The sequence below is a fragment of the Streptomyces sp. NPDC026062 genome (genome assembly GCF_055568375.1).
Genome location: NZ_JBVHOQ010000029.1, coordinates 1 through 56299 on the forward strand (window position 1 = coordinate 1; position 56299 = coordinate 56299).

At 69.6% G+C, this 56299-nt stretch carries 54 protein-coding genes and 2 tRNA genes (1 of these 56 cut by a window edge); 29 read left to right on the top strand and 27 right to left on the bottom strand.

What is annotated here, in order from left to right:
* Positions 1-284: hypothetical protein (locus ACZ4LX_RS24700; RefSeq protein ID WP_467648535.1), on the bottom strand; the 284-nt coding region annotated here is incomplete at its 3' end.
* Between the two features lie 340 nt (positions 285-624).
* On the opposite strand from ACZ4LX_RS24700, the gene ACZ4LX_RS24705 reads away from it, so the two are divergent.
* Entirely contained in the window at positions 625-798 is a 174-nt protein-coding gene (locus ACZ4LX_RS24705) for a hypothetical protein (protein ID WP_403177333.1), read from the top strand.
* A gap of 73 nt (positions 799-871) precedes the next feature.
* Here ACZ4LX_RS24705 and ACZ4LX_RS24710 read toward each other — a convergent pair whose 3' ends face one another.
* The 3 genes from ACZ4LX_RS24710 to ACZ4LX_RS24720 form a co-directional block, all read right to left on the bottom strand.
* Complete coding sequence (locus tag ACZ4LX_RS24710) at positions 872-1054, bottom strand: DUF397 domain-containing protein (RefSeq protein WP_069742837.1); 183 nt, start codon at positions 1052-1054, stop codon at positions 872-874.
* On the bottom strand, positions 1051-1830 hold the full coding sequence (locus tag ACZ4LX_RS24715) for a helix-turn-helix domain-containing protein (protein WP_467648540.1): 780 nt from the start codon (positions 1828-1830) through the stop codon (positions 1051-1053). Before ACZ4LX_RS24715 ends, ACZ4LX_RS24710 begins: the two co-directional genes overlap by 4 nt.
* 277 nt (positions 1831-2107) lie before the next feature.
* Positions 2108-2338, bottom strand: a complete 231-nt coding sequence (locus tag ACZ4LX_RS24720; protein ID WP_467648544.1) for a hypothetical protein — start codon at positions 2336-2338, stop codon at positions 2108-2110.
* A 164-nt stretch (positions 2339-2502) separates the two neighbouring features.
* Between ACZ4LX_RS24720 and ACZ4LX_RS24725 the strand changes: the two genes are divergently transcribed.
* From ACZ4LX_RS24725 to ACZ4LX_RS24735, 3 genes are all read left to right on the top strand, one after another.
* On the top strand, positions 2503-3033 hold the full coding sequence (locus ACZ4LX_RS24725) for a hypothetical protein (protein ID WP_467648548.1): 531 nt from the start codon (positions 2503-2505) through the stop codon (positions 3031-3033).
* A 423-nt stretch (positions 3034-3456) separates the two neighbouring features.
* Entirely contained in the window at positions 3457-3903 is a 447-nt protein-coding gene (locus ACZ4LX_RS24730; protein ID WP_467648551.1) for a DUF6082 family protein, read from the top strand.
* 72 nt (positions 3904-3975) lie between these two features.
* Entirely contained in the window at positions 3976-4995 is a 1020-nt protein-coding gene (locus ACZ4LX_RS24735; protein WP_467648554.1) for a hypothetical protein, read from the top strand.
* Here ACZ4LX_RS24735 and hemC (ACZ4LX_RS24740) read toward each other — a convergent pair.
* Positions 4982-5914, bottom strand: coding sequence for a hydroxymethylbilane synthase (gene hemC, locus ACZ4LX_RS24740; RefSeq protein WP_467648558.1), 933 nt, complete (start codon positions 5912-5914; stop codon positions 4982-4984). The genes ACZ4LX_RS24735 and hemC (ACZ4LX_RS24740) overlap by 14 nt on opposite strands.
* A 98-nt stretch (positions 5915-6012) precedes the next feature.
* Here hemC (ACZ4LX_RS24740) and hemC (ACZ4LX_RS24745) point away from each other — a divergent pair, with 98 nt between their 5' ends.
* Entirely contained in the window at positions 6013-6927 is a 915-nt protein-coding gene (hemC, locus tag ACZ4LX_RS24745; protein ID WP_467648561.1) for a hydroxymethylbilane synthase, read from the top strand.
* A 125-nt stretch (positions 6928-7052) separates the two neighbouring features.
* Here hemC (ACZ4LX_RS24745) and ACZ4LX_RS24750 read toward each other — a convergent pair whose 3' ends face one another.
* From ACZ4LX_RS24750 to ACZ4LX_RS24770, 5 genes are all read right to left on the bottom strand, one after another.
* Complete coding sequence (locus ACZ4LX_RS24750; protein WP_467648565.1) at positions 7053-8750, bottom strand: relaxase/mobilization nuclease domain-containing protein; 1698 nt, start codon at positions 8748-8750, stop codon at positions 7053-7055.
* On the bottom strand, positions 8740-9288 hold the full coding sequence (locus ACZ4LX_RS24755) for a hypothetical protein (RefSeq protein ID WP_467648848.1): 549 nt from the start codon (positions 9286-9288) through the stop codon (positions 8740-8742). Before ACZ4LX_RS24755 ends, ACZ4LX_RS24750 begins: the two co-directional genes overlap by 11 nt.
* Before the next feature lie 153 nt (positions 9289-9441).
* Positions 9442-10395, bottom strand: coding sequence for a DUF2637 domain-containing protein (locus ACZ4LX_RS24760; protein ID WP_467648568.1), 954 nt, complete (start codon positions 10393-10395; stop codon positions 9442-9444).
* A gap of 203 nt (positions 10396-10598) precedes the next feature.
* Entirely contained in the window at positions 10599-11855 is a 1257-nt protein-coding gene (locus tag ACZ4LX_RS24765) for a DUF3631 domain-containing protein (RefSeq protein ID WP_467648572.1), read from the bottom strand.
* A gap of 139 nt (positions 11856-11994) precedes the next feature.
* The gene (locus ACZ4LX_RS24770; RefSeq protein ID WP_467648578.1) at positions 11995-12237 is read right to left on the bottom strand and encodes a helix-turn-helix transcriptional regulator; all 243 of its coding nucleotides are present in this window, start codon (positions 12235-12237) and stop codon (positions 11995-11997) included.
* A 463-nt stretch (positions 12238-12700) separates the two neighbouring features.
* Between ACZ4LX_RS24770 and ACZ4LX_RS24775 the strand changes: the two genes are divergently transcribed.
* Together ACZ4LX_RS24775 and ACZ4LX_RS24780 are read left to right on the top strand one after the other, a co-directional pair.
* A complete protein-coding gene (locus ACZ4LX_RS24775; RefSeq protein ID WP_467648583.1) occupies positions 12701-12982 on the top strand; it encodes a helix-turn-helix domain-containing protein in 282 nt (93 codons plus the stop codon).
* Positions 12983-13036: 54 nt separating this feature from the next.
* Positions 13037-14221 (top strand): tyrosine-type recombinase/integrase, encoded by a 1185-nt coding sequence (locus ACZ4LX_RS24780; RefSeq protein ID WP_467648586.1) that lies wholly within the window; start codon positions 13037-13039, stop codon positions 14219-14221.
* A gap of 67 nt (positions 14222-14288) precedes the next feature.
* On the opposite strand, the gene ACZ4LX_RS24785 is transcribed toward ACZ4LX_RS24780, so the two are convergent.
* From ACZ4LX_RS24785 to ACZ4LX_RS24800, 4 genes are all read right to left on the bottom strand, one after another.
* The gene (locus tag ACZ4LX_RS24785; protein WP_467648589.1) at positions 14289-15044 is read right to left on the bottom strand and encodes a hypothetical protein; all 756 of its coding nucleotides are present in this window, start codon (positions 15042-15044) and stop codon (positions 14289-14291) included.
* A complete protein-coding gene (locus ACZ4LX_RS24790) occupies positions 15041-15373 on the bottom strand; it encodes a hypothetical protein (RefSeq protein ID WP_467648592.1) in 333 nt (110 codons plus the stop codon). The genes ACZ4LX_RS24785 and ACZ4LX_RS24790 overlap by 4 nt, the downstream gene beginning before the upstream one ends.
* A 113-nt stretch (positions 15374-15486) precedes the next feature.
* Positions 15487-15559, bottom strand: a tRNA-Arg gene (locus ACZ4LX_RS24795).
* Positions 15560-15920: 361 nt separating this feature from the next.
* Positions 15921-16544, bottom strand: coding sequence for a glyoxalase (locus ACZ4LX_RS24800; RefSeq protein WP_467648595.1), 624 nt, complete (start codon positions 16542-16544; stop codon positions 15921-15923).
* A gap of 349 nt (positions 16545-16893) precedes the next feature.
* Here ACZ4LX_RS24800 and ACZ4LX_RS24805 point away from each other — a divergent pair, with 349 nt between their 5' ends.
* The gene (locus tag ACZ4LX_RS24805; protein WP_467648598.1) at positions 16894-18366 is read left to right on the top strand and encodes a class I adenylate-forming enzyme family protein; all 1473 of its coding nucleotides are present in this window, start codon (positions 16894-16896) and stop codon (positions 18364-18366) included.
* A 76-nt stretch (positions 18367-18442) separates the two neighbouring features.
* Here ACZ4LX_RS24805 and ACZ4LX_RS24810 read toward each other — a convergent pair whose 3' ends face one another.
* Entirely contained in the window at positions 18443-19720 is a 1278-nt protein-coding gene (locus ACZ4LX_RS24810; RefSeq protein ID WP_467648601.1) for a M6 family metalloprotease domain-containing protein, read from the bottom strand.
* Between the two features lie 359 nt (positions 19721-20079).
* Here ACZ4LX_RS24810 and ACZ4LX_RS24815 point away from each other — a divergent pair, with 359 nt between their 5' ends.
* Positions 20080-20742 carry a TetR/AcrR family transcriptional regulator gene (locus ACZ4LX_RS24815; protein WP_467648604.1) on the top strand — a complete coding sequence of 221 codons (663 nt, stop codon included), beginning with the start codon at positions 20080-20082 and terminating at the stop codon, positions 20740-20742.
* A 258-nt stretch (positions 20743-21000) separates the two neighbouring features.
* Positions 21001-22533 carry an MFS transporter gene (locus tag ACZ4LX_RS24820; protein WP_467648608.1) on the top strand — a complete coding sequence of 511 codons (1533 nt, stop codon included), beginning with the start codon at positions 21001-21003 and terminating at the stop codon, positions 22531-22533.
* Positions 22534-22742: 209 nt separating this feature from the next.
* On the opposite strand, the gene ACZ4LX_RS24825 is transcribed toward ACZ4LX_RS24820, so the two are convergent.
* Positions 22743-23258 (bottom strand): MarR family winged helix-turn-helix transcriptional regulator, encoded by a 516-nt coding sequence (locus ACZ4LX_RS24825; RefSeq protein WP_467648611.1) that lies wholly within the window; start codon positions 23256-23258, stop codon positions 22743-22745.
* Positions 23259-23392: 134 nt separating this feature from the next.
* On the opposite strand from ACZ4LX_RS24825, the gene ACZ4LX_RS24830 reads away from it, so the two are divergent.
* A complete protein-coding gene (locus ACZ4LX_RS24830; RefSeq protein WP_467648614.1) occupies positions 23393-24175 on the top strand; it encodes a dioxygenase family protein in 783 nt (260 codons plus the stop codon).
* A 308-nt stretch (positions 24176-24483) separates the two neighbouring features.
* On the opposite strand, the gene ACZ4LX_RS24835 is transcribed toward ACZ4LX_RS24830, so the two are convergent.
* On the bottom strand, positions 24484-25056 hold the full coding sequence (locus ACZ4LX_RS24835; protein WP_467648616.1) for a GNAT family N-acetyltransferase: 573 nt from the start codon (positions 25054-25056) through the stop codon (positions 24484-24486).
* Between the two features lie 151 nt (positions 25057-25207).
* Here ACZ4LX_RS24835 and ACZ4LX_RS24840 point away from each other — a divergent pair, with 151 nt between their 5' ends.
* Positions 25208-26206, top strand: coding sequence for a sigma-70 family RNA polymerase sigma factor (locus ACZ4LX_RS24840; protein ID WP_467648620.1), 999 nt, complete (start codon positions 25208-25210; stop codon positions 26204-26206).
* A gap of 202 nt (positions 26207-26408) precedes the next feature.
* Here the strand turns inward: ACZ4LX_RS24840 and ACZ4LX_RS24845 are convergent, their stop codons facing one another.
* Positions 26409-27428: a helix-turn-helix transcriptional regulator gene (locus tag ACZ4LX_RS24845; protein ID WP_467648622.1), complete on the bottom strand. Its 1020-nt coding sequence runs from the start codon at positions 27426-27428 to the stop codon at positions 26409-26411.
* Positions 27429-27490: 62 nt separating this feature from the next.
* On the opposite strand from ACZ4LX_RS24845, the gene ACZ4LX_RS24850 reads away from it, so the two are divergent.
* Entirely contained in the window at positions 27491-29059 is a 1569-nt protein-coding gene (locus ACZ4LX_RS24850) for an MFS transporter (protein ID WP_467648625.1), read from the top strand.
* A 233-nt stretch (positions 29060-29292) separates the two neighbouring features.
* On the opposite strand, the gene ACZ4LX_RS24855 is transcribed toward ACZ4LX_RS24850, so the two are convergent.
* Both ACZ4LX_RS24855 and ACZ4LX_RS24860 read right to left on the bottom strand, forming a co-directional pair.
* Complete coding sequence (locus ACZ4LX_RS24855; RefSeq protein ID WP_467648628.1) at positions 29293-30063, bottom strand: DUF6227 family protein; 771 nt, start codon at positions 30061-30063, stop codon at positions 29293-29295.
* Positions 30064-30197: 134 nt separating this feature from the next.
* Positions 30198-31346, bottom strand: coding sequence for a P1 family peptidase (locus ACZ4LX_RS24860; protein WP_467648630.1), 1149 nt, complete (start codon positions 31344-31346; stop codon positions 30198-30200).
* Positions 31347-31650: 304 nt separating this feature from the next.
* Here ACZ4LX_RS24860 and pflB point away from each other — a divergent pair, with 304 nt between their 5' ends.
* From pflB to ACZ4LX_RS24900, 8 genes are all read left to right on the top strand, one after another.
* Positions 31651-33909 carry a formate C-acetyltransferase gene (pflB, locus tag ACZ4LX_RS24865; protein WP_467648634.1) on the top strand — a complete coding sequence of 753 codons (2259 nt, stop codon included), beginning with the start codon at positions 31651-31653 and terminating at the stop codon, positions 33907-33909.
* A 148-nt stretch (positions 33910-34057) separates the two neighbouring features.
* Positions 34058-34906 carry a pyruvate formate-lyase-activating protein gene (pflA, locus tag ACZ4LX_RS24870; RefSeq protein WP_467648637.1) on the top strand — a complete coding sequence of 283 codons (849 nt, stop codon included), beginning with the start codon at positions 34058-34060 and terminating at the stop codon, positions 34904-34906.
* Between the two features lie 141 nt (positions 34907-35047).
* Positions 35048-36199, top strand: a complete 1152-nt coding sequence (locus ACZ4LX_RS24875; protein WP_467648640.1) for an MFS transporter — start codon at positions 35048-35050, stop codon at positions 36197-36199.
* Positions 36196-38520 carry a molybdopterin oxidoreductase family protein gene (locus ACZ4LX_RS24880; protein WP_467648643.1) on the top strand — a complete coding sequence of 775 codons (2325 nt, stop codon included), beginning with the start codon at positions 36196-36198 and terminating at the stop codon, positions 38518-38520. The genes ACZ4LX_RS24875 and ACZ4LX_RS24880 overlap by 4 nt, the downstream gene beginning before the upstream one ends.
* Before the next feature lie 7 nt (positions 38521-38527).
* Positions 38528-39130: a 4Fe-4S dicluster domain-containing protein gene (locus ACZ4LX_RS24885; protein WP_136327991.1), complete on the top strand. Its 603-nt coding sequence runs from the start codon at positions 38528-38530 to the stop codon at positions 39128-39130.
* Positions 39127-39921, top strand: a complete 795-nt coding sequence (locus ACZ4LX_RS24890) for a Rieske (2Fe-2S) protein (RefSeq protein ID WP_467648648.1) — start codon at positions 39127-39129, stop codon at positions 39919-39921. The genes ACZ4LX_RS24885 and ACZ4LX_RS24890 overlap by 4 nt, the downstream gene beginning before the upstream one ends.
* A complete protein-coding gene (locus ACZ4LX_RS24895; protein ID WP_467648651.1) occupies positions 39918-40295 on the top strand; it encodes a hypothetical protein in 378 nt (125 codons plus the stop codon). The genes ACZ4LX_RS24890 and ACZ4LX_RS24895 overlap by 4 nt, the downstream gene beginning before the upstream one ends.
* Positions 40296-40377: 82 nt before the next feature.
* Positions 40378-40587, top strand: a complete 210-nt coding sequence (locus ACZ4LX_RS24900) for a hypothetical protein (RefSeq protein WP_467648654.1) — start codon at positions 40378-40380, stop codon at positions 40585-40587.
* A gap of 25 nt (positions 40588-40612) precedes the next feature.
* On the opposite strand, the gene ACZ4LX_RS24905 is transcribed toward ACZ4LX_RS24900, so the two are convergent.
* The 6 genes from ACZ4LX_RS24905 to ACZ4LX_RS24930 all read right to left on the bottom strand — a co-directional run bounded on the left by ACZ4LX_RS24905 (position 40613) and on the right by ACZ4LX_RS24930 (position 46994).
* Positions 40613-41128 (bottom strand): large conductance mechanosensitive channel protein MscL, encoded by a 516-nt coding sequence (locus tag ACZ4LX_RS24905; protein WP_467648851.1) that lies wholly within the window; start codon positions 41126-41128, stop codon positions 40613-40615.
* 174 nt (positions 41129-41302) lie between these two features.
* Complete coding sequence (locus tag ACZ4LX_RS24910) at positions 41303-41815, bottom strand: hypothetical protein (RefSeq protein WP_467648657.1); 513 nt, start codon at positions 41813-41815, stop codon at positions 41303-41305.
* Positions 41816-42258: 443 nt separating this feature from the next.
* A complete protein-coding gene (locus ACZ4LX_RS24915; RefSeq protein ID WP_467648660.1) occupies positions 42259-43092 on the bottom strand; it encodes an S-methyl-5'-thioadenosine phosphorylase in 834 nt (277 codons plus the stop codon).
* A gap of 183 nt (positions 43093-43275) precedes the next feature.
* A complete protein-coding gene (locus tag ACZ4LX_RS24920) occupies positions 43276-43647 on the bottom strand; it encodes an FmdB family zinc ribbon protein (RefSeq protein ID WP_467648662.1) in 372 nt (123 codons plus the stop codon).
* Between the two features lie 66 nt (positions 43648-43713).
* Positions 43714-44997: an MFS transporter gene (locus ACZ4LX_RS24925; RefSeq protein WP_467648665.1), complete on the bottom strand. Its 1284-nt coding sequence runs from the start codon at positions 44995-44997 to the stop codon at positions 43714-43716.
* Positions 44998-45434: 437 nt separating this feature from the next.
* Positions 45435-46994, bottom strand: a complete 1560-nt coding sequence (locus tag ACZ4LX_RS24930; RefSeq protein ID WP_467648669.1) for a potassium/proton antiporter — start codon at positions 46992-46994, stop codon at positions 45435-45437.
* 277 nt (positions 46995-47271) lie between these two features.
* Between ACZ4LX_RS24930 and ACZ4LX_RS24935 the strand changes: the two genes are divergently transcribed.
* On the top strand, positions 47272-50022 hold the full coding sequence (locus ACZ4LX_RS24935) for a penicillin acylase family protein (RefSeq protein ID WP_467648672.1): 2751 nt from the start codon (positions 47272-47274) through the stop codon (positions 50020-50022).
* An 80-nt stretch (positions 50023-50102) separates the two neighbouring features.
* Here the strand turns inward: ACZ4LX_RS24935 and ACZ4LX_RS24940 are convergent, their stop codons facing one another.
* Complete coding sequence (locus ACZ4LX_RS24940) at positions 50103-50738, bottom strand: 5-formyltetrahydrofolate cyclo-ligase (protein WP_467648675.1); 636 nt, start codon at positions 50736-50738, stop codon at positions 50103-50105.
* A 107-nt stretch (positions 50739-50845) separates the two neighbouring features.
* Here ACZ4LX_RS24940 and galU point away from each other — a divergent pair, with 107 nt between their 5' ends.
* From galU to ACZ4LX_RS24975, 7 genes are all read left to right on the top strand, one after another.
* On the top strand, positions 50846-51748 hold the full coding sequence (galU, locus tag ACZ4LX_RS24945) for a UTP--glucose-1-phosphate uridylyltransferase GalU (RefSeq protein ID WP_467648678.1): 903 nt from the start codon (positions 50846-50848) through the stop codon (positions 51746-51748).
* 4 nt (positions 51749-51752) lie between these two features.
* A complete protein-coding gene (gene glp / locus ACZ4LX_RS24950) occupies positions 51753-53063 on the top strand; it encodes a molybdotransferase-like divisome protein Glp (RefSeq protein ID WP_467648680.1) in 1311 nt (436 codons plus the stop codon).
* 125 nt (positions 53064-53188) lie between these two features.
* The gene (gene moaC, locus ACZ4LX_RS24955) at positions 53189-53689 is read left to right on the top strand and encodes a cyclic pyranopterin monophosphate synthase MoaC (RefSeq protein ID WP_467648684.1); all 501 of its coding nucleotides are present in this window, start codon (positions 53189-53191) and stop codon (positions 53687-53689) included.
* Complete coding sequence (locus ACZ4LX_RS24960) at positions 53686-54204, top strand: MogA/MoaB family molybdenum cofactor biosynthesis protein (RefSeq protein ID WP_467648687.1); 519 nt, start codon at positions 53686-53688, stop codon at positions 54202-54204. The genes moaC and ACZ4LX_RS24960 overlap by 4 nt, the downstream gene beginning before the upstream one ends.
* A 17-nt stretch (positions 54205-54221) precedes the next feature.
* The gene (locus ACZ4LX_RS24965; protein WP_467648691.1) at positions 54222-54845 is read left to right on the top strand and encodes a GNAT family N-acetyltransferase; all 624 of its coding nucleotides are present in this window, start codon (positions 54222-54224) and stop codon (positions 54843-54845) included.
* Between the two features lie 163 nt (positions 54846-55008).
* A complete protein-coding gene (sepX, locus tag ACZ4LX_RS24970; RefSeq protein ID WP_467648694.1) occupies positions 55009-56196 on the top strand; it encodes a divisome protein SepX/GlpR in 1188 nt (395 codons plus the stop codon).
* A 98-nt stretch (positions 56197-56294) separates the two neighbouring features.
* Positions 56295-56299 (top strand) — tRNA-Ala (locus tag ACZ4LX_RS24975) (it continues 69 nt past the right edge of the window).

The window sequence follows — 56299 nt, forward strand, 5'->3', positions numbered from 1 at the left end:
GACAGCGCCAGCCCCACATCGTCACCGGCTACTTCAAAGCCCCGCACGTCCGATACGTCCTCGACGAGTGAACCCAATGAGTTTCTGATCAATAGCAAGTAGAAGCGCAGTGCGACGCCCCGAGGCAGGACCAGCCGGGACAGTGTTGATTCTCCTTCGGTAGAGGATTCGACGAAGGGTCTGGTTCGTAGCGCGATCGAGCCGGGCCCGTGGTGCATGGTGTGCTGAAACTTCAGGCCGGCGCTGGCCGCCTCGACTGCTCCGTGGCGGTCCATCTCAGTCAACCGCCTGAGCCTGCGCCTATTCGCTTCGCGGGCGTCAGCCACGCTCCCCCTCCTAGTTCAAACGTTTTGATCCGCACGGTGGATGCCTCTCTTTCAGAGACAACGCTTTGATCCTGACGTTTTGATCCGCAAATAAGGGCAGGTGGTTCGCGATCGAGAGGACATGCGGATCAAAGCGTCTCCCCGGTCCCTGGGAGTCCCGGTTCACCGGCTCCAAGATTGAGATTGCGACTCGCTCAAGAGGGCGTAGTGGCAAAGCCGTTCGTGCCCGTGAGCGAGCGGCCCCGGCGTCCACCCGAGGCCGCTCGACGTGCAGAACTTTCCCAACAAGGAGCCCTACATGGCCAACCGTACAACCCGGGATGAGCGCCCCGAGCGGCTATCTCACCGCTGGGCACTCATCCTGACCGCCGCCTGCCTCGTAGGCGCGATCGTCCTCGGACTCGCCGGCCCTCTGGCGGCACTCGGCGCAACTGGCGCGGCCGTACTCGGGCTGGACCAGGTGCTGAGGTAGTCGGGCCGGGCTGGTAAGCCCCTCAAAGCAGAAGGCCCCCCTCGTGCGAGGGGGGCTGTCGGGGCGCTGAGCGTTACTTCATCGAGCTGATGAAGGCCGTCCAGGCCGGCCGGGAGGTGTTCAGCTCCGGACCGACCTCGTCCTTGTGCTTGGAGTCGCGGACCATGACCTGAGGCAGGTTGTCCGCGACCTCCACGCACGCGTCGTTGCTGGAGCCGCTGTACGAGGACTTGCGGTAGGTCGGCTGCTCGCTCACTTGAACCTCTTCAGTACTTCGTGGATTCGGCCGGTGGAGTCACGGGCGCTCAACGCCTCCTCGGCAAGGCGATCATAGACCCGCTGGTACTGCATGACCGTCGCTGTTTCCTCAGAGTAGCTACCCGTTCCGAAGCCTTCTGTGTACGTGGCCCGCCGGCCGCTGTTGAGGGTGAGGAGGGTGAACGAACCGCTGACGATGGCGGCCGCGTACGGCAGAACCCGGACGCTGATGTTCGGCTGCTCCTGTGCCTTCAGCAGGTGCTCGAGCTGCTCGCGGGCGACCTCGGGTTCCCCCATGTCGCAGTGCAGTACGGCCTCGTAGATGATCGCCGTCAGCCACGGCTGATGCTCTCCGCTCAGCACGCGGCGAGCGCGTTCCATGCGCTGGTCCACGATGTGCTGGATGCGCCGGGGATCGCCGGCTTGTCCGGCCAGTACCAGGGCTCGGGCGTACCCGGGTGTCTGGAGAAGGCCGGGGACTATCAGGCCGAAGTCGTAGAGCATCGTTGCCTCGGGGAGGCGACGGATGTAGGGCCTGGCGTAGTCGTTGACGTTCTCCTGGTTCAGGATGCGAACCAGGTTGACGAGGGAATCGGGATCGAGGCCCAGGGTCCCTTCGAGCTTCTGCGCGAGATCGGTGTCGGGCGGGACCTCACCCGTCTCGACCTCGGAGATCCGGCTCTGCGACGTGTACGTGCGCTTGGCGACGAATGCCTGGCTCCAGGGTGCGTCCTTGAAATCACCCTTCTCCTTGGCCTCCTGCTGTCGCCTCAAGCGGGCGTCCTGAACCATCCTGCCGATGTACTGCTCCAGCCCCTGGCTTGGGTCTACATCCCTCGTCTTTGTCATATGCCGGATATCCCGATCGCCGCCCGGTACTCAACTCCTAGTGATCGTAGGGCTACTGGCGGCATCTTGGGAGGGCCGAAGGAAGGCGACGGATCGCCGGGACACGGAGAAGCCAGGAGCAGCTATGTCGCACCCCCCGAACGAGGCCCAACAGACGCCACCTCTGGATCCCGCAGCCGCCATTACCCTCGCTGACGAGACGCTACGTCTCCAGCTCGGGACCACCACACTCCCGGCGATGCAAGTCCAGGTCGCACTTCTGGTGGCGCAGATCCGCTGCTTCTTCGAGGCCGGTCTTCCCGAGGACCAGGAGGAGGCCGAGGCGCAGCGCCAGGAGATCCTCCCGCTCCTTGATGAAGTACCCGCCGGGGATGACGTTGCCTGGCGTACGTGGACGCGCATGCGGGCGCTGGGCCGCGTTCTGCGGCGGCACGTTGCCCAGTACACCGACCGGAGGCTCGGCGAGGGGCCAGAGCCGAGGGAAGCGTCGGCGGTAGCTCCAGGCAGTGGGGGGCCCAGGGGCACCTACCGGGTTCCTACCGTCCTGGAGATGCGGCGTGCTCAGCAGTGGCTGAACCGTTCGGCGGGAGGGCACCAGTGATCGGGACGGCCGCCGTGGCTCGCGCGGTCAGCGACTACATGCACCGCCGCCCCGGGGAAACCCTGACGCTCGCCCCGTTGTGGCAGACGCTCTCCCAGCACGCGAAGGCGGGGACCTGCCACCACCGGGGCACCTGTCCGATCGTGACGGCAAGCCCGATCGTGCTCAACGAGCGCCAGGAAGTGCTGATGCTGGGGGCCGGGCGTGGCACCGTAAGGATCCCCGAGGCCCGGTTCGAGGATGGGTGGGACACCCTCGCTGAAGCTGCCTCGATGCTGGCACGGGCCCTTGGAGTTCATGAGTTGTGGACTCATCCGGGTTGCGAAGACCCTGTTCAACTTCACGCGGCTCGCGCGGATGCTCAAGACGGTGAGCGCATGCGGGTCGCGGCCCGGTATCTCTTTCGCACGCATGCCGGCCTCTGCCGCTTCGCTCCGGGCGCCCCCCAGACGTGGGTGCCGCTGGCTCACGCAGACATTGAGCTGTTCACGCGGATCAATTCCCTTATCGCTGAGGTGCCCCGGTGAGCCGACAGGCGCCCGAGTGGATCTACCTCAGCGTTCTGGCGGGCCTCACGGTTCTGCTCGTCGGCGGAATCTGGGCAAGCCGATGAAGGGCACTCATGTGCTTACGACTGTCACCGTGACCACTGCGCAGGTTCGTGCCGGCGACCTCGTCCGCTGCGAGGGGTCGTGGCGAACGATCCGGGATCTTCGCCGCACCGGGCGCGGCGGAAGGGCTGCCGTGATCAACGGACTGCCGGGCGTCTGGAAGCTCCCCAGCACTTTCGACGTGATGCGTCCTGCCCGTTAAGGCTCCGTCCCGGTGAGAGCACAGCTCTCCCCGGAGGCGGTAGTCGGCCCTCGGCCCGCTCTGTCCGCCCCTCCTCCACGCGGCAGACGGATCGGGCCGAGGCCCCGACACCCTCTCCAATCACGAAGGAAGAACGAATGAAGTCCACCATTCCCCTCGCCCTGGCCTTGGGTACGGCTGTCGGTGCTGCGCACCTGGTGCTCACAGCCAGGCACCACCGCGACGTGCGGCATCTCGGGCTGGCGCAGATGCATGGCGAGCTGATCCGGGACACGGCCGCGAACCCGGAGTTCAACCAGATCGCGAACTACCCCGACCTGGAGGACCTGGACGACCCGACTCGCGCGAGGCTCATTCACACCAACAGGTGGGTCAGCCTCTGGAGCACGATGCTCCGTCTGCGCTTCATGCCGCCCAACAGCATGCGTCAGGTGGCCACCGAGTTCATGAGGAGCCCTGTGGGCCGCCAATTTTGGGAGCAGGCTCGTGACCATCGCCGCATCACGGCGCGCGACAAGCTCGATGCGGCCTTCAACAGCCTCATGAACGAGGCGTATCACGAGGCCCGCGCCGACGCGGCCTGACCCTCGATCTCCCGCCCGGCTGCTGCTTGACGGTCGTGGCCGGGCGGGCTCGCCCAAGCCAGAAAAGCGCCGATGTCATTCGAACCGCACGACCTGGTGGGGGCCCTCACCACTGGCCCTCCCACATCACCGCACACCCCGCAGACCACAGGAGGAGCATTGCGCACCCCACGCTTATCGGTCCGGAACTACCTCGGCGGGCCGGCACTGACCCCCCAGGATCTCACGATGGTCTTCCTGATGCGCGAAGGCGACGACAGGCCAGTCACCTCAATGCCCACGCGCACGGTGGGAGAGGCCGTCGAAGACGCGCAGATGATCCAGGACCTGGGCATGCGGTCCGTCAAGGTGTTCGCGGGCTCGCGTCTCCGGGACGGCCACGCCTCGCAGGCCACCTCTCCCACGGGGCTCATGGCCCGTACGATCGCGGCTGTAAAGAAGGCCGCGCCTGGGCTCGCGGTCATGACCGAGACCTGCGTGTGCTCCCACACCGACTCGGGTGAGTGCTGGCTCGCCAACGAGCGTGACGGCGGCATGGACCTCGTGAGGACTACCGAGGTCCTGGCGGCCCAGGCAGTGATGCAAGCCGAGGCCGGCGCCGACATCATTGGACCCGCGGCGATGATCCCGGGCTCAGTTCAGGCCGTCCGTGAAGCCTTGGACGGTTCCGGGCACCGTGACGTGGCGATCATGCCGCACCTCATCTTCGAGTCCGGGCTCTACCAGGGCTACCGGGCAACGATGGGGGCCACCCCTCAGTCCGGGGTGCGGGCCTTCCAGATCAGTCCGCGGCAGCCGGAGGCGGCTGTGCACTTTGCCCTTGAGATGGTTCGTGAGGGCGCGGACATGATCCTTACGGAACCTGCGCTGCACACCGTCGACACCCTCGTCCGCCTCAAGGACAAGGTTCCTGTGCCCGTGGTTCCGTTCTCCGTGTCGGGAGAGTACCTGCGCCTCACGGACCGCCAGCCGGGCGGGGAACTCGACGTGAGCGGCCTGGTCGAGGCGTACACCGTCCTCAAACGGGCCGGCGCCGATCGGATCATTACGTACGGTGCGATGGAAATCGCTCGCAGGCTCAAAGGCTCCTGATCGCCGAGAGGATGTCGGCGGCGCCCTGGTTCAGCAGGTCTGCCGCAACGGTGAAGCCAAGCTTCTCCGGCTCGTCCGCCGGCCCAGTGGCTTCCGCGGTTACCTGCTGAGTCCCATCGGTGGACGTTACGGCGGCCGACAAGTGCAGCAGTCCATCCTGCTCCACCCGCCCCCATGCGCCGACGGGGACGGAGCATCCGCCATGCAGGTCGGCAAGCAAGGCGCGCTCCGCCCGTACGCAGGCATCAACGTTGCTGTCCCCGGTCGCAGCGAGCAGTCGTGCGGCCAGCGAGTCTGTACGGACCTGGATTCCGAGTGCGCCTTGCCCGGGTGACGGGAGGAAGAGACGCGGGTCCAGAACCTCGTGGATCTCGGGCGTCAGCCCGAGTCGATTCAGTCCGGCAGCGGCGAGAACCACCGCGTCGAGCGCGCCCTTGGTGGTGCGGGCAAGCCGCCCTGGCACGTTTCCCCGGATCGGTACGACGTTGAGGTCCGGGCGGAATGCGAGGAGCTGGGCCACGCGGCGGGGCGCCCCTGTGCCCACGGTCGCCCCTTCGGGGAGACCGGCCAAGGTCGCCCCGCAGAGCACGTCGCGTACGTCTTCACGCGGGCCAGGCGTGGTCAGCAGGGTCGTTCCGTCGGTAACGGCCGTAGGGAGGTCTTTCAAGGAGTGCACGATCACGTCGATTTTCCCCGTGACCAAGGCTGCCTCTTGGTTGGTGGAGAAGGCGGACCCGCCGGCTGTCTTCGCGACCTCCGCGAGCGTGGGCGTGACGCGGTCCTGGTCGCCGCCTTCGAGGATGACCTCGCGCTTGAAGGTGACTTCCGGGAACTGCCCGACCAGAGGTGCCAGCCATTCGCTGACCTGCGTCCTCGCCAGCTTGCTAGCCCTGGAGCCGATGCGCACCACGTCGCCCATTCAGGTCAACTCCTCGCGATAACAGTCCCGTTGACTCGCAATCGTACTTGCACCAGAACCATGCAGATTCCGACACTTTGTCACTAAAGGAGAAAGTTGTGACCCTTCGCGTGGGCGCTCGCGCCTCGAAGATGTCTCTCATGCAGACGGCCCCGGTCTTATCCGCTCTCTCCGCCGCTGGCCCCACCATCCTGCGCCCCTTCACCGAGGCGGGTGGGGATCGGTCGGTGAATCGGGCCGCACTGGAGGCGGACGGGGTCTTCTCCGAAGAGATCGAATCCGCCCTGCTGGCGGGCGAGATCGACGTCGCTGTCCACTGCCTCAAGGACGCGCCGACCATCGACACTCCCGGCCTGACAATGTCCGCTTACCTGCGGCGCGACGACATCCGGGACTGCCTGGTCGCTCGCGATCCCGATGTCACGCTGGCTACCCTCCCCGCCGGGGCGAAGGTAGCCACCGCGTCACTGCGCCGGACCGCCGCTCTGCGCATCCATCGCCCAGACATCAACGTCGTGCCGCTACGAGGGCCGGTGGACGAACGCCTCCGAGCGCTGCACGAGCCCGACAGCCGGATCGACGCGCTGGTCGTCGCCACATGCTCCATGGAACGCCTCGGCCTGCCCCACCTGATCACCGAACGGATCAGCCCGGAGGTGATCTGTCCTCCGCTCGGCGCCGCGATCATCGCCTTCCAGACACGCGAGGACGACAAGGTCACGAGCGAGGCCATCAACTTCCTCCACGACCCCGTTACCGCCACGGAAGCGGAAGCCGAGCGCCTGGTACTCCGCCGGCTGGGCGGCTTCTGCAATGCCCCGCTGGCGGGGTACTGCCGAACGAACGGGGGACAGGACGCCGCCACCTACACGGTCCGCGCCAGATCCTTCACGGTGGACGGTGGTTCTTCGGCCGATGTTCGCCGCACCGGCAGCGACGCCAGGAAGGCGGCCCTGGCCGTCAGCCACGAACTGACGCGGCTCGGAGCCCAGACCGTGACCGCCAGGTCTTGATCGAAGTACTCGGGGCCCGGACAGCTACCTTGTCCGGGCCTCCGAGTCCGCAATCCAGCTAGAACACCTCGGCCGGCGCTGAGAGGAGGGCGGCCTTGCCACGTCCGTACCCACCGCTCGGGTCGTTAACGGCGCCGACCGTTCCCTTCTGGCTTTGTGGCCACCAGCGCGGCTGGAGGATTTGGTGTGGCGGAAACGGGCGGCGTGCCGCTGATCGTGCTTCGGCTGCGGGCCGCCTGCGTCTGTCGGTTCGGTTGAGCGGTGATGCGCCAGGTGAGGACTTCGGCGGGGTGCTCGGCGCTGTCGAGCTCACGCTGGGCGGCCACTTCGATCAGGAGAAGTCGGGGGGCGCGGCCGGCGGTTTCGGCGTGGGCGAGGGTGGTCGTGAGGGCGGCCCAGTTGGGGTCGGTGAGGATCCGGTCGGCGTGGTTGGGGAGGGCCGCGCGCACGTCTCGCTCGTAGCGGCGGGCGGTTGTGGCTCGTGGTGCGCGGCGGGCCAAGTCCCCGAGGGCGGGTGTGGCGGCCTGCTGGTATGCCGACTGGAGGTAGCGGAACGCTTCCTCGGCTGCTGCGGCCTGTTGTTCGTGGCCGCGCTGTTCATGCCACTTGGCGGCGGCGCGGGTCAGGTGCACGGCGGCGAAGAGCAGGGAGATGGCGAGTCCGCCCGCTTCGTTGGAGGCATAGGCGAGTTCCTTGGCGGCCTCGCGCAGGGCGGTGGCGGCCTGGTGGTCGGCACGGATGGCGGAGCGGCGGGCGCGGTTGAACGCTATCGCCGCCGCTCGTAGTTCTGTCCGGTGTGGGCCGGGTGTGGCGCTGGCGATGTTGTACAGGGCGTCGCCGAAGGCGGCCAGGTGGCCCTGGGCGGTGGCATCGTCGCCGGAGTCGAGGACGGTGTGCGCCGCGTGGATGGCGGTGGTGGTGTGCCGCCATGGGGCGGTGGAGTCCGCCACATGCCGGGGGCGGTCCGCCACTTCCTGGTCGGGGACGCGTTCGCGTAGGCGGTTGATGGAGAGGTCGGGGGCGAGTTTCGAGCCGCCGTACCAGACGGGTTCGCCAGCCGTGTTGGTGTCGCCGGGGGCGGCGAGGCTGTAGCCGATCACGTCGCCGGACTCGGGGCCGAGGCGGGTCTTGACCTTGATGCCGAGGGACTGGAGCACGGTGAAGTAGTCGGCTTCGTTGTGTACGGCAGCGGAGACCGCGTACGCCTGCTCACGCAGCCAGTGCCGTGCGGTGACCGTCTGGCCCTGGCGCTCGGCCTTGGCTCGTTCGGCGCCGGTGGGGGTGCGGGGCGAGGTGAGGTCGCCGGACTTCAGGCGACGCAGGCCGAACTCGGCTTCGATCTTGCGACACTCGGCTTGGGCGCGCTGTCCGTCGCGGTGGGTGCGTGGGCGGCGCCCGTCGGCGCGGACGGTGGTGGCCATGATGTGGATGTGGTCGTCGGCGTGGCGCACCGCGATCCACCGGCATGCCTTCTCGTCGCCCTCGGGAGCGATGCCGACGGCGTGAACGATGCGGCGGGCGACCTCGGCCCACTCGCCGTCGGTGAGGTAGCGGTCGCCGGGCGCGGTACGGACCGGGCAGTGCCAGACGTGCTGGGATGGCTTCTTGCCGCCCAGCTCGCGGGTGCGCAGGTCGACGTGGGCGTCGAGGCGCTTGGCGAGCTGGGTGTAGGTGGCCTCGGGGTCGCGGCCGGGGTCCGGGGCGCCGGCCAAGTCCCAGGCGGCGACGATGTGAGGGTCGGTGTGTTCGTCGCGGCGGCCGGGGCCGAAGAGGTAGGCGATCAGTCCGCGGGTGTCGGAGCCGGTGGAGACGTCAGGAACCATGCGCGGTGCCTCCCGCCAAGAGCTGGTCGATCAGCCGGTAGCTGTTCTCGGCGGCTTGCTCGACGCGGTCCAGAACCGCCTCGGCGTGCTCGGGCACTGTTCCTCGGTGGATGGCTGCGGTGATTTGGTTGAGGTTCCTGCCGATGCGGTCGAGTGCGACGGTGTGTGCCTCGACGGCCTCGATCAGCGGGCGGAGGGGATCGTCCTCCGGGCTGCCGGCCAGCCTGGCCTTGCCCTGGGCGACGGAGAGGGCGGCGTCGCCGACGAATCCGGCGAACTTCTGACCGCGCTGGTGAGCGGCGGCGCTGATCACACCGACCGCTGTCCGCGTGAAGCGGATGGTCTTCTCCTGGTCGCGCTTCTCCACCGTGCGCTTGCGGTTCATCAACGAGGGCAGGGCGGGGGCGTCGAGGTCCCGCCAGGAGGGCAGCTCGACTGACGGGTGGGCGACGGAGTCGGGCGCCTGCGGGCAGCTGGTCTCGGCTGCAGCCTCCTCCGGCTCGGGCGCCCCCTGGCGCCCGGCCTTCTCCTCCGCCACCCCTGGGGCGGGGGCAAGCGCGGACGAAGCCTCGTTAGAGGCTCGTTCGCTCCAGCTTGCTGCGCTGTCCAGGCCCGTGGTCATCCCCTGCTGCGGGGTGGGGAGTTCGTGGTTCGGGTCGTGCATAGATCGGTTCTCCGCGGGTTGCTGGTGTCAGATGCCCTGCTGTGCCCGGACTCGTGTTTCCGCGTTGTCCGACCACGCGGCGCCGACTGGGGCCGTGCCGAGTTCCGTCACCTGCTGCGAGGCGACTTCGTCGAGTTCGGCCTGGAGGATGTCCTTCAGCCTGTCAGCCTCCTTCCTGCCGATGGTGAGGTCCTTGCTGCGGAACGTGTCTTCGATGTGGCGGCGCGAAGCACGGCCCTTGCGTCCCCGCGGCGCGGTACGCGCGATGGCGAGCCGTTCCGGAGAGATCGTGCTGGCCTGCTGGTCCTGCGATTCGACGGATGGGTAAGGTTCCTCGGCCACGCTGGGGGTGCACGCAGCCACGTCGGCGGAATCCCGAGCCACGGCGCTGGAGGCGTGAGCCACATCGGCAGCGATTGGCTCCGGTGCACCGGGACTGTTGCCGACCGGGATGGCGGGCTTGGCGCTGGCAGTGTCGTTGTGGCTGAGTTCGACCCGGTTGTGGCTCCCGGTGGCGCCTGGTTGCATGGGGAGGGCAGCGGGGTGGCGTCGGATGACGATGTAGAGGTGGACGGCGCCGGCCAGGGCCAGCGGGGCGATGGCGGACAGGGCGCCGACGGTGAGGTCGTCGAGGCGGAGGCCCCCGCCGGGGCGGGACTGCTGGTTGAGGCGGACTGCATGAAGGGCGTTGGCCCAGATGCTCGTCACGGTGGCAGCACCGACAAGCGCCCACACGTATACGCGGGAACGTGTTGGGGCGGTGTGGAGCATGAGCAGGGCGCCGACACCGATGGCGATGAACCCATCGATCACGAGGGGAAAGGCGTAGGTGAGTAGTCCGCGGATGTGGATGGCGACGGCCATCTGCCGCAGGGCGTCGTAGGAGAGGGCGAAGGCGAACGCGGCGAGCAGGGCGATGCCGAGGCGGATCGCGCCGGTGCCCGATATTCGGGAGGGCTCGGTGACAGTGGGCGAGGGCAAACGGGGTCACTCCGGGTGGCGTTGGGCGGCGGCCACGCGGCAGGGTGCGTGGCCGCCGGGCGGTGCGGTGTCTCGTACCACTCGTTACATGCCTGGTCAGGGCAGGTACGAGAGGAAGGGCGATGACGAGACGACTCGTTGCGGGTTGACCACTCGTACCCGCGCTGACCTGCGTGGATACGAGTGGTACGAGACAAGTCGGGTCAGGCTGCGGTGCCGGGGCCGGGCTCTGCTGCGTCCTCGGGACGTGGGCAGTAGCGGGCCCAGGCATCGAGGAATTGGTTGCGCGCGAAGCCCTTGGCCTGGGCGCTGTCGGGGAACCGGCGCGTGCTGGAGCCGATGCCGTAGTCCTTCAGCAGCTCTTGCAAGCCCCGCGCGGTCAGGCCGGTGGCGCCGTACTCGGCCCATGGGGCTTCGGCGTCATCGTTGAGGTAGGCGAGCAGGGTGCGTGTCCGCAGGGCGGGCGGGTCGCCGTGGAAGGCGAAGGCTCGGCGGATGTCGATGAGGATGCGGGACTTCAGGGCGCTGTCCTCGTCCTGCCCGGCCTCGTAGGCGGCCATCGAGCGGCAGGCGGCGCGGGTGAGCGCGGGCCAGTCGCCTCCGGCGAGATCTGCCACGATCACTAGCGGTTCCCAGGTGTCGGCCGCACGGTCCTCGACCGGCATGGACGGCTCCATGTCCATCGCCTGCGCGTACAGCGGCGTTAGCCAGGCCGTGAGCCGGTCACGGATCGCGTTCAGGGCGGGGGTGTCGCGGCCGACACGGAAGGAAGCCACCTTCTCGCCCGCTGCCCGGCGGCGCATCCGGATGACCACGGACCGATCCATGATCGTGTCCGGCAGGTCGCCGATCCCGGCGAGCGCGGCCATGGCGAAGGTGGGGAACGCCTGTGGCTTGTGCTCGGGGCCGGACACTCGCAGGGTGGGCCGGTTGCGCTGGTGCCCGGCGTTGAGCAGGCCGCGTAGTTCCTCGTTCCTCTCTGCTGCCTTGGCGGTGCCGAAGAGGGTGTCGGCCTCGTCCAGCAGGAGCGTCGGCGGGTCCTCGTCGGTGATCGAGCGAAAGATCGCCGCCGGGCTGGCGTTCATCGTGATCAGCCGGTTATGCACGGTCTCGGTCACCATGTCCAGCAGCCGAGACTTGCCGCACCGCTTGGCGGGACCGACCACCGCCAGACGAGGCGCGTGCTGCCAGGCACGCTGCAGATGTGTCGCCGAGATCCACAACGTCACGGCCGTGAGGGCCTCCTCGCTCGGCATGACGACGTACCGCTTGATCTGCGCCTGCAGGTCGGCCAGGATCTGGGCGCCTTCGGGCAGCGGCTCTGCTGAGGACGCGTTGTCGCGGTCCTCCTCCATGAGAGGCGTGGCGGGGGTGGCCGGCTGGCCGGGGATGTCGACGACGCGCGGCATGTCGGGCATCGATGACGAGATGGGGGCGGTGGAGGACGTAGGTTCGTCCACAGGCGTTCCTCTCTGGTGGGCCGGACGGGCTGGGCCCGGCCGCACCGGTTCGATCGTCAGGCAAGGGCGAGGAGGCAGGGTCTCTCACGGCTCCCGGCGGTGGCTCGCCGGGAGCCGCTTCGCTGTCCCGAGACGGGACTCAGACGGCGAGGCCGTACGTGGCTTGAGCATTCAGCCAGGCGTCAACCTCGGGCCAGCGGTAGCGCAGGTGGCGGCCGACCTTGTGGACGCTGGGGCCGATGCCCCGGTACTTCCACTGGTAGAGGGTCTTCACCGGTACCCCGAGGTACGCGGCGACCTCCGCGGGGGTGGCCAGCGGGCCGCGCGGGGCAGCCGCAGCGGTGGCAGGGGCGTTGGTGTCGCGGGGAGAGGTCTTCGGCACAGGGCTCCTTTTCGTTCTTGAACAACGGCCTGGACAACACAGCCACACCCCCCAGAGAAAAGTCCAGAGTTAGTTCTGAAACTCTGTACTACTTCCTTCGGTGTGGCCGGGGGAAACGGTAAGGGTGGATCCCCGGTTGTCGAAATCGCTCCCGCATACCCCGAATTTTTATCTGAGGCACAGCGACCCGCAGAGGTGCCGGAATCCGGTACATCCACAGTTCAGAGGTGGCGCGTCGCAGTCAGGACTGATGCAAGTAGCGCGTTGGATATCCAGGTGCATATTTGCTTAAATCGCCCATATTGGAAATACTTAGGGAAGGTAGCACGGCTTCTCCGTGCAAACGGCTCGTGATGTGTCGGAATTCGATGAGATGAACGCCACTTCAGCCCTGGGTGACCACTCTAGAGTTTAAGAACTAACTCTTGCCATGGTGTCCGGATGCAAGTTAAAGCTATCTGTCATGCCCAACCGACCTGTCGAAATAGGCCCCGCTGGCCTCCACGCCGCCCGCGCCATCGAGCACCTACGTCTCGTGCGCGTCCTGACCCAACACCAGGTCGCCGCCCGCTGCACCGCACTGGGTCGCCCGATGAGCAACACCGCCCTCAGCCGCGCCGAACGCGTCCACCGGCGATGCGACATCGACGACCTCGTCGCCCTCGCCACGGCGCTCTGTGTTCCTCCCATTTCCCTACTCCTGCCGCTCCCGTCGGTGTCCAGTGATGACCGGAGGGGGTGCTAGTTGGCACGGGTCTGGATTGAAGACCGCATAGGGCACGCGGTGTATGTACGGGCCGTGGTGGACGCCAAGCGGGCGGGGCGTACGCCACCGGGGCGCTACCGCGTGCGCTGGTACGACCCTGACGGCAAGCCGAGGATGAAGACGGTCGCCCGCAAGATCGACGCCGAAGCCGAGCGGACCAGAATGGAGTCGCGTCTCGCCGATGGCTCGTACCGCGACCCGGCCGCAGGACGAGTGAAATTTGCCGAGGTGGCGGAGTCCTGGCTGACCTCCCAGATCCACCTCAAGCGCTCAACCCGCAATCGCTATCGGGGCGTTCTCGATGTCCACGTGATCCCTCGGTGGGGGACTACGTCGCTGGACCGCATTCACTTCGAGGATATTGCCGGGTGGCTGGCGGATATGTTGTCCGGTCAGGCCGCGGGGGGCAGGAAGCTCAGCCCGCGCTCGGTCCGCAAGGCGTACGTCGTCCTCAGCCGTGTCCTCGGCCACGCGGTCAAGTCCCGACGGCTGGCGGTCAATCCGTCCGTAGGCGTGCCTCTGCCGAAGCCGGCGCCGACGGACCACGTCTATCTCGACGACATGCAGGTCGAGGCACTGGCCAACGCCTCGGGCGCCTATGGGGTGTTCATCCAGCTCCTGTCCTATACCGGCCTGCGTTGGGGCGAGGCGTCGGCTCTAAAGGTGGGCCGGGTTGACCTCGACTCCTGCCGCGCGCACATCGTCGAGGCGTACGTCGAGGACAACGGCAAGCTCTACCTCGACAGCCCCAAGAACCATGAGCGCCGGTCCGTGCCGATTCCCCGGTTTCTCGTCGAGAAGCTGAAGCCCTACGTCGACGGACGGGGCGAGGAGCAACTGCTGTTCACCGCCCCGCAAGGCGGGCCGCTGCGAGCCCGCAACTTCCGTCAGCGGTTCTTCGCACCGGCGGTTGCCAAGGCCGGGCTGGGGCACCTCAAGGTCACCCCGCACAAGCTGCGTCACACGGCGGCTTCGCTCGCCATCGCCAGCGGGGCGGACGTCAACGTCGTCCAGACGATGCTGGGCCACAAGTCCGCGACCCTGACGCTGGACACGTACGGTCACCTCTTCCCCGATCGCCTCGACGAGGTCTCGAAGAAGATGCACAAGCGTCGCGCCAAGCAGCTGGCCAAGGCGAAGGCCAAGCTTGAGAAGGCGGAGCGGAGGGCACGCGAGGCGGCCGAGGCGGTGGCCACCCTGGAGGAGGGTGCGGCGTGATGTGTGTGCTGGATCGGTGCCGAGGGGCAGCAGCCGACGGAGGCGAACCACGGCCCTGAGAGCGCGGTCAGAACGGGAGATCTTCGGCGTCACCTACGGCGAGGTTCCATTCGGCCGACGAGGACGTGTCGCTCGTTGCGTCGGACAGCTCGAACGCTTCCCGCCGGACTTCCAAGCCCGCAGTGTCCTCGCCCCATGCAGTGAGCGCTTCGATGGCTCGTTCCCGGTACTGCCAGAGGGCGCTGACGGCCAGCGTCTCTCGCAGGAGTGGGGCCATGGCTTTCCGGTGGTGGTGCAGCTGAGGATCGTCCAGTAGCGGGATGCAGGCGGCGAGTGCTGCCTCACGGACGTGCAGGTCGTGGTCGTCGAAGCAGGCGGAAGCGGCCGAGAAGAACAGCGGACGGATCTCGCGGGTCTGGACGAAAGGAGGGTAGTCCTCGGGCGGGAAGCCGAAGCGGCGCATCGTCGCCTCGGCCTGGTCGTCGGCGGCGTTGGCCACCGAGTCCAGCCAGCCGAGGAGTTCGGCGCGCATCGGTCCGGGGAAGTCTCGGGGCCCCTTCTCGACGGACAGGGTGGTGCGCGGGTCGAGGAGGATCGCGGCCACGTACAGGGCGGCCGGGGCTGTTGCGGCGTAGAGGGTGTTCTGGTGGTGCACCACGTGGTGCAGGTGGTCCAGGGCCCGGGATCTCACACGCTGGTCGACGTCCAACAGCTCGATGAGCTGTGTGGGGGTGTCCTCCGCTGTTCCGTAGGCGTGCTCCAGGCTGCCCCAGTCGATTCCGGCCAGCAACACGGCTGGATCGGGCAGGGGATCCAGGCTCATTGATGCTCCCGCCAGGCTCGGTCCATAGCCTTGGCTGACGCGTCTTGGGCGAGCTTCTCGATCTCCGCAGGCGCTTCCCGCTCGTCGAGGACGAAGAGCCGGCCATTGACGAGTCTGGTCGTGGGCTTCCAGCCCAGACGGTTGCCCGCCTCACGGGCAGCCCGCCGGACGTCTTTGAGCTCGCCCATCTCTGCGAGATCGTCGCTGTTCAGGATCAGCTGTCCGTAGTAGCCCTTGTACTGCGGCTTCAGTGCAGCCCGCATCATCGACTCAAGCCGGCCGACCAGCTTCTCGTACCTTCGCCGGGCCAGCTCGTCCTTTGCGGGCATCTCGCACAGTTCCCCACCTCTGCCCGCAGCCGCATGTGTGCCATATGTGTGCTGCGAGTATGAAGGCCCTCCCGCCCGACGGGCGGAAGGGCCTCTGACCTGGTGCTTCTCTGTGCCCCCGGCAGGATTCGAACCTGCGACACCCGCTTTAGGAGAGCGGTGCTCTATCCCCTGAGCTACGAAGGCGAGGGCTTGCCGAAAACCCTGTCGGAAACCCCCGTGGGGGATACCGGGCGGGTGAGGCAAGCGCCCTGGTCGGGCTTCCGTCGGGGTGATGCCGGGGCGGGGTCCCGAAGGACGCGTTCCCGGGCAGGTGCCCTGAAGGTCGACTGACCGCTGACAGCCTAGCGGATAGGGGTTGAGGTGGTCGCCCCCGTTGTTGCCGGGCGCCGGTTCTGAGGGCGTGCCGCGGCTACGCCGCGCCATCTGGTCTGCGAGGTTCCCGAGATGTGTACGGGGGACGGGGGCTGGATGACTCCCACGGAACCCGGAACCCGGAACCAGGAACCCGGAACCAGGAACCCGGAACCCGGAACCCGGAACCGGGTCAAGGTGCGGGCGTCAGTGATGCCGCCTCCCAGGCGAATCCGTCAGGATCGGTGAAAGCTCCCGCGGTGCCCACGAGTGCGAGCCGGTGGGAGCCGGTGCCGTCGACCGGGACGCCGACGTCCTTGGCGAGGGCGCGCCGTCCGTACAGGGCCAGCTCGACGGGGCTGTCCGGGGTGTCGAACTCGACGTACTTGCTGCCGAAGCTCTTGGCCACGGCGAGGCCGTGCCCGACGTAGAAGCGCTTGCTCGCGGTCACGCTCTCGGCGCCCAGCAGAAGCACCATCCGGTTGATCCGGCCGGTGGCCGGGGAGGTGTCCTTCTTCGCCGAAGTGGCGATCTTCCAGATCGTTCCGTCCGGCGCCCGGACGACGCCGCCGTAGCCCCAGAACGACTTGGAGGCAGGCTTCAGCGGTGTGGCCCCGGCGTCGAGTGCCGCGTCGACGAAGCCGCGGACGTCGGCCGGCTGGGACACCGTGAGCGACAGCGAGAACCCGCGGAATCCGGTGGTGGGCGCGTCCGAGGAACGCAGACCCACCCTGGTGTCCAGGCCGAGGGCGGTGTAGAAGCGGCGGGCGGCCGTGGTGTCGGCCACTTCGAGGGTGAGGGCTTCGATGGAGGTCATGCGTTTCACGCTAATTGCGGGCCTGCCGCGGGTGCTTCTTGATTCCTGACCGGTTCGCGCACCGGCGCGGGCGGCGACGCGCGCTGCCCCGCCGCGATCGACGTGTGACGTGGGTCACGGAAGTGTGCGACGTGAATGGCCGTGCGGACAGCCCGGGACGTGAACTACTCGGCAGATGCGTGCGTATGTGTGCGTGCGTGCAGGCGCGCGAGGGAGCGCGGGGCGTACGGGACGTGAGGTGCGTGCGGGACGTACCGGCAGCCTTCGGGGCCCTTGCAGGCCTGTGCGCGGTGGTTTCGTGAGGCTCGGCGGTGCGTGCCGGCCGGTGTTGTGCTCAGAAAGGTTGTTCGTGCCACGTTTCGATCCGACCCCAGCCGTACCTCCGTCCGCCGCCCCAGCGGTGGCGGAGGCCGCCGCGACCGAAGCGGCGGCGCGGGTGCGTGCCGCGCTCGGCGGTCCCGGCGGTCCGTTCTCCGTGGTGCGGGAGGAGGACGGGCCGCAGGCGGGCTCGCTCGTGTACGCGGACGGGCCCAGGACGCTCCGTGAGTTCGTGGAGACCACGTGGGCGTACGGGGACCGGCCGTTCCTGATCGCGGGGGAGCGCGGCTGTTCGTACGGGGAGTTCTTCGCGGCCGCGTCCGCGCTGGCATGCCGGCTGAGCGAGACGTACGGGCTCCGCCCCGGCGACCGGGCCGTGGTCGCGATGGGTGACTGTCCGGAGTGGCAGATCGCCTTCTGGGCCGCTCAGCTGGCCGGGCTGGTCGCCGTACCGCTGGACGTCCGGTGGCCGGAGGGCGAGTTCACGTACGCGCTCGACGACTGCGGGCCGGGCGTGCTGCTGGTCGACGGGGAGCGGTTGCCGCCGGCGGCGGACTGGGCCCGGAAGGCCGGGGCGCGGGTGATCGTCTTTCGCGGCGAGGCCCGCACCGGCGGCGGGGTGTGTGGCGAGGGGGTCGAGCGGTACGAGGACCTGCCGGCGCCCGATCCGTTCGCCGCTCCGCCCGACGTCGAGATCCGGCCCGAGGACGACGCGACGATCATCTACACCTCCTCGACCACCGGAAGGCCCAGAGGAGCTGTCGCGACGCAGCTGGCCCGGGCGGGTGCCGCACGCAACCCGCGCTTCCACGCTGCGGCCTCCGCGCTCGGCCGGGGAGCCGTCCCTGGGACGGGGCCCGCGCCCGTCACGCTGCTGACGTACTCGTTCCGCCGGGTTGCCGCGTTCGCGGATGTGTGTGCGGCGATGTCGGCGGGCGGCGCCGTCGTCCTGATGGGCGAGTGGGACCCGGAGGAGGCGCTGCGGCTGATCCGGGAGCACGGCGTCACGAGGTACTCCGGGACGTCGGAGACCGCCCGGCAACTGCTTGCCGAGGCCGCCAGGACGGGAGACGGGCTGGAGAGCCTCCAGACGCTCTGCACCGGTGAAGCCGCGGCGGCACGTGACCTGGTGGCGCAGCTGACCGCCCGCTACGGGGACCGGATCGAGCTGGAGATCGGCTACGGGCCGAGCGAGACGGGCGGCCCCGTCATGGCGAACCTCGGTGCCGAGTCCCGGCTCCACCCGGGCAGCGCGGGGCGGCCGACGCCGAATACCGAGGTGCGGATCGCCGGTCCGTCGGGCGAGGCGCTGCCGGACGGGGAGACCGGCGAACTGTGGCTCCGCGGGCAGGCGCTGGCCCGTGGCTACTGGCAGGACGAGGCGGCCACGGCACGGTCGTTCACCGGCGGCTGGTTCCGTACCGGAGACCTGGCGGTGATCCGGGACGGACGGGTGGACCTCGCGGAGGCGGCCGGCGGGCGGCAGGTGGCCGACGGCGAGTGATGCCTGCGTGCCGTTGTCGCTCGGCGGTGCGGTCAGCGGCGCGTGGCGTGTACGCCGCGGTCGGCCTCGGCCCTGGTCAGCGGCGCGTGACGCGCACGCGGTAGTCGCCCTTGGAGTCCTTGTCGAGTATCGAGATGCGGATCCCGTTGGTCCGGTCGTCGAAGGTCTGGCCGGGCTGGAACGGCGCGTCGGAGAGTTCGGCGTGGACGTTGGGCAGCCGGGTGCAGCCGCTGCTGTCCTTGGTGCTGTCCGTGACGGACACGGGGCCCTGGCCCGTATCGACGTCCGAGCTCACCTTGTAGATCAGCACGCCGGGCCGGCACACCTCCTGGTCGTTTCCGGCCTGGGTCCGCACCTCCACCGCGTAGCCGGATTCGGCGGTCAGCGGTACGAACGCCAGCTTCGTGCCGCCGTAGCCGGCCAGCGGTTCCAGGAGGTGATCGCTGGTGCCGGGCTGGGAGGCGCAGCTGATCTGGTTGTTGTCCAGCCAGCCGAGCTTCCACTTGTGCCAGCCCAGCAGGTCGTTGTTGGCGCCCCAGTCCTCCGACATGATGTCCCAGTGTCCGACCGAGCCCCCGCCCTCCATCGTGTAGAGGTCGGGCAGGCCGAAGACGTGGCCGTTCTCGTGCGGCAGGACGCGGTAGCCGGTCTGGGGGTACGAGCCCGAGCCGTCGTCCTGGCGGCTGTAGACGAAGGACGTGTTGGAGAGCGGGACGCCGTCCGCGTACGGGGCGTCGTCATTGCCCGAGAAGGTCACGGACAGCACGGTGTCCAGGGCGGAGGGCCCGGCGTTCGGCGTGACCAGGATGTTGATCAGGTCGTAGGCGGCGAAGTCCACCTTCGGGTCGGCGGCGGCGACGATGTCCTGGACGAGGTGGCGGTAGCCGGGTTCGTACGGTGATCCGCGCTCGATCCCGTACTCCGAGAACGGCAGCGGCATCCGCAGCCAGGTCTTCACCGGTGCTTCGGGCACATAGGTGAGCCGCCCGTATGAGCTGGTGCGGAACCAGTCCGTGGTCTGCGGGAAGAACTCCGCGAGCCGGTCCATGGCCGGCTCCTTCCCCTCCGCGTCGGGGAAGTCGATCATCAGGTTCAGCGCGTGGACCTGGCCCGTGGAACGGGCGTAGCCCGGTTGCGTGGGCATGCCCTCCGACATCTGCACCCCCATGGACGCCGATATCCGGCACGGGCCGAGAGCGGCCGCCCGGGTGGTGGTCAGCGGTCCTGCGGAGGCCCGGCTGGGCAGCGGAAGGGTGCTGCTGGCCGTGGCCAGTGCTGCGATGACCAGGGCCGTTGCCGCGCCGAGGGCCACCGGGCGGCGGTGCTTGCGTATCCGGTGGCGGGGCTGCTGCATAGAGTCGCCTTCGGCTCCGCGGCAGTCAGCCGACCCTGACTGCGCTCTGTCGATCAGCATTGGCCGGGCGGTGCGGAGCCGCGCGTTGGGTGCGCCGATCGGTGGGTTTTCTCCCGGCCCGCAAGTGTGACTCAGGTCACTTCGGGGCGGGAAATAACCGGGGATCAGTTCCCCGTTTACACCCGTGTCCCCGTGAAACGGGGAGGCGGTCCCCGGTTAACCGGACGGGTCGCCGGAGTTACGGACACGGAAACGGCGCAAGCCCGCCCCGTCCGGATTCCCGCAGAACCGGATTGCAGTCCCGCAGTCCCGCAGAACAAGCCCTGAGCCGGAAGACCAGGAAGAGAAGGAGCGCCGCCGTGGACACCGTCGCCCGCACCGCAGCCGGAGCCGCGCAACCGCGTACGCCCCGCCCGAGGGCCGACGCGCTGCGCAACCGGGAGCGGATCGTGACGGCCGCGCGCGAGATGTTCGTCGAGTTCGGACCCGATGTGCCGCTCGACGAGGTCGCCCGCCGTGCCGGCGTCGGCAACGCCACCCTCTACCGGAACTTCCCCGACCGGGCCGCGCTGACCCATGAGGTCGTCCTCGCGGTCACCTCGCGCACCACCGAGCGTGCCGAGGAGGCCGCGAGGGAGGAGTCGGACCCCTTCGTCGCGCTCAGCAGCTTCGTGCACGCGGCGGCCGACGAACGGATCGGGGCGCTGTGCCCCATGCTGTCCGGCGGCTTCGACCGGGACCATCCCGAACTGCTCGCCGAGCGCCGGCGCCTCGAAGAGGCCGTCGAGGGGCTCGTCGAGTGCGCCATGTCCGCGGGACGCCTGCGTGCCGACATCGCCGTCGGCGACGTACTGGTCGTCCTCTCCCAGCTCACCCGGCCGCTGCCAGGCACCGCCTGTTTTGACATCGACCGGTTCACCCACCGTCACATCCAGCTGTTCCTGGACGGACTGGAGGCTCCGGCCCGGTCCCAACTGCCCGGAACCGCAGCGACCTTGGAGGATCTGCGGCGACAGAACTGACCCTCGCGCCGGGCTTCTGAACGGATGCCCGTCCGCGTGTCCCTCGCGCCGGGTTCCTGAACCGGATACCCGTCCGCGTGTCCATGGCGCCGGGTTCCCGAACCGGGTACCCGCCCGCCTGTTCGTCGCGCCCTGACTCCCCTTCTTCCTTCTTCCCTTTCTCCCCGACCGGAGTCCGACCCTCGTTCCTTCGCCCGGCCTTCACCGCATTCACGGTTCATCGTTCACGCCCTCGCGCGCCCCTAGGTGGCTACTCCCATGTCAAAAACAGCTGATATCCGACTCCCTGACCCCAGTCGCTGGAAGGCGCTGGCGTTCATCGCCCTCGCGCAGTTGATGGTCGTCCTCGACGCCACCATCGTGAACATCGCGCTTCCGCACGCCCAGACCGACCTGGGCATCACCGATGCCAACAAGCAGTGGGTCATCACGGCTTACGCCCTCGCCTTCGGCGGGCTGCTGCTCTTCGGGGGCCGGATCGCCGACCTCTGGGGCCGGAAGCGGACCTTCGTCGTCGGTCTGATCGGCTTCGCGCTGGCCTCCGCGCTCGGTGGGGCGGCGCAGAACCAGGGCATGCTGTTCGGCTCCCGCGCCCTTCAGGGTGTGTTCGGCGCTCTGCTCGCCCCGGCCGCCCTCTCGCTGCTCGCGGTGATGTTCACCGATGCCAAGGAGCGCGCCAAGGCGTTCGGCATCTACGGTGCGATCGCCGGTGGTGGTGGCGCCGTCGGCCTGATCCTCGGTGGTCTGCTCACCCAGACGCTGAACTGGCGCTGGACGTTCTTCGTCAACATCCCGTTCGCGATCGTCGCCGCGGCCGGTGCGTACTTCGTGATCCGCGAGCCGGCCGGCAGCCGTAACCGAGCTTCGCTCGACATCCCCGGCGTCGTCCTGTCCGCGCTGGGTCTGGTCTCGCTGGTGTACGGATTCACCCGCGCCGAGTCCAGCGGCTGGTCGGACTCGCTGACCATCGGTACGTTCGTCGCCGCCGGTGTCCTGCTGCTGGCGTTCGTCCTGGTCGAGGCCAAGGTCACGTCGCCGCTGCTTCCGCTGCGCGTCGTGATGGACCGCAACCGCGGTGGCGTCTACCTCTCGCTGGGTCTGGCCATCATCGCCATGTTCGGCCTGTTCCTGTTCCTCACGTACTACCTCCAGGTCGTCAAGGGCTACTCGCCGATCAAGACGGGCTTCGCCTTCATGCCGATGATCGTCGGCATGATCACCGGTTCGACGCAGATCGGTGCCCGGCTCATGACGCGGGTCCCGGCCCGTCTGCTGATGGCTCCGGGCTTCCTGACCGCCGCGGTCGGCATGTTGCTGCTCACCCAGCTGGAGATCGACTCCTCCTACGCGGCGGTCATCCTGCCGGGCCAGCTTCTGCTGGGCCTGGGCATGGGCACGGCGTTCATGCCCGCCATGTCGCTGGCCACGCACGGCATCGAGCCGCGTGACGCGGGGGTCGCCTCCGCGATGGTCAACACCTCGCAGCAGGTCGGCGGTGCGATCGGTACCGCACTGCTCAACACCATCGCCGCCTCCGCCGCCACGGCCTACGCCACCTCGCACGCCGCGCTCGGTGCCACCGACCCGGAGCTGCTGAAGCTCCAGTCGATGGTGCACGGCTTCACCGGCGCCATCTGGTGGGCCGTCGGCATCCTCGTGGTGGCCGCCGCGATCGCCGGGACCTTCATCAACGCCGGCCGCCCGTCGGCCATCACGATGTCCGGGGGCGCCGGGTCCGGTGACGCCCGGGGCGTCGAGGACGAGTTCAGGGTGCCGGTCGTCGCGCACTGAGCCCGCGCGCGGTGTCGGCGTGACACGGCGTGAAGCGAACTGCGCCCCGGTTCCGTTCGGCGGAACCGGGGCGCAGGCGCGTTCGTGGGCGGGGTGTGGCGGGCGGGGCGGCCTGGGGGAGACGGGCGCGTGGCGGGCGGGGCGGGCCTTTGGCGAGACGGGCGCGTGGCGGGCGGGGCGGGCCTTTGGCGAGACGGCGCGTGGCGCGGTCAGCGGAGCCAGGGGAGGTCCGCGCCGGTGCCCTCCGGCTGGAGCCCGGCCGCCATGACCTGCATGATCTCGCCGAGCGTGCGCACCTGCTCGGCGGTGAGCCGGTCGAACATCGCCTGGCGTACGGCGCTGACGTGGCCCGGGGCCGAACGGCGGAGCATCTCGTAGCCCTCCTCGGTGAGGACCGCGTTCTGGCCGCGCTTGTCGGACGGGCAGTCCTCGCGGCGCACCCAGCCGCTCTTCTCCAGCCGGGCGACGGCATGGGAGAGCCGGGACCGGGTGATCTTGGCGTCCTTGGCCAGCTCGGTCATCCGCTTCTGGCGGCGGGGGGCCTGGGAGAGCTGGACGAGCAGCCCGTAGTAGATGTGCGGCATGCCGGCATCGCGCTGCAACTGGCGGTCGAGGTGATCCTCCAGCAGCGTGGTGGCGTGGAGGTACGCACGCCAGACGCTCTGTTCTTCGTCGGTGAGCCAGTGCGGCTGCTCAACGGTGGATGCCGTGGTCATGTACTCCACTGTACGACCTTTTCTTGAAAGTTGAACAAGATAGAGCTAAGGTCTCCGAAGGTAGGAGCTTGAAGATTAAAGAACTGTTCCTGTTGAAGGCCCCGTAGAAGACTTACCTTGAGCAGCAGTGGATGGGGAGTGTCATGACAGTCACCGCGGAGCGCATGCCCGCCCTCTATCTCTCCCACGGCGCACCGCCGCTGGCCGACGATCCGGTCTGGCCGGGCGAACTGGCCGCCTGGTCCGCCGGGCTGCCTCGGCCCACCGCGATCCTCATGGTCTCCGCCCACTGGGAGGAGGCCCCGCTGGCGCTCGGCGCCGTCGAGACGATCCCGCTGGTCTACGACTTCTGGGGTTTCCCCGAGCACTACTACCAGGTGCAGTACGCCGCCCCGGGCGCCCCGGCCCTCGCCGAGAGCGTCCGCAAGCTGCTGCGTGGTGCCGGTACGCCGGTCCAGGACATCCCCGACCGGGGCCTCGACCACGGCGCGTACGTCCCCCTGGTCGAGATGTTCCCGGCGGCCGACATCCCGGTGCTGCAGATCTCCATGCCCACCCTGGATCCGCAGAAGCTGATGGACATCGGACGCAAGCTCGCGCCGCTGCGCGACGAGGGTGTGCTGATCGTCGGCAGCGGCTTCTTCACCCACAACCTGGCCGCACTGCGGCATCAGGGCGGTGGCACTCCCGCCTGGTCGGCGGAGTTCGACGACTGGGGGCACCGCGCGCTCCAGGCGCAGGACATCGACGCGCTGCTCGACTTCGAGAACAAGTCACCGGCCGGCCGGCTGGCCCACCCGCGCACCGAGCACTTCGCCCCTCTCTTCGTCACGCTCGGCGCCTCGGAGCAGGAGCTGGACCAGGGGCGCAGCACGATCGAAGGCTTCTGGATGGGGCTGGCCAAGCGGTCCTTGCAGTTCGGCTGAGGCGGGCGCCTCCGTGCGCTCGGTGCGCGCCCGGGTCGGAACGCCGGCGGATTGAACCTGGCCGACCGGAGTGCGGCAGTCATCGCGGTCGCGTCTCCGACGTCCCGCGCTGCGTCGGTGAACCTGATGTTCGGGGGCCGGTCGGGCGGGAGCTGGTCGGGCGGGAGTTGGTCGGGCGGGAGCCAGCCGTTCGGGGGGCGCGCTCCGGCGCGCGCGGTCCGGAGGTGTGCGTCGTGAGGTCCATGCGGGATCACGGCGGGCGGGGTGCCGCCGCCCGGTAACCGGCCGAGGTCCCGGCGGCCGACCGGTCACCGGGACCAGGTCCGCGGTCCCAGGTGTTTCTCGTACCAGGACACGTCCCAGTACCGGTCGAACTTCCGGCCGACCTCCGAGTACGTACCGATGTGGCGGAAGCCGAGGCGCTCGTGCAGCCGGACCGAGGAATCGTTGGGCCGGGTGATGCCGGCGTACGCGCGATGCACGTCCTCACCGGAGAGGGCCTCGAAGAGCGCCGAGTAGAGGAGGGTGCCGATGCCCCGGCCCGTGGCGTCGGGGGCGCAGTAGACGCTCACCTCGACGGACGTGGAGTACGCGGCCTTGGGCCGGAACGCGCTGCTGGTGGCGTAGCCCAGGATCCGCACGCCCGCCCCGCTCGCCGCCCCGCTCGTTCCGTCCGCATGACGGACATCCTGAGCAACCAGAAGCCGGTGCGGGCCGTCTTCGGGATGGGAGCGCAGCCAGGGCAGGCGCTGCTCGGGAGTGAAGGGGGCCGTGTCGAATGTGAGGGCGGTCTCACGTACGTAATGGTTGTAGATGTCCGTGAGGGGCGCCAGGTCCCCTTCGATCGCGGGCCTGACCTGCACTTCTGTGCGCGACTGCATGACGGTTCCTCCCCAGGTGGCGCGACAGGGTACTGCATGATCCGGAAAGTGAATGCCGGGCATGGGAATTCTGTCCGGATTCCAGTCGTTGTTTCCATCGGATGCAGGGCACCCGGAAGGGTGTCGCGACCTACTCAGCAAGGGAGCACGCATGGCAACCCGTGCCGTCGCCCGTCGTTCGTCCGCCACCGGCGGGACCAGCCGGGCAAGCAGTGTTCGCGCCGTGGGCGGGGAGATCGCCGATCGCGACCTGGTCGGCATGTACCTGGACGAGATCGCGCGCACGCCGCTGCTCGATGCCGCCAAGGAAGTCGAGCTGTCGCAGACCCTGGAAGCGGGCGTCTTCGCCCGGCAGGTTCTCGACGGTGCGGTGGAGAGCGAAGCCGGCGGAGCCTCGCGCGAGGAGCTGGAGGCGCTGGTCGCCGAGGGCGAGCGCGCCAAGGACATATTCATCCGTTCCAATCTCCGGCTCGTCGTTGCCGTCGCCCGCCGCTATCCGCGAGCCGGGCTGCCCCTGCTCGACCTGATCCAGGAGGGCAACGCCGGCCTGGTGCGCGCGGTCGAGAAGTTCGACTACGCCAAGGGCTTCAAGTTCTCCACGTATGCGACGTGGTGGATCCGGCAGGCCATCACCCGGTCCATAGCCGACCAGTCGCGCACGATCCGGCTCCCCGTCCACCTGGTGGAGGAGCTCGGCCGGATCCGCCGTGTGCAGCGCGAATTCAACCGTGAGCACGGGCGTGACCCGGAGCACTCGGAGATCGCCGCCGAGCTGGACTCGACCACGTCACGGGTCAGCGACGTCCTGGACTGGGCGCGTGACCCGGTCAGTCTGAACATGTCGGTGGACGACGACGGCGACACGCAGTTCGGTGACCTGCTGGAGGACACCTCCGCCGTCTCGCCCGAGCAGTCCGTGATGACACTGCTGCGCAGCGAGGAGCTGGAGGAGCTGATCGGCAAGCTCGACAACCGCACCGCGTCGATCATCCGCATGCGGTACGGCATCGAGGACGGCCGCGAGCGGACCCTCACCGAGGTGGGCAAGCAGCACGGGCTCACCCGCGAGCGGATCCGTCAGATCGAGAAGCACGCACTGCTCGAACTGAAGCGAATGGCTCACGACACGGGCTTTGACGCTGCGGCATGAGCTTGCGTCCAGTATCATCCGAATTGGGCCGGTTGGTATCGGCGGCCCCCTAGAGCTGAGTCCCGGCGCCCACCCCCCCCTGGCGCCGGGGCTCATCCTTTTTCCTGGACTCCGCCTCGACTCCTCCGGGGCTTCTCCGGGACCCGGCCTGGACTCCACTTGGACTTCTCCGGGAACTTCTCCGAAAACTTCTCCGGGAACTTCATCGGGATCTGTCCGGAACTCCTCCAGGACTCGCCCGCGGCTCCTCCTGCGGGGCAGGAGTCGCCGCCGCGCGGGACAGCCTGCCGCCCAGGTCCTTCAGGTACGTCACCAACTGCGGCGGCTGGTGCGCGGTGAACTCGCAGTCCACCAGCGCCAGGCGCAGCGCCACCCACTCCAGCGAGTCCTTCAGCACCGCCCGCAGCCGGCAGCCGTTCTCGCCGGTCTGTTCCAGCGGACCGATCGAGGCCGGCAGCCGCGAGGCCACGAAGGCGGCGGGGGCCGCGAAACTCACATCGACCGCCAGCTCAGGCTGTCGGCGCGCCATGGAACTGCTGAGGAACTCCGCCGCGTCACCGGTCGGGAGCTCGCGCGGTGTGAAACGGGCTCCCGTCGCGAACGGGTCGCTCACCCGGTCGACCCGGAAGGTGCGCCAGTCCGCCCGTTCCAGGTCGTATGCGACGAGGTACCAGCGCCACCCGGTGCTCACCAGGCGATACGGCTCCACCTGCCTCCTGGTCTCGGCACCGTCCCCCGCGCGGTACGCGAACCGCAGCCGCTCCCGTCCGGTGACCGCCGACGCCATCACGGTCAGCGTCTGCGGATCGATCGTCGAGCCGTCCCCGCGGGCCAGCGGCATCGTCGCGTTCTGCAGGGTGGAGACGCGGTGGCGCAGCCGCGACGGCAGGACCTGCTCCAGCTTGGCCAGCGCCCGCACGGAGGCCTCGTCGACGCCCTCGATGGCGTGACCGGCCCCGGCCCGCAGACCCACCGCGATGGCCACCGCCTCCTCGTCGTCCAGAAGGAGCGGCGGCATCGCCGTGCCGGCCACCAGCCGGTAGCCGCCGACCGAGCCGCGTGACGCCTCGACCGGATAGCCCAGGTCGCGGAGGCGGTCGATGTCGCGGCGGATGGTGCGCGGGCTGACGTCGAGCCGGTCGGCGAGTTCACTGCCCGGCCATTCGCGCGGCGTCTGGAGAAGTGACAGCAGATTCAGCAGTCGTGCCGGGGTGTCGGTCATGTCACCCAGGATGCCCGCCCATTGGGTCATGAACTGACCTAATCGACGTTTAACTTCTTCATATGACTTCTTCCGCATCCCAGCCGTCGCCGGCGGCTGTTCCCACGGCGTCCCCGGACGCGTCGGACCGCCGACGGTGGTTCGCGCTGGCCATCGTGATGACCGCGGCCTTCATGGACCTGGTCGACGTCACGATCGTCAACATCGCCATCCCGAGCATCACGGAGGACACCGGCGCCTCGTTCAGTTCGATCCAGTGGATCACCGCCGGGTACGCCCTCGCCTTCGCCGCCGGTCTGATCACCGGTGGCCGGCTCGGTGACATCTACGGTCGCAAGCGGCTCTTCCTGATCGGGATCGGTGGCTTCACCGTGGCCTCCGCGCTCTGCGGTTTCGCCGCGAACCCGGAGATGCTCGTCGCCTCCCGCATCCTCCAGGGCGGCACGGCCGCGCTGATGGTGCCGCAGGTGCTGTCCATCGTGCACGCGACCTTCCCGGCGCACGAGCGCGGCAAGGTCTTCGGCCTCTTCGGTGCGATCGTCGGCCTCGGTGCCGTGTCCGGGCCGCTGCTGGGCGCACTGCTCACCGAGTGGAACATCGCCGGTCTCGAATGGCGCCCGATCTTCCTGATCAACCTGCCGGTCGGTATCGCGGGCCTGATCCTGGGCCGCAGGTTCATCACCGAGTCCAAGGCGCCGAAGGCGCTCCGCCTCGATCTGGTCGGGGTGGTGCTGGTGACGCTGGGGATGCTCATGCTCATCTACCCGCTGACCCGCGGTGAGGAGCTGGGCTGGCCGCTCTGGGGCTACCTGTCGATGGCCGGCAGCGTCGTAGTCTTCGGCGCCCTTGCGCTGTTCGAGCGGGCGAAGGCGCTGCGGGACGGTTCGCCGCTGGTCGAGCTGTCGCTGTTCCGGGTCAAGAGCTTCGCCGCCGGCATCGCCGTGCAGCTGACCTTCGGTATCGGCCTCGGGATCTTCTTCCTGGTCTGGACGCTGTATATGCAGGAGGGGCTCGGCTGGAGTGCCCTGCGGGCCGGTACGACCGGTATCCCGTTCTCCGTCGCCGTCTCCGTCGCCGCCGGTCTCTCCGTACAGAAGCTGGTGCCGCGCTTCGGCCGCAAGGTGCTCCAGGCGGGGGCGCTGCTCATGATCGCCGGTCTGCTGCTCTACATCGGGGAGTCCGGCCGTTACGGCATGGGGATCACGTCCTGGCAGATGGCCCTGCCGCTGGTGGTCATGGGTGTCGGCATGGGGCTGATCGTGGCTCCGCTGGCCGACATGGTGCTGTCCGAGGTGCCCAAGGAGCACTCGGGATCCGCGTCCGGACTGTTCAACACCGTGCAGCAGATGGGCAATGCGCTGGGACTCGCCCTTGTCTCGGTCGTGTTCTTCGGCTCGATGAGCGACAGGCTGACGCCGCCGCAGATCGGTCCGGCGTTCGCCGACGCCTTCGAGCAGTCGCTGTGGTGGGTCGCCGGTGTGCTCGCGGTGATCTTCCTGGTGATGTTCGCGCTGCCGGCCCGGCCGAAGCAGCACATGGAGGGCGGCGACGAGAGCGCCGGCTCCGCCGGTCCTGACGACTCCGCCGGTACCGCCGGTGAACCTGCCAAGGAGCCGGTGCTGACGCACTGAGCAGGCGTGAGGCTTGGGGCACGGCGAAGGCTGAAGCGCCAGGCTTGGTGGATATGGAAGCGGAAGCGGAAGCGTGTGACCGTGCCCGCACCCCGGCCCCGGGGTGCGGGCACGGTCGCGTCCGGGGCCGGGGGCGCGGGCACGGACGGCTCTGGGGGTCCGGGCACGGACGGCCCTGGGGTCCGGGCACGGCCGGGGCCGGGGTTTCGGGCACGGACCGGGCGGGCGCGGCGTCAGCAGATGCGGCTTCGGCTCTCCATCGCGCCGCGCGCGGCGTCCTCGTCGCCGTACACCTCGCACATGTGACGGCCGTCCGGCGTCGCCGTGTGCTCGACCTCCCACAGGCTCGTCTCCCTGCCGTCGAGCAGCAGGAAGGCGTGCTCGTACAGCGTGAACCCCGCGTCCCGTCCGTCGACCCGGCACTGCCGCCCGAAGACCTGGGTGATGTGGTGGGCGAAGGCCGAACGCAGCAGAAGCGCCGTCGCCTTGCCCGGCACGTCACGGTTCTCCGCGCGGCGCAGGACCCGGCGGGCGTGGTCCGCCGAGTTGTCCGGGGCGTACATCCGGGGCAGCGGGGCCGGGGGCGCCGCCATCAGGGCGTCGAGTATCTCCAGGTCGGCCTGCGGCCCGTCGTGCCCGAAGACCGGGCCGTCACAGAAGCCGCCGGTCAGCCGGGCCGCCGCGACGTGGGCGTCGGCCTCGTCGTCGTACAGCTCGTACTGCTGGGGCGCCGACTGCGTGGCGTGTCCGGGGGCCGCGGTGTCGCGCGGACCGCAGTGCACGAGCTCCCACAGGCTGAGCGCCGTGCCGTCCGCCAGCAGGTAGGTGTGCCGGTAGGTCTCGCGGTGCAGGGTGGAACTGTGGTGCGAGGAGTGCAGGCAGCTGCTGTGGGCGAGCGCGGTGCCGAGCCGATCGACCGTACTGTCGGGCAGGTCGAAAGAGTTCAGAGCACGTCGCAGGAGTCGATCGAGGTGCTGCTCGGTTGTCTCGTACGGATCGCTCAAGGTGCTGTCTCCAGGCCGTCGCCGCGTGTGACTTGATGCGTGCTCAACGTAGTCCCTGGGTCTGACATCGTGACCGGGGTTGGAGAAAAACGTACGGCGCACGCAGAAGGTTCCCTCTTTGTGCCCGAACTCCCTTACGCCGGAGCCGAGTCGGTGCTGTGCACCCTATTGTCCGGTGACGGGGGCGATTGCCTCGGTGTGCCGTAGAGATCGCTGTACGCCAGGTATGTGCCGCCGCCGTCAAGGCCGTTGATGCCCGTGGCGGCTCGCACGGCCTTCACGATGGCCCGGCTCACCGCCTCCGCGCCCGCCGCCAGCAGGTCGTTGAGCGCGAGCGGGTCCGACGGGTCGAGTGTTCGCCCACCGGTGGCCAGGGCGAAGACGGTGTCCCCGTCGGTCATCAGATGTACGGGCCGGATGGCGCGCGCCAGCCCGTCGTGCGCCGTCCCCGCGAGCTTCTGCGCCTGGGCACGGCCGAGTTCGGCGTCCGTGGCGACGACGGCGAGCGTGGTGTTGAGCGGGGGGCGCGCGTCTGCGTCGTGCGCCTCCGCCAGGCGCTGTCGCGCCGCCCGGTGGACCTCCTGCGCGGGCGCGACGGCCGGCTCGGCACCGCCGTACTCCCCGTACAGCACCCCCGTGCGGGGATCGAGCACGGAGCCCGCGGCGTTCACCACCGCCAGGGCGCCGACGGTGATCCCGGACGGCAGCAGGACGCTCGCCGTGCCCACCCCGCCCTTCAGCTGTCCGGCGACCGCACCCGTCCCCGCGCCGACGCAGCCCTCGGCGACCTCGGCCCCCGGCTCCGTGCGCGCCGCGTCCTCCACCGCCGCCCGGCCGGTCGCGGCGTCCGGCCGGGCGTGCCAGTCGCCGCCCCGCCCCAGGTCGAAGACGCAGGCGGCCGGGACCACCGGAACCACCTGGGCCGGATCGGCGCCGACCCGCACGCCGCGTCCCCGCTCCTCCAGCCAGGCCATCACCCCGGATGCCGCGTCCAGGCCGAACGCGCTGCCGCCGGTGAGGACCACGGCGTCGATGCGCTGCACCAGGTTGCGCGGATCCAGCGCGTCCGTCTCGCGGGTGCCGGGTCCGCCGCCACGTACGTCGACGGCCGCGACCGCGCCGCCCTCGGGCGCGAGAACCACGGTGGTGCCGCTGAGTGCCCCCTCGCCCGCGACCCGCGCATGGCCGACGCGAAGTCCGGCGACATCGGTCAACGCGTCCCTCCGGCGCGGTGCCGGTGCGGAGGTGGGCGGCGTGGGGGCTGGGGTGTCCTGGCCGGTCATCCGGTGCTCCTCGTGGTGGGGGTGGCTGGCTGTTCCGGGGGGTGTGCGTCGTGAACGTACCCGCCGCGCGGCAGGGGGAAGCAGGGTGCGTGAAAATTCTTGTGAATGATTTCACAAGCGAACGATGGTCCAAAGTCCCGGAAGAACGCCCAGCTCGGACGGTGTATGCGCGGTCCGCACCGGCAACCGACGGGACCAACGGTCCTGCGCCGAGGACCAATGCGGGCCGCCGGGCGCGGCGATCGGGAGTGCAATGGACGCAGCGGCGAAGAAGACGCGTGGACGACGAAGGAAGGTGCGGGCCATGACGGCGACTGCGGCAGAGGCGACCACGGACAGCGGGGCCTGGGACGGCTTCAGGGGCGGACTGTGGCGCGACGCGATCGACGTCCGTGACTTCGTCCAGCACAACTACACGCCCTACGAGGGCGACAGTTCCTTCCTCGCCGGCCCGACCGCCCGCACCACCGCGGTCTGGGAGAAGCTCCTCGCGATGTTCCCGGACGAGATCGCCCGGGGCGTGCACGACGTGGACGTGAGCACACCGTCCCGGATCGACGCCTTCCGCCCCGGCTACATCGACGCCGGCCTGGACCTGATCGTCGGCCTCCAGACCGATGCCCCGCTCAAGCGCGCCATCATGCCGAACGGCGGCTGGCGCATGGTCGAGGGCGCCCTCCACGCGTACGGCTACGAGGCCGACCCCGAGGTCAAGGAGATCTACACCCATCTCCGCAAGACCCACAACGAGGGCGTCTTCGACGCGTACACCCCCGAGATCCGCGCCTGCCGCTCCGCCGGGATCATCACCGGCCTGCCGGACGCCTACGGCCGGGGCCGGATCATCGGCGACTACCGGCGCATCGCGCTCTACGGCGTCGACCGGCTGATCGCCGCCAAGGAGGCGGACAAGGCCGCGCTCGGCGGGCAGTGGCCGACCGAGCACGTCATCCGGGACCGCGAAGAGGTCTCCGAGCAGATCAAGGCCCTGAACGAGCTCAAGTCGATGGTGCTCTCGTACGGCTACGACATCTCCGGCCCCGCCCGCACCGGCCGCGAGGCCGTGCAGTGGCTGTACTTCGGCTACCTGGGTGCGGTGAAGGAGCAGAACGGTGCGGCCATGTCGATCGGCCGGATCGACAACTTCCTCGACGTGTACCTCCAGCGCGACATCGAGCGCGGGGTGATCACCGAGGAGCAGGCGCAGGAGTTCATCGACGACTTCGTCATCAAGCTCCGCGTCGTCCGCTTCCTGCGCACGCCGGAGTACAACGAGCTGTACAGCGGCGACCCCACCTGGGTCACCTGGTCGATGGCCGGCATCGGCGAGGACGGCCGCCCGCTCGTCTCCCGCACGACCTTCCGCGCCCTCCAGACCCTCTACAACCTCGGCCCGGCCCCCGAGCCGAACCTCACCGTCTTCTGGTCGCGTTGGCTGCCGGCCGGCTTCAAGGAGTTCGCCTCGCGGGTGGCCATCGACACCTCGGCGCTCCAGTTCGAGTCCGATGATCTGATGCGCCCGAAGTACGGGGACGACACGGCGATCGCCTGCTGTGTCTCCGCGATGGCGACCGGCAGGCAGATGCAGTTCTTCGGCGCCCGCGTCAACGTCGCCAAGGCGCTGCTGTACGCGATCAACGGCGGCCGCGACGAGCTCACGGGCAAGGTCGTGGTGGAGGGCTTCGAGCCCGTCACCGGTGATTACCTGGACTACGACACCCTGGCCGAGCGGTACGACGCGATGCTCGACTGGCTGGCCAGGACCTACGTGCACGCCCTGAACGTCATTCACTACATGCACGACAAGTACGCGTACGAGCGCCTGGAGATGGCCCTCCACGACCAGGAGGTCCTGCGCACCATGGCCTGCGGCATCGCCGGCCTCTCGGTCGCCGCCGACTCGCTCTCCGCCGTGAAGCACGCCCGGGTGAAGGTGATCCGCGACGAGACCGGACTCGCGACGGACTACGAGATCGAGGGTGACTATCCGGCGTACGGGAACAACGACGAACGGGCCGACGCCCTCGCGCGCGGCATCGTCCACGACTTCATGGAGAAGATCCGCAAGCACCCCACCTACCGCGACGCGGTGCACACCCAGTCGGTGCTGACGATCACCTCCAACGTGGTCTACGGAAAGAAGACAGGCAACACCCCGGACGGCCGCCGCTCCGGCGCCCCGTTCGCCCCCGGGGCCAACCCGATGAACGGGCGCGACGCGCACGGATACGTCGCCTCCGCCCTCTCGGTCGCCAAGCTGCCGTACGACGACGCGGAGGACGGCATCTCGCTGACCAACACCATCACGCCCGACGCACTGGGGCGGACCCCCGAGGAACGCGTCCACAACCTCGCCGGCGTGCTGGACGGATTCACCGCGAGCGACGGCTTCCACATGAACGTCAACGTCCTCGACCGGGCGACCCTCCAGGACGCGATGGAGCACCCGGAGAACTACCCGCAGCTGACGATCCGGGTCTCCGGATACGCGGTCAACTTCACACGGCTGACCCGTGAACAGCAGCTCGACGTCATCCACCGCACCTTCCACGGTTCGCTCTGAATCCCGGCCGGGGCCGGCCGAAGCGCCGGCCCCGTGCCCCTTCGAACCGCGCGGCGCCGGGCGGCCCATCCCTGTACGGCCCCGGTGCCGCGCGCACCACCCCCAGCGGCCCAGCCGGCCGCAGACCCTCCGCGAAGAAGGTCCCGTCATGGCCGTCCTCCTCGACAGCACCGACATCCCCGCCTCCCCCACTGTCCTCGCGCCCGGTCCTGGTCCCGGCCCCGTGTCCGCTCCTGCCACCCCGGCGGGGGCGGTCACGCGGCGGGCGGTCTCCGGCTCGGTCCACTCCTGGGACCTGTCGACGGGTGTCGACGGCCCCGGCACCCGCTTCGTCACCTTCCTGGCCGGCTGTCCGCTGACCTGCCTCTACTGCCACAACCCGGACACCATGCGGATGCGCAGCGGCACCCGCGTCTCGGCCGACGACATGGTGGCCGAGGCGGCCAAGTACACGACGTTCATCCACGCGGCGGGTGGCGGAGCCACCGTCAGCGGCGGCGAACCCCTGCTGCAGCCCGTCTTCACCGGTGAGCTGCTGCACCGCCTCAAGCACGAGCTCGGGCTGCACACCGCACTCGACACCTCCGGCTTTCTCGGCAGCCGCGCCACCGACGCGCTGCTGCGTGACACCGATCTGGTCCTGCTCGACATCAAGTCCTGGGACCGAGCCACCTACCGCAAGGTCACGGGCCGGCCACTGGAGCCCACCCTGGACTTCGCCCACCGTCTCGCCGGTATCGGCAAGGAGGTGCACGTCCGCTTCGTGCTGGTCCCGGGCCTGACCGACGACCCGGCCAACGTCGACGGGGTCGCGGCCTTCGCCGCCTCGCTCGGCAACGTCTCACGCGTCGACGTCCTCCCCTTCCACAAGCTCGGCGAGGCGAAGTGGCAGGCCCTGGGCAAGCCGTTCACCCTTCATGACACTCCGTCGCCCACCCCCGGGCAGGTCGCCACCGCCCGCGAGATCTTCGCCTCGCACGGACTGCACGCCGTGTGAGCTGGCCGGCAGGGGCGTGGCCGGGCCCGTCGGGTACAAGGGGCGTGCCGGGCGACGGAGGATGCCGCCGCGCCGCGACGCGCTCACCCCGTAGGGCCATAAAACAGGACTAACCTCCACATACGGTCCTACGCTGACGGGGTGACCGAGCCACCAGAAGCCTCTGCCTCAGCGGCACAGCCCGCCCCCGGTGAGCACACCGGTTCCTCCGGCGTGACCGTCGACCCGCCGGCCTCCGACGGGTCCGCCCGCTCCGGCTCCGCCGTCCCCCGGTCCGTCACCGCCCGCGCGACCGCGGTCGGCGTGATCGTCTCCCTCCTGCTGATCGTGGCCATCGTGCTCGGCAGCAGGTTCCTGGAGAACTTCGACTCCGCGCTGCTGCCGTACGCCGTGGCCACGGTCTTCCTCGCCTTCGGCGTCGCCTACCGCTACACGGTCTGGGTCTCCGCCCCCGGTGCCCGACGGCTGTTCAAGAAGGGCTGGGGGAGCCTCTTCTCGGCCGAGAACTTCCGTAAGGCGCCCACCGCCCTGCCGAAGATGATCGCCACCTACCTCGGCTTCCAGAAGTTCCTCGGCGCCCGCTCGCACGCCCGCTGGGCCGCCCACCAGCTGATCTTCTGGGGCTGCATCCTCGCCTCGCTGATCACCTTCCCGCTGACCTGGGGCTGGTTCACCTTCACCTCGGGCACCGGGTCCGGACCCGGCTACGAGATGCGTATCTGGGGTTTCAAGATCATCGGATTCGACTCCCTGGACTTCCTCGGCTGGCTGATGTTCCACGGCCTCGACATCGCCGCCGTCCTCGTCATCCCCGGCGCCTCCTACTTCCTGTGGCGCCGGATGAAGGACCGCGGCGCCATCACCGGCCAGCGCTTCGGCTACGACCTGGTGCCCCTCATCGCCCTGATCGTCATCTCCGTGACGGGGCTGCTCCTCACCTTCTCGTCGATCTTCCTGCACGGCGGGGGATACGAGTTCCTGGCGATCCTCCACATGGTCTCGGTCGTCTTCACCCTCATCTACATCCCCTTCGGGAAGTTCTTCCACATCGTCCAACGCCCCGCCGCCGTCGGCATGCAGCTGTTCAAGTACACCGGCCGGCAGGACCAGGAGGTCTTCAGCTGCCGGCGCTGTGAGGAACCCATCGACACCGCCCCCTACGTCGACAACCTCCGCGGCACCATGCGCGACCTCAGCCTCGACTTCGACCAGTGGGCCGAGTACTGCCCGCGCTGCAAGCGGGTGCTGCGCGGCAGCGCCTATCTCTCCCAGGTGAAGAAGGGCTTCAAGTGACCGCGGATCCGCGAGCGGCCGACACCCGTGCGGTCGTCCCCCTCGACCCCTCCCTCGCCCCGCCCGGCACCCGCGCCTTCCGCGACGCCGGCGGCATCCCCGCCGACCAGTGGCACGCCGACCAGAACGGTGAAACGCTCGTCCCCACCCACTGCTGTTTCTGCGGGGTGCAGTGCGGGATGTATCTGCGCGTCGACCGCGGCGGCAAGGTCTTCGGTGTCGAACCCCGCAACCACGACATCAACCGGATGCGCCTGTGTCCCAAGGGCATCAACGCGTACCAGCAGGTCAACCACCCCGACCGCCTCACCGCACCGCTCATGCGCCGCTCCCGGGACGAGGAGTTCCGGGAGGTCTCCTGGGACGAGGCGCTCGACTTCACCGTCGCCGAGATCAAACGCATCCAGCAGACCTACGGCAACGACGCCTTCGGACTGCTCGGCGGAGCGAGCCTGTTCTCCGAGAAGACCTATCTGGTCGGCAAATTCGCCCGGGTCGCCCTCAAGACCCGGCACGTCGACTACAACGGCCGTCTCTGCATGGTCAGCGCGGCGGGCGCCAACAAGCTCGCCTTCGGTATCGACCGGGCGGGTAATCCCTTCTCGGACATCCTGCTCACCGACTGCCTGCTGATCGCGGGCTCCAACGTCGGCGAGTGCTTCCCCGTGATGACCCAGTACGTGTGGGGCGCCCGGGACCGCGGCGCCAGCCTGATCGTCGTCGACCCGCGCGAGACGGCCATCGCGCGGACCGCCGACATCCATGTCGCCCTCAAGCCCGGGACCGACTCGGCGTTCTTCAACTCCGTGCTCAACGTCGTCATCGAGGAAGGCCTCACCGACGAGGCCTATCTCGCCGCCCACGCCACCGGCTGGGAGGAGGTGAAGGCCAAGGTCGCGGAGTACCCGCCGTCCCGGGCCGCCGAGATCTGCGGCGTCCCCGCCGAGCAGATCGTCCAGGTCGCCCGCACCTTCGCCCGCGCCCCCAAGGCCATGGCCTGGCACGCTCGCGGCATCGAGCACCACTCGCAGGGCGTCGAGAACTGCCTCACCGTGATCAACCTCTGCACCGCCACCGGACACATCGGCAAGCCCGGCGCCGGCTACGGCACCATCACCGGCCAGGGCAACGGACAGGGCGGCCGCGAGCACGGCCAGAAGTCCGACCTGCTGCCCGGCGGCCGCTCGATCATGAACGAGGAGCACCGCCGGCAGATCTGCGAGATCTGGGGCATCGAGGAGTCCGAACTCCCGCCCGCCGGAACCTCGATGATGGAAATGGTCTGGCAGATGCAGCGCCGCGAGATCCGCGGACTGATCGGAATCTGCAACAACCCCTTCGTGTCCCTGCCCAACTACCAAGTGGTCAAGGAGGGGTACGACACCGCTGAGTTCCATGCTCAATTCGACTTCTTCCTTTCCGAGACCGCTGCCAACGCCCATGTCGTCTTCCCCGTCACCACCTGGGCCGAGGACGACGGGGTGATGGCCAACGCCGAGGCCCGGGTGGTCAAGCACAACAAGGCCCAGGACCCGCCTCCCGGCGTACGGACCGACACCTGGGTGATGTGCGAGCTCGCCCGACGTCTTGGCGCGGGCGAGAAATTCTCCTTCGCCGACTCCCGGGAGGTCTTCGACGAGCTGCGGATCGCCTCCGCCGGCACCGTCAACGACTACTACGGAATCACCTACGAACGGCTGGAGGAGACCGGCGGGATCGCCTGGCCCTGCCCCTCCGCCGACCACCCCGGCACCCCCCGGCTCTTCGAGGACGGCAGGACCTACCACCCCGACGGCAAGATCCATATGCAGGTCGTCGAATGGCACCTGCCGATGGACCCGTACGACGACGACCACCCCATGTCCCTCACTACCGGTCGCACCGTCGCGCACTTCCTTTCCGGCAACCAGACCCGTCGTCTCGGCGGCCTCGTGGAACAGACACCACGCCCCTGGGTCGAGGTCCACCCCTCCCACGGCTTCCGCAACGGTGAACCGGTCCGCGTCGTCACCCGGCGCGGCAGCGAGGTCTTCCCCGCCCTGGTCACCGAGGCGATCCGCCCCGACACCGTCTTCATCCCGTACCACTGGCCGGTCCCCACGGCCGCCAACGCGTTGACCATCGACGCCCTGGACCCCCGCTCCAAGATCCCCGAGTACAAGGTGTGCGCCTGCCGCATCGAGCACGCCGAGAGGATCGACGAGGTACCCGCACCCCCGGTGGCGCCGGGCCACGTCGCCTACCCGGAGGCCCAGGTCTCCCGTACGGACCCGTTGCCGCCCACGTCCCCGCAGGGCCGTGGCACCTCGGAAAGGAGCTGATGCCCGCATGATGGGCAGAACGATCTTCATCGACCCGGGACGCTGCATCGGCTGCCAGGCCTGTGTCTCCGCCTGCCGGGAATGCGATTCCCACCGCGGCAAGTCGATGATCCACCTCGACTACACCGACGAGGGCCAGTCCGTCGCCTCCCTTCCCACGGTCTGCATGCACTGTGAGGACCCCGTCGCCCCCTGTGCCGAGGTCTGCCCGGCCGACGCGATCCTGGTGACCGCGGACGGGGTCGTGCAGCAGGCGGACACCACCCGCTGCATCGGCTGCGCCAACTGTGTCAACGCCTGCCCCTTCGGTGTCCCGAAGATCGACCTCCAGGCGAAGCTGCAGATGAAGTGCAACCTCTGCTACGACCGCACCGCCTACGGCCTCGCCCCCATGTGCGCCACCGTCTGCCCGACCGGAGCACTTTTCTACGGAACCGTCGAGGAGCTCCAGGCCGAGCGCCCCGGAGTCCAGGTCGCCGACACCTTCGTCTTCGGTGAGACCGAGGTCCGTACCGGGGTCGCCATGGTCGTCCCCGCCGACCGCGTCCAGTGGCCGGTGCCGGGCGGCCTGCCCGTCGTGGAGATCAACGGGAAGGACGTCCGCCGATGAGCGTCACCGAACAGCCGCCCTCCGGAGACCCGCGCCGGCCGTCCTCCGGCGACCCCCGTCTGCCGTCCTCGGGAGAGCCGCGCCGGCCGTCCTCCGGCGACCCTCGCGAAGCCCTGCACGACCGGATCGCCGCGGACTCCCTCACCACCCGCCGGGACTACCTCCGCATCGTCGCCACCGTCTCCGGCGGTCTTGCCGTCGGCGGGCTCGGTGTCGCGGGCGGCATGCTCCCGCGCCACGGCGACCCCGACGACAGCAAGGCGCCCGCGCCGAAGAGGATCGGCTCCCAGCTGCTGCCCGGGGAGTCCCTTGCCTTCAGCTATCCCGACGAGGAGGACAAGGCCGTCGCCGTACGACTCGATGACGGCACCCTCGTCGGGTATTCGGCGATCTGCACGCATCTGGCCTGCGCCGTGCTCTGGCGCAAGGACCGGGGCTCCGAAGGCGAGCTGTACTGCCCCTGTCATGAGGGCGTCTTCGATGCCCGCACCGGCGAGGTCACGGCCGGACCGCCACCCCGCGGACTGCCCAAGGTGGTCCTCACCGAGCAGACGGACGGGAGTATCTGGGCGGTCGGCACCACCCATTCCGGCGAGAGCATCGAGCATGGGCTGTGCCGCCAGCTCGGCGACGACCGCCCGGACCTCGCCTCCCGGATCGGCTGCCCCGGAGTCCGCGGGGGCGCCGAAGCCCCCGAAGCCCCCGGAGCCGACGGCACCTCCCGTACCGGGGCCACCGGCGCTTCCCTTACCGGGGTCACCGAGCCCCAGACCTCCGGCAGGCGGACATGAGCGACGCCCAGCAGCCCAGCGGTCCGAACTACCCGGAGTACCACCCGGGCAGCGCACGGCCCGAACTCAACCGGCCCGTCCACGAGCGCTACCCGCAGATCCGGTCCACCAGTGGCTACGGCGACCCCCGCGTCCGTCACACCGGGCCGGGACCAGGAGCCGGCACCGATCAGGAACCGGAGCGGTCCTCGAAACTGACGGCACGGCTGACCCTGGCCATGACCGTCGTCATCGGGCAGCTCTGGGGACTCACGGTCGTCATCGACGAATGGATGGAGGGCAACACCGGTACCGCCTGGTGGGGGGCCGGATTCCTCTGCCTGTCGTTCCTCGTCGTCCTCGGACTCTGGTGGCTCGACCCCAAGGACCGCTGACCCCCGCCCCGGCGTCCCGCCCTGACACCGGGGCGCACGCCGGGGCGTCCGCGCACCTGCGGGGCGGTCGTACCCTGGAGGTATGAGTACCGCCCCCGCCTCCGGACCGCGCGATGCGAAGCCGAACCCGTCGGCCCAACCCAAGCCCAAGCCGGTACTGATCTTCGACGATCCGCTGGACCAGCAGTCCGCGGACGATACGGACCGGGGATGGGGCGAGCGGGCCCCGGCCGGCGGCAGCGCCGCCGACCTGGCCAGGTTCCTCGACGAGAAGCCGCCGCACCACGTCTGAGCCCGGCCACGCCCGGTCCGGGACCCTAGTCCTGGTGGCCACGCCCCGGGCCCTCGCCACGGTCTCCGTCCCACGCGCCGCCGCTCCGGCCGTCGGCGGTGCTGCTGCCGCTCACATCGCCGCTGCCGCTGCCGCCGCGTTGTGTGATCAGCGCGTCGCGGATCTCCTTCAGGACCTCCAGCTCGCTCACCTCCATCGTCTCCTGCACACCCTCCTTCGCCGCCTGCATGGCGGCCCGCCTGGCGAGGTACTTCGCCATCGGGAGCACCATCAGGAAGTAGACGACTGCAGCGGTGATCAGGAAGCTGAGGGTGGCGCTGAGCACCGAACCCCACAGGATCCGGACACCCTCGGTCACCTCGCCCGTGTTCGGGTCCGTCGTACAGGGGCCCTTCAGACAGGAGCTGTAGCTCTCCAGATCCTTGGTGCCGAGCGCACCGACGAGCGGATTGATCACGCCCTTGACGATGGCGTTCACGATGTTCGTGAACGCGGCGCCGATGACGACGGCGACCGCCAGATCGATCACGTTGCCGCGCATCAGGAAGGCCTTGAAGCCGTCCAGCAGGCTGACCTTCTTCTTCTCGCTCACGCGTGAGCCGTCCTTCGTCCATGTCGTAAGAGGAGCGAACTTTTTCGCAACCTACGACAGGACATGGGTGCTCCACCCCATACGCGATGAATGCAAGGTGACGTGATAGTTCGTCAGTGCGAATCAACACAGGATCACCGCAAATCCTGCGGAGATTCCCGCACCGGCCAGTGCTGTCGCCGTCGCTCGTGGCACGGAGAGCACGATCAGTGCCCCGTTCTCAGTGGAGCCCTCGATGGACGCCGAAGGCACTTGGGTCACCCGCGCACCCTTCGCCAGCACCCGGGAGCCGGATCCGGCCCCCTCGGAGGCGATCACGTCGACCCGGTCGCCCGGACGCAGCAGCCGGACGGTTGCCGCATCCGCGATCCGGACGGGCGCGGACACCAGCCGGGGCGGCGGCGCAACGTGGTGCTGGGCCCGCTCTGCCGTCCCTGCCGTTCCGGTCGCACCATGACCCCCGCCGGTCCTGTCGCCGCTGCCGCTACCGGGCCCGCTCCCGCCGAGCCCCGAAGCGGCCAGCGCCGCAGCCGTCAGCGCCAGCCCTGCGGCCATCGCCCGCCGCTGCCGCCACACCGCTCGCCACAGCCGGTGTCCACCGCCCCCGCGCACCCGCAGCGGGGGAAACGCCGGCACCCCGCAAGGTGGCGGTGCTGGCGTCGGTAAGGGCGGCGACGCTGAGGCCGAAGGAGAGAAGGCCGAAGGAGAGGAGAGCGAGGGAGAGGAGAGCGAGGGGGAGGAGAGCGAGGGGGAGGAGAGCGAGGGGGAGGAGAGCGAGGGGGAGGAGAGCGAGGGGGAGGAGAGCGAGGGGGAGGAGGCCGAACGGGCAGAGAGCGAAGAGGCAGAGAGCAAAGAGGTGGACAGCGAAGAGGTGGAGGGGCCGTACGGGGACATGGCAAACACCGCCTGCGGTGAGGGAGTTCGGAGAATCGGATCGTGGGTGCTGTCCGGTCGAAGAAGATCGGCCGGACAGCACCCACGATCCATCACCCGCGAGATTCCCGCTGAGCCCTGTGGACGGCCCCCACGATGTGGACAACTCCCTCACTCGCTTGAGGGGCCCGCCAGTAACTGATCGCCTACGGCAGCTCGATCCCCGTGTCGATCCCGTCCAGCGCACGTGCGCACGGACAGTCCCGGTCCGCCTCGGCGGGCAGCGCCGCCACCGCGTCGAACAGGACCGTGCGCAACCGGTCGACATTGGCCGCGAACACCTGGAGCACCTCGTCGTGGGAGACTCCCTCGCCGGCCTCCGCGCCCGCGTCCAGGTCCGTGACCAGCGTCATCGTCGTGTAGCAGAGGCCCAGCTCACGGGCGAGCACGGCCTCGGGGTGTCCGGTCATCCCGACCACCGACCAGCCCATCGCCGCGTGCCACCGCGATTCCGCCCTCGTCGAGAAGCGCGGCCCCTCGACGACCACGAGTGTCCCGCCGTCCACCGCTTCCCAGTCCCTTCCCCGGGCCGCCGCCAGGGCGACCTTGCGCCCCTCGGGGCAGTACGGGTCCGCGAAACCCAGATGCACCACGTTCGGCGCTGTCCCGTCCGCCCGGGTCTCCCCGTCGTAGAAGGTCTGGACACGGGTCTTCGTACGGTCCACGAGCTGGTCGGGCACGAGCAGCGTCCCCGGCCCGTACTCCGGCCGCAGCCCGCCCACCGCGCACGGGCCGAGCACCTGGCGTACGCCGACCGAGCGCAGCGCCCACAGGTTGGCGCGGTAGTTGATGCGGTGCGGCGGCACATGGTGGCCGCGTCCGTGACGGGGGAGGAAGGCGACCCGGCGGCCACCGATCTCGCCGAGGAAGACGGAGTCGCTCGGCGCTCCGTAAGGGGTTTCCACGCGAACCTCGGTGACGTCCTCCAGGAAGGAGTACAGCCCCGAACCGCCCATCACACCGATCTCTGCGTTAACCATGCGGTCACAGTAGGCGTTTGACCCGGCGAGTGGTCGGGGCGGCCGTGAAAGGTCCGGCGTTCGGTGCGGGCGGCCGGAAAGCACGGTGCTCGGCGATGACGTGGCCGCCGAAAACGCCGGGACCCCGCCGAGTGGATCGGCGGGGTCCCGGTGGAAGCCAGGCGAAACGGTCGGACAGGCCCCTCAGGCGGCCGACGAACCGCTCGACGAGGACGAGGAAGCGGAGGACGACGAAGAAGACGCCGTGGAAGAGCTGGAGGAACCGGAGGAGGAAGCCGTCGACGAGGACGACGACTTCGCGTCCGATCCCGTCGAGGACGACGATCCGGAACCGGAGGCCTTCGCCGCGGCGGGAGCCGGCGTGCTGCTCGACGAGGAGCCACGGCTGTCGTTCCGGTAGAAACCGGAACCCTTGAACACGATGCCGACCGCCGAGAACACCTTCTTCAGGCGTCCATTGCAGCTCGGGCACACCGTGAGGGCGTCATCGGTGAACTTCTGCACCGCTTCGAGGCCCTCGCCACACTCGGTGCACTGGTACTGGTAAGTCGGCACTTGATCCTCCTGGCACTCTGACTCGATGAGTGCTAACGACGCTCCATAGTGACTTATTCCGCTGGATCAGTCCACCGTGACCGGCCCTCGGTGACCGATCCCACGTGCCACGGTCCGTCCCGAAGCCTTCGGGACGAGCCGCGAACGCAGCGCCACCAGGGTCACCAGCGCCAGCACCGTGCCCACCAGCGGCACCAGGAATCCGGTGCTCGCGCCATGTGCGTCCGCGAGCCGGCCGGCCACCGTCACCGCGCCCGCCTGGCCGAGCGCGACGGCGCCTGTCAGCCAGGTGAACGCCTCGGTCCGCGCCGATCCCGGGACCAGGGCCTCGACCAGCGTGTAGCCACTGATCAGAGCAGGCGCGATGGAGAGGCCGACCAGTAGCCCGAGCCCGGCGAGCAGCGGCATGGAGTGCACTGCCCACAGGCCCGACGCGGTGAGGGTCAGGGCCGCGTATCCGGCGATCAGCCGGCGGCGCGGGCCGGTCTTCCAGGCGATGGCGCCACAGGCGATACCGGCCAGCATGTTGCCGGCCGCGAAGATCCCGTACAGCAGACCGTTCGCACCGGGGCTGCCGATCTCCTCGGCGAAGGCGGTCAGCGAGACCTGCATTCCGCCGAAGACCGCGCCGATCCCCAGGAAGGCCACCGCGAGCACGCGTACGCCGGGGACGGCGAGTGCGGAGGTGTGCCGCTGCGATTCCGCGGCCCCGGCGTTGCGTACCGCGGGCTGAGTGGCGCGCTGTGCGGCGAAGAACAGGCCGCCGAGCAGAGTCAGGGCGGCCTCGGCGATCAGTCCCGCCGCCGGATGCACCCCGGTGCACAGCGCGGTGGCGAGGACCGGGCCGATGACGAACGTGAACTCGTCCGTCACCGACTCGAAGGCCGCCGCCGTCGACATCAGCGGCGAGGCCTCCCGTCCCGGAGCCGCCCGGAGCACGGCCGCCCAGCGGGCGCGCACCATCGGGCCGATCTGCGGGACGGAGGCGCCCGTCGGAACAGCAGCGGCGAACAGGGCCCACATCGGGGCGTCCGCCAGTGCCAGCGCGGTCAGGCCCGAGACGGAGGCCGTGTGCACGAGGACGCCCGGCACCAGCACGGCACGCTGGCCGAAGCGGTCGGCGAGCTTGCCGGTCTGCGGGGCGAACAGGGCCATCGCGACGCCGGTCACGGCGGCGACGGCGCCGGCACTGCCGTACGAGCCGGTGGTGTGCTGGACGAGCAGGACGATGCCGATGGTCAGCATCGCGAAGGGCTGCCTCGCGGCGAAGCCCGGCAGGAGGAAGGTCCACGCACCCGGGGTGCGCAGCAACTGCCCGTATCCGGGGCGGTCGGAGACCGTGGACGCCACGGTCCATGCCTTTCTGCCGCCTGGTGGCCGTGCCCCTGCGGGACGGGCCGGCACGTGGGTGCGGACCCGGTCAGGAGCTGCCGAGAGCTGTCCTCTTCGCGCGGAACTGCGGTAGATGCCGGGCGCTCGCAGCAGAGGCGGAGGACGCCACGACCGCCATACGGTCGCGCCAGCTCTGCATCAGGCAGAGTTGGTGGATCAAATCGGTCGATCTGGGTTTCCTTCATGCTACAGGCACAGTTCATGCCGCTCCTGTGCCTGTGCCTGCCCCTGTCCGACCCCGACCCCGACCCCGACGAGGCGCGAATCGGCCCGCCGCGCCCCGACCTGACTCGGTCCGCCCCGCCCCGCCCCGCGTCGATGAGACGAGACCCGGCCCGGCTCGCCCCAGGGCGCCCAGGCGCACCCAGGCGCATCCCGTGGACGAACGCGCGCCCTTAGTGGTGCGCCGTGGCGTCGCGCGACCGCCCCTTGTGCTTCTTGTCGTCCTCCGTCCTGCCCAGCTTCTTCACTGCCTTGAGCGTATGGGACACATGGGGGCCGGTGAGGGTCTCGTCGCCGGTGTTCACGCCGGCGCCCAGCCAGCCGGCCAGCTTGCCGCCCTCGCCGATCGCGCGCAGCCGCGCCTCGGTCGCGTCGCGCACCGGGTCGGTCGTCACGACCAGCAGTTCGTCGCCGCGGCGCAGCACGGTCGAGGGTGCGGGCACGAAGCTCTTGCCCTCCCGGACGACCAGCGTCACCGCCGCTCCCGCCGGCAGGCGCAGTTCGCCGACCTCGACGCCGTGCATCTTCGACTTCGCGGGGATGGCCACGGAGAGCAGATGTCCGCGCAGCCGTTCCAGGGGCGCCGATTCGATGCCCAGGTCGGCCGTCTCGGAGGGGTCTTCGGCGATCTTGAGGGCCTTCGCGAGCCAGGGCAGGGTCGGTCCCTGGATGAGGGTGTAGACGACGACAAGCACGAAGACGATGTTGAAGACCCGGGTGGAGCCCTCGATCCCGGACACCATGGGGATGGTCGCCAGGATGATGGGCACCGCGCCGCGCAGCCCGGCCCAGGACATGAGGGCCTTCTCCTGCCAGGGCAGCCGGAAGGGCGCCAGTGAGATGAAGACCTCCAGCGGCCGGGCCACCACGGTCAGCACCAGCCCCACGACGACGGCGGGCCAGAAGTCGTCGAGCAGGTCGTGCGGGGTGACCAGCAGTCCGAGCAGGACGAACATGCCGATCTGGGCCAGCCAGCCGAGCCCGTCCGCGAAGCCGCGGGTGGCGGGCCAGTGCGGCAGCTTGGCGTTGCCGAGGATCATCGCGGCGAGGTAGACGGCGAGGAATCCGCTTCCGTGGAGCATCGCGCCGGCCGCGTACGCGGACACCGCGATCGCCATCACCGCGATCGGGTAGAGGCCCGAGGCCGGCAGGGCCACATGCCGCAGTCCGTACGAGCCGAGCCAGCCGACGGCGATGCCGATTGCGGCGCCGATCGCCAGCTCCAGGGCTATCTCGCCGACCAGTACGTACCAGCTGTCGACCGGTCCGACGGTGGAGAAGGCCACGACCAGGATCACCACAGGGGCGTCGTTGAAGCCGGACTCGGCCTCCAGGACGCCGGTGATGCGGGCGGGCAGCGGCACCTTGCGCAGGACGGAGAAGACCGCGGCGGCGTCCGTCGACGAGACGACCGCGCCGATGATCAGGGCCTGCCGCCATTCCAGACCGACCAGGTAGTGGGCCCCGGCCGCGGTCACGCCCACACTCACGCCCACGCCGACGAGGGAGAGGACGACGGCCGCGGGCAGCGCGGGTTTGATCTCTTTCCACTTCGTGCCGAGGCCGCCCTCGGCGAGGATCACGACCAGAGCCGCGTACCCGATGACCTGCGTCAGTTCCGCGTTGTCGAACTTGACGTCGAAGAAGCCGTCCTGCCCCATGGCGATTCCGATGCCGAGGTACAGGAGCAGGCTGGGGAGCCCGCTGCGGGACGAGACACGTACCGCCGCCACCGCGACGAGCAGGACGAGCGAGCAGACGAGCAGGAGTTCGTTGAGCGTGTGGACAGTCAGTGGCCGGTCCTTCCCTGCGTACGCCTGCCGGATCGACTTCCGGCGGCGGGTTACTTCGTTACCTTACCTAATCTTTAACGTTTTCTTGATGGGTTCGAGCATTCGTGCGATCGCTACGCAATTCGAACCATCCCGATACCGCGTCGGACCGGCCCCGGCGCTGCGCCTATGGTTGCTCCTGCACTCCCAGGACCACCCTGCCCCTCGAAGGACAGCGATGCCCGCCAACACAACCGCCTCTTCCGGCTCCACCGGTACCGCCGGCGGCGGGACCGGCAAGAAGAAGAGGCGACGCGCCCGCCTGATCGTGATCGTTCTGGTGCTGGCGCTCGTCGCGGGCGTCGGTTACGGAGCGTACTGGTCCGTATCCACCGTGCGCGCCTCGTACCCGCAGACCAGCGGGACCGTCCGGATCGCCGGACTCGACGGCACCGTCGAGGTCAAGCGCGACAGCTACGGGATCCCGCAGATCTACGCGGACTCCGACGCCGACCTGTTCCGCGCCCAGGGCTTCGTCCAGGCGCAGGACCGCTTCTGGGAGATGGACGTCCGCCGTCACATGACGGCCGGCCGGCTCTCCGAGATGTTCGGCTCCGGCCAGGTCGAGACGGACTCCTTCCTGCGCACGCTGGGCTGGCGCAAGATCGCGCAGGAGGAGTACGACACCGTCCTGTCCGACGACACCAAGAAGAACCTCCAGGCGTATGCGGACGGGGTGAACGCCTACCTCAAGGACCGCGACGGCAAGGAGATCTCCGTCGAGTACGCGGCCCTCGGCTTCACCAACGACTACGAGCCCACCGAGTGGACCCCGGTCGACTCGGTCGCCTGGCTGAAGGCCATGGCCTGGGACCTGCGCGGCAACATGCAGGACGAGATCGACCGTTCGCTGATGACCAGCCGGCTCGAAGAGGACCAGATCAAGGACCTGTACCCGGCCTACCCGTACGACAAGCACAAGCCGATCGTCGACGAGGGCGGGATCTCCCCGGTCACCGGGAAGTTCGATCCGGAGGCGACGCCTTCCGAGGGCGTCGGCTCGGCGACGGCCGAAGGCGCCACCGAGGGCCTCACCGCCCAGCTCGGGGCGCTCTCCGACACCCTGGACGAGATCCCCGCGCTGCTGGGCCCCAACGGCACCGGCATCGGGTCGAACTCCTGGGTCGTCTCGGGGCAGTACACGACCACCGGCAAGCCGCTGCTGGCCAACGACCCGCACCTGGCGCCGCAGCTGCCCTCGCTCTGGTACCAGATGGGGCTGCACTGCCGCGCCGTCTCGGCGAGCTGCAAGTACGACACCGCCGGGTACACCTTCTCCGGCATGCCCGGCGTGATCATCGGCCACAACCAGGACATCGCTTGGGGCTTCACCAACCTGGGCGCCGACGTCACCGACCTCTTCCTGGAGAAGGTCTCGGGCGACGGCTACCTGTACGACGGCAAGGTGAAGCCGTTCACCGTCCGCGAGGAGACCATCAAGGTCGCCGGCGGCAGGAGCAGGCACATCACCGTGCGCGAGACCAACAACGGCCCGCTGGTCTCCGACCGCAGCAGCGAGCTGGAGAAGGTCGGCCAGAAGGCCCCCGTCAGCAACGCCGCCCCCGACCGGGCGGACGGCTACGGGGTCGCCCTGAAGTGGACCGCGCTGGAGCCGGGCCACTCCATGGACGCCGTCTTCGAGCTCAACCGGGCCAAGGACTTCGCCACCTTCCGTGCGGCGGCCGAGCACTTCGAGGTTCCCTCGCAGAACCTCATCTACGCCGACACCAAGGGCAACATCGGCTACCAGGCGCCGGGGAAGATCCCGGTCCGCACCTCCGGTGACGGCACGATGCCCAGCCCCGGCTGGTCCTCGGCGTACGGCTGGAAGAAGGACCCGATCCCCTTCGACGAGCTGCCCTACGAGTACAACCCGAAGCGCGGCTACATCGTCACCGCCAACCAGGCGGTCATCGACGAGGACACGTACCCGTACCTGCTCACCAAGGACTGGGGCTACGGCAGCCGCAGTCAGCGGATCAACGACCTCGTCCAGTCGAAGATCAAGGGCGGCGGGAAGATCTCGACCGAAGACATGCAGAAGATGCAGATGGACAACACCAGCGAGATCGCCGCGCTGCTGGTGCCCGAGCTGATGAAGATCAACATCTCGGACAAGGACATCCGCGAGGCGCAGAAGCTGCTGGAGGGCTGGGACTACACCCAGGAGGCCGACTCCGCGGCCGCCGCGTACTTCAACGCGGTCTGGCGCAACATCCTCAAGCTGGCCTTCGGCGACAAGCTGCCCAAGGAGATGCGCGTCGAGGGCGAGTGCCTGAACGTGCCGCCGGCCAAGAGCTCGGGTCCGGTCGACGAGCAGGACAGGCTGGTACGCGAATGCGGTCAGCGCGACGCGGACTCCGCTCAGCCGGACGGCGGTGACCGCTGGTACCAGGTGGTCGCGAACCTCATGGACAAGCCGGACAGCGCGTGGTGGAAGGCGCCGGCGAACCGCAAGGACAAGGCGACCGAGAACCGCGAGGAGCTCTTCGCCCGTGCCATGGAGGACGCGCGCTGGGAGCTGACGGCCAAGCTCGGCAAGGACATCACCACCTGGAGCTGGGGCCGGCTGCACCAGCTGACCCTGAAGAACCAGACCCTCGGTACGGAAGGGCCCGGACTGCTCCAGCGGGCGCTCAACCGGGGCCCCTGGAACCTCGGCGGCGGCGAGGCCGCGGTGAACGCCACCGGCTGGAACGCGGCCGGCGGCTACGAGGTGGTCTGGGTCCCGTCGATGCGGATGGTCGTCAACGTGGGGGACTGGGACAAGTCCCGCTGGATCAACCTGACCGGCGCCTCCGGTCACGCGTTCAGCGCGCACTACACCGATCAGACCGACAAGTGGGTCAACGGCGAACTGCTCGACTGGTCCTTCGGGACGAACGCGGTGTCCGCGGCGACCAAGGACACGCTGACGCTGAAGCCGTAGGAGCGCGAGCGGGAGCCGGCCCTCGGTGCTTCGGGATGAATCTTCCGAAGCACCGAGGGCCGTCCGGTTTCCCCGCGCCTTCAGTGGCCGTCGATGTCGCTGCCCTCGTCGCGGTCGCCCTTGCTGCCGCTGTTGCTCGCGCCGAAGCGCCGTGGGCCGGCCGGTGTCACCACGGCGTCCACGGGGTGGTCGTGCGGCTCCTCGGGGACCCGCGCGGTCACCTCGGCGTCGTACAGCAGCACGATCAGCGCGGGGTGGGCCCCGGCCGCCGCGAGGCGGGCCAGCACCCGGTCGTAGCTTCCGCCGCCGCGGCCGAGCCGCATCCCGCGCCCGTCCACGGCGAGGCCCGGAAGGAGCACCACGTCCGCGTCAAGGACGGCGTCGGGGCCCAGCCGTGCCCCGTCGGGCTCCAGGAGCCCGCGACCTGCCTTCCTGAGGCCGCCTGCTCCCTCGTACGGCGCCCAGTCCAGGTCGTTGTCCGCGAGGAGCACCGGCAGCAGGACACGTACGCCCCGCGTGCGCAGGGCGTCCAGCAGGGCGCGGGTGCCCGGCTCGCGCCCCACCGAGACATACGCGGCGACCGTACGGGCCCCGGCGACCTCCGGGAGTTCGAGTGCGCGACGGGCCAGAACCGCTGCGGCCCGTTCGGCGTCCTCGCTGGTCAGGAGGCGTCGTGCGGAGAGCAGGTCGCTCCGCAACAGTGCCTTTGCGGACATCTCTGTGTTCAACAGGCCATCCCCAGCTCACGCGTACCGGCATATTTAAGTACAAAGTTAACCGGAGGCTCACCTTCCGCCCATCTGCGCCGGTTAGGGTTCTGCGCATGACTCAGTCGAACCTCAGGATCAGCAAGGCTGTCATCCCGGCGGCGGGCCTCGGGACCCGCTTCCTGCCGGCCACCAAGGCCACTCCCAAGGAGATGCTTCCTGTCGTCGACAAGCCTGCCATCCAGTACGTCGTCGAGGAGGCGGTCGCCGCCGGGCTCTCCGACGTCCTGATGATCACCGGTCGCAACAAGCGTCCCCTGGAGGACCACTTCGACCGCAATTACGAACTGGAGTCGGCGCTGACCCGCAAGGGCGACGCCGAACGGCTGCGCAGGGTCCAGGAGTCGAGCGACCTCGCCACCATGCACTACGTCCGCCAGGGCGACCCGAGGGGACTCGGCCACGCGGTGCTGTGCGCGGCCCCGCACGTCGGCGACCAGCCGTTCGCGGTCCTCCTCGGCGACGACCTGATCGACCCGCGCGACCCGCTGCTGGCGCGCATGGTGGAGATCCAGGAGCGCGAGGGCGGCAGCGTCATCGCGCTGATGGAGGTCGCGCCGGAACTCATCCACCAGTACGGCTGCGCGGCCGTCGAGCCGACCGCCGAGGGTGACGTGGTGCGGATCACCGGACTGGTCGAGAAGCCCGAACCGGCCGACGCGCCCAGCAATCTCGCCATCATCGGCCGCTACGTCCTGGACCCCGCGATCTTCGGCATACTTCGCCGGACCGAGCCGGGCCGCGGCGACGAGATCCAGCTGACGGACGCTCTCCAGCTCCTGGCCGAGGACGAGAAGGCCGGAGGTCCGGTGCACGGCGTGGTCTTCAAGGGCCGTCGCTATGACACCGGTGACCGGAGCGACTACCTCCGTGCCATTGTCAGACTCGCGTGCGAACGTGAAGATCTGGGCCCGGAGTTCCGGACCTGGCTCCGCAGTTACGTCACCGAGGAGATGTAGCACCTTGAGCAGCACGATCTGGTCGGTGGACGAGCACCTGGAAGACATCCTCGCCGCGGTGAGGCCGCTCGAACCCATCGAGCTGCAGCTGCCGGAGGCCCAGGGCTGCGTCCTGGTCGAGGACGTCGTCGTGGAGATCGCCCTGCCCCCCTTCGACAACAGCTCGATGGACGGCTACGCGGTCCGTGTCGCCGATGTGGAGGGCGCCACCGAGGAGTTCCCCGCGGTCCTCACCGTCATCGGGGACGTCGCGGCGGGCGACGCCGGTCTGCTCGGCGGCCAGCGCGTGGGGCCGGGCGAGGCCGCCCGCATCATGACGGGCGCTCCGCTCCCGGCCGGCGCCGAGGCGGTGGTCCCGGTCGAGTGGACCGACGGCGGTACGGGCGAGGGCCCCGCCGCCACGATGCGCGCCCACAGCGACGCCCCCGAGGGCGCGCGCGGCGAGGTCCGCGTCCACCGCCCGGCCGAGGCCCGCGCCCATGTCCGGGCCCGTGGGAGCGACGTGCGGCCGGGCGATCTGGCGCTGAGTGCCGGTTCGGTGGTGGGGCCGCCCCAGATCGGCCTGCTCGCCGCGATCGGCCGCTCGACGGTGAAGGTGCGGCCCCGGCCGCGCGTCGTCGTCATCTCCACCGGAAGCGAACTGATCCAGCCCGGCGAGGAACTGACCGGCGGCCAGATCTACGACTCGAACAGCTTCGCGCTGACGGCCGCCGCGCGCGAGGCCGGAGCGATCGCGTACCGGGTCGGCGCCGTGTCGGACGACGCCGAGACGCTCCGGGCGACGATCGAGGACCAGCTGATCCGGGCCGACATCGTCGTCACCACCGGAGGCGTCAGCGTGGGCGCGTACGACGTGGTCAAGGAGGCCCTGTCCTCGGTGGGCGACGAGGAGGAGCCGGGCAGCGGCGTCGACTTCCGCAAGCTCGCCATGCAGCCCGGCAAGCCGCAGGGCTTCGGCTCCATCGGCCCCGATCACACCCCGCTGCTGGCGCTGCCCGGCAACCCGGTCTCCAGTTACGTGTCCTTCGAGCTGTTCGTCAGGCCCGCGATCCGCACCCTGATGGGCCTGCCGGATGTGAACCGCCCGACCGTCAGGGCCTCGCTGGTCACCGACAAGGAGCTGTCCTCACCGGCCGGCAGACGGCAGTTCCTGCGCGGACGGTACGACGCCCAGGCAGGAACCGTCACCCCGGTCGGCGGTTCCGGATCGCATCTGATCGCCGCGCTCGCCCAGGCGGACGCGCTGATCGTGCTGCCCGAGGACGTCACCTCCGCCGGGCCCGGCGCGGACACCGAGGTGATCCTGCTCCGCTGAACGGCGCCCGGTGGCGGTACGGTATCTGCCGCTGTGCCTTCCGGGGGACACCCCCCGGACCCCGGACCTGCACCCCCCGGTGCGGCACCCGGGGCAACCGGCGCCCTACCGCTAGGCGGAGTTAGTTGAGTACGCAGAACAGGCTGACGCACATCGACGAGGCGGGGGCCGCCCGCATGGTCGACGTCTCCGCGAAGGACGTCACCGCGCGCGTCGCCCGCGCCGGCGGCCGGGTCCTCGTCTCGCCGCGTGTCATCGAACTTCTCCGGGGCGAGGGGGTCCCCAAGGGCGACGCCCTCGCCACCGCGCGCATCGCCGGGATCATGGGCGCCAAGCGCACCCCGGAGCTGATCCCCCTCTGCCATCCCCTCGCCGTCTCCGGCGTCACGGTCGACCTGAGCGTGGCCGACGACGCGGTGGAGATCACCGCCACCGTGAGGACGACGGACCGCACGGGTGTGGAGATGGAAGCCCTGACCGCCGTTTCGGTGGCCGCGCTCACCGTCGTCGACATGATCAAGGCCGTCGACAAGTCCGCGGTGATCACGGACATCCGGGTCGAGGCGAAGTCGGGCGGCAAGTCCGGCGACTACCGGCGCGCCGCGCCCGGCGGGGCGGACGAGTGAGCGCCCGCGAACCGGCTTCCGCCGGCTACCGCGCCCTCGTGGTGACCGCGTCGAACCGCGCCTCCACCGGGGTCTACGCCGACAGGGGCGGACCGCTGATCGCCGAGGCGCTGGCCGGACTCGGCTTCACGGTCGACGGGCCGCGGGTCGTCCCCGACGGCGACCCGGTCGAGCAGGCACTGCGGGCCGGAGTGGCCGCCGCGTACGACGTCATCGTGACCACCGGCGGAACGGGCATCTCGCCCACCGACCGCACCCCCGAGGCCACCCGCCGCGTCCTGGACCACGAGGTCCCCGGCATCCCCGAGGCGATCCGTGCCGAGGGCCGGGACAAGGTCCCCACGGCCGCGCTCTCGCGCGGTCTGGCGGGGGTGGCCGGCCGCACGCTCGTCGTCAATCTGCCCGGCTCCACCGGCGGGGTGCGCGACGGGCTCGCTGTCCTGACCCGACTCCTGGTGCACGCCGTCGACCAGCTCCGCGGCGGCGATCACCCCCGACCGGGGAGCCCGAGCTGAACGTCCCGACCTGGCCGGTGATCCTGATGGACGGCGATGTCGCCCTCCGGCCGATAAAAGTGCGCGACCAGCGCGTGTGGCGCGAGGTCAACCGGCGCAACCGGGACTGGTTGCGCCCCTGGGAGGCGACCGTGCCGCCGCCCGCCCCCGGCGGCCCGGTGGCGCAGCGCCCGACCTACCGTCAGATGGTCCGCCATCTGCGCGCCGAGGCCAACGCCGGACGGATGCTGCCGTTCGCCATCGAGTACGAGGGCCGGCTCGTCGGTCAGCTGACCGTGGCCGGGATCACCTGGGGCTCGATGTGCTCGGGTCACGTGGGCTACTGGGTGGACCAGGAGGTGGCGGGCCGGGGTGTGATGCCGACCGCGGTCGCCCTCGCCGTCGACCATTGTTTCCGCGCGGTCGGACTGCACCGCATCGAGGTGTGCATTCGCCCGGAGAACGGGCCCAGCCGCCGGGTCGTGGAGAAACTCGGATTCCGCGAGGAAGGGCTGCGGCCCCGCTATCTGCACATCGACGGCGGCTGGCGGGACCATCTGATCTACGCGCTGACCGCGGAGGAGGTGCCCGACGGGCTCCTCCGGAGGTGGCACCGAGCGCGTCCGGAGCGTCCGGAGCGTCCCGAGTACCGTGCGAAATGAAATGTGTGTTCGAAATTGATCGGCCAGCGACCGCTAACGAACGCACAAACGCCGACTGTTGATCCGAACAATCACAAAAAAAGTCCGTGATATCAGCCGGATCGTGCGACACACCGGGCCAATTGGCGGATGCCTCCACGCAAACCCCTCTACGGTGTGAGATGTGAGCAGCAGCGGCCTGATCTACGCAGTCATTGTCGGGGCCTGGGCCGCCTACTTGGTACCGATGTGGCTCCGCAGGCAGGACGAGCTCAACGAAGCCCGTCCGACGGAACGCTTCAGCACCGCCATCCGGCTGCTGTCCGGACGTGCGGCGATGGAGCGCCGGTACGCCAAGGAGCTGCGGGAGCGCACCGACGACGAGGCGGCGCCCGACGCCGACCCGGACGCAGGCATGGATCGAATGGATTCCGCCGACGTCCGGGCCTTTTCCGCGCCTCCGGCGCACACCGAGGCCCGGGTGCACGACCCGGCTCGTACGCCGGAGCACCCCGCCCAGGAGCGCGTGGCGCAAAAGCACCCGGCGCAGAAGCGTCCGGCCCGCGAACGGCCCGCGCCCCCCGTCGACTCCTCCGGCCCCGCATCCGCCTCCGTGCCCGCCCGGCGGTCGCGCCCCGCCGGGATCGACGCGGAGCGTGCCCGGCGTGCGCAGCGCCTTCAGGTCCTCGCGCGCCGCCGACGCACCACCGTCATCCTTTTCCTCGGGTTCACGCTCGGCGCGGTCGTCGCCGCTGTCGGCGGCCTCCGCTTCCTCTGGGCTCCCGCGGTTCCCGCCGTGCTGTTGAGCACGTACATCGTGCATCTGCGTGTCCAGGAGCGGCGCAGGTTCGTCTTCACCATGGACCGGCGCCGGGCCGAGGTCGCGGCGCAGCAGCTCCGCGAGAGCCGCCCCCGCCGCCACCAGCCGGCCGTGACGGCTTCCACCGAGTCCGACGAGGACTCCGAGGCCCGTCATCCCGTTCCCGAGCCGGCCCCCACGGTCTCCCCGCAGGAGGCCGGCCGCCGCGCCCTGGTCGAGCAGACGGACCACGCGGAGTGGGTGGACCAGCAACGCGAGCGGGGCCGGGTCCAGGGCGACAGCTGGGAGCCCGTCCCCGTCCCGCTGCCGACCTATGTCACCGCCCCGGTCGCCCCGCGCGCCACGGGCGGCATCGAGGTCGGCAACCCGGAGACCTGGAGCGCGGCCCGCTCCAGCACCGCCGAACCCACCCCCTCGGCCACCTCGCAGCCCGCGGCGGACCCGGCGCCCCGCCAGCGCTCCTCCCCGTCCCGCCGCGCCCGCGACCGGGGCCGGACCCCGCTCTTCGACCAGTACGGCGACGACGACCGCCCCCGCGCGGCCAACGAGTGAGACGCCTGACCCGCCCGCTGCGACACCGACTCGGCTGACCAGCGCGGATCGGATTTCCGAGCACCCCTGTCGGGGTGCTAGAGTTTCACTCGTTGCAAGGGCC

Excerpts from the sequence above, each read along its gene's own strand:
- ACZ4LX_RS24705 (WP_403177333.1), top strand. The coding sequence starts at position 625 with ATGGCCAACCGTACAACCCGGGATGAGCGCCCCGAGCGGCTATCTCAC.
- ACZ4LX_RS24730 (WP_467648551.1), top strand. The coding sequence starts at position 3,457 with ATGAAGTCCACCATTCCCCTCGCCCTGGCCTTGGGTACGGCTGTCGGT.
- ACZ4LX_RS24735 (WP_467648554.1), top strand. The coding sequence starts at position 3,976 with ATGTCATTCGAACCGCACGACCTGGTGGGGGCCCTCACCACTGGCCCT.
- hemC (WP_467648558.1), bottom strand. The coding sequence starts at position 5,914 with ATGGGCGACGTGGTGCGCATCGGCTCCAGGGCTAGCAAGCTGGCGAGG.
- ACZ4LX_RS24750 (WP_467648565.1), bottom strand. The coding sequence starts at position 8,750 with ATGGTTCCTGACGTCTCCACCGGCTCCGACACCCGCGGACTGATCGCC.
- ACZ4LX_RS24775 (WP_467648583.1), top strand. The coding sequence starts at position 12,701 with ATGCCCAACCGACCTGTCGAAATAGGCCCCGCTGGCCTCCACGCCGCC.
- ACZ4LX_RS24785 (WP_467648589.1), bottom strand. The coding sequence starts at position 15,044 with ATGAGCCTGGATCCCCTGCCCGATCCAGCCGTGTTGCTGGCCGGAATC.
- ACZ4LX_RS24790 (WP_467648592.1), bottom strand. The coding sequence starts at position 15,373 with ATGCCCGCAAAGGACGAGCTGGCCCGGCGAAGGTACGAGAAGCTGGTC.
- ACZ4LX_RS24800 (WP_467648595.1), bottom strand. The coding sequence starts at position 16,544 with ATGACCTCCATCGAAGCCCTCACCCTCGAAGTGGCCGACACCACGGCC.
- ACZ4LX_RS24810 (WP_467648601.1), bottom strand. The coding sequence starts at position 19,720 with ATGCAGCAGCCCCGCCACCGGATACGCAAGCACCGCCGCCCGGTGGCC.
- ACZ4LX_RS24820 (WP_467648608.1), top strand. The coding sequence starts at position 21,001 with ATGTCAAAAACAGCTGATATCCGACTCCCTGACCCCAGTCGCTGGAAG.
- ACZ4LX_RS24830 (WP_467648614.1), top strand. The coding sequence starts at position 23,393 with ATGACAGTCACCGCGGAGCGCATGCCCGCCCTCTATCTCTCCCACGGC.
- ACZ4LX_RS24835 (WP_467648616.1), bottom strand. The coding sequence starts at position 25,056 with ATGCAGTCGCGCACAGAAGTGCAGGTCAGGCCCGCGATCGAAGGGGAC.
- ACZ4LX_RS24840 (WP_467648620.1), top strand. The coding sequence starts at position 25,208 with ATGGCAACCCGTGCCGTCGCCCGTCGTTCGTCCGCCACCGGCGGGACC.
- ACZ4LX_RS24845 (WP_467648622.1), bottom strand. The coding sequence starts at position 27,428 with ATGACCGACACCCCGGCACGACTGCTGAATCTGCTGTCACTTCTCCAG.
- ACZ4LX_RS24850 (WP_467648625.1), top strand. The coding sequence starts at position 27,491 with ATGACTTCTTCCGCATCCCAGCCGTCGCCGGCGGCTGTTCCCACGGCG.
- ACZ4LX_RS24860 (WP_467648630.1), bottom strand. The coding sequence starts at position 31,346 with ATGACCGGCCAGGACACCCCAGCCCCCACGCCGCCCACCTCCGCACCG.
- pflB (WP_467648634.1), top strand. The coding sequence starts at position 31,651 with ATGACGGCGACTGCGGCAGAGGCGACCACGGACAGCGGGGCCTGGGAC.
- pflA (WP_467648637.1), top strand. The coding sequence starts at position 34,058 with ATGGCCGTCCTCCTCGACAGCACCGACATCCCCGCCTCCCCCACTGTC.
- ACZ4LX_RS24885 (WP_136327991.1), top strand. The coding sequence starts at position 38,528 with ATGATGGGCAGAACGATCTTCATCGACCCGGGACGCTGCATCGGCTGC.
- ACZ4LX_RS24890 (WP_467648648.1), top strand. The coding sequence starts at position 39,127 with ATGAGCGTCACCGAACAGCCGCCCTCCGGAGACCCGCGCCGGCCGTCC.
- ACZ4LX_RS24895 (WP_467648651.1), top strand. The coding sequence starts at position 39,918 with ATGAGCGACGCCCAGCAGCCCAGCGGTCCGAACTACCCGGAGTACCAC.
- ACZ4LX_RS24900 (WP_467648654.1), top strand. The coding sequence starts at position 40,378 with ATGAGTACCGCCCCCGCCTCCGGACCGCGCGATGCGAAGCCGAACCCG.
- ACZ4LX_RS24905 (WP_467648851.1), bottom strand. The coding sequence starts at position 41,128 with ATGCGCGGCAACGTGATCGATCTGGCGGTCGCCGTCGTCATCGGCGCC.
- ACZ4LX_RS24915 (WP_467648660.1), bottom strand. The coding sequence starts at position 43,092 with ATGGTTAACGCAGAGATCGGTGTGATGGGCGGTTCGGGGCTGTACTCC.
- ACZ4LX_RS24935 (WP_467648672.1), top strand. The coding sequence starts at position 47,272 with ATGCCCGCCAACACAACCGCCTCTTCCGGCTCCACCGGTACCGCCGGC.
- ACZ4LX_RS24940 (WP_467648675.1), bottom strand. The coding sequence starts at position 50,738 with ATGTCCGCAAAGGCACTGTTGCGGAGCGACCTGCTCTCCGCACGACGC.
- galU (WP_467648678.1), top strand. The coding sequence starts at position 50,846 with ATGACTCAGTCGAACCTCAGGATCAGCAAGGCTGTCATCCCGGCGGCG.